The organism is Streptomyces sp. NPDC034103 (genome assembly GCF_055575395.1).
The window spans coordinates 113,215-170,561 of sequence record NZ_JBVISS010000013.1; the positions used below are offsets into that span (position 1 = coordinate 113,215).

The 57,347-nt window shown below is 70.7% G+C and carries 51 protein-coding genes and 1 tRNA gene (2 of these 52 only partly in view); 8 read left to right on the forward strand and 44 right to left on the reverse strand.

Annotation, left to right across the window (positions count from 1 at the left end; genetic code table 11):
* The 14 genes from nusB to ACZ56U_RS28585 all read right to left on the reverse strand — a co-directional run.
* Nucleotides 1-113: the start of a transcription antitermination factor NusB gene (nusB, locus tag ACZ56U_RS28520; RefSeq protein WP_391240858.1), read on the reverse strand. Its footprint begins 322 nt before the window's first position; the window shows 113 of its 435 coding nt (coding positions 1-113); its start codon is at nucleotides 111-113; its stop codon lies beyond the left edge, outside the window.
* Between the two features lie 2 nt (nucleotides 114-115).
* On the reverse strand, nucleotides 116-682 hold the full coding sequence (efp, locus tag ACZ56U_RS28525; protein ID WP_469086834.1) for an elongation factor P: 567 nt from the start codon (nucleotides 680-682) through the stop codon (nucleotides 116-118).
* 49 nt (nucleotides 683-731) lie between these two features.
* Nucleotides 732-1,838 carry an aminopeptidase P family protein gene (locus ACZ56U_RS28530; protein WP_469086835.1) on the reverse strand — a complete coding sequence of 369 codons (1,107 nt, stop codon included), beginning with the start codon at nucleotides 1,836-1,838 and terminating at the stop codon, nucleotides 732-734.
* Nucleotides 1,839-1,948: 110 nt separating this feature from the next.
* Nucleotides 1,949-2,776, reverse strand: coding sequence for a Pro-rich N-terminal domain-containing protein (locus tag ACZ56U_RS28535; RefSeq protein WP_469086836.1), 828 nt, complete (start codon nucleotides 2,774-2,776; stop codon nucleotides 1,949-1,951).
* 187 nt (nucleotides 2,777-2,963) lie between these two features.
* A complete protein-coding gene (gene aroB / locus ACZ56U_RS28540) occupies nucleotides 2,964-4,055 on the reverse strand; it encodes a 3-dehydroquinate synthase (protein ID WP_469086837.1) in 1,092 nt (363 codons plus the stop codon).
* On the reverse strand, nucleotides 4,052-4,564 hold the full coding sequence (locus ACZ56U_RS28545; protein WP_469086838.1) for a shikimate kinase: 513 nt from the start codon (nucleotides 4,562-4,564) through the stop codon (nucleotides 4,052-4,054). The genes aroB and ACZ56U_RS28545 overlap by 4 nt, the downstream gene beginning before the upstream one ends.
* Entirely contained in the window at nucleotides 4,561-5,745 is a 1,185-nt protein-coding gene (aroC, locus tag ACZ56U_RS28550; RefSeq protein ID WP_469086839.1) for a chorismate synthase, read from the reverse strand. Before aroC ends, ACZ56U_RS28545 begins: the two co-directional genes overlap by 4 nt.
* Nucleotides 5,746-5,916: 171 nt before the next feature.
* Nucleotides 5,917-6,252: a hypothetical protein gene (locus ACZ56U_RS28555; protein ID WP_469086840.1), complete on the reverse strand. Its 336-nt coding sequence runs from the start codon at nucleotides 6,250-6,252 to the stop codon at nucleotides 5,917-5,919.
* 46 nt (nucleotides 6,253-6,298) lie between these two features.
* The gene (locus tag ACZ56U_RS28560; protein ID WP_469086841.1) at nucleotides 6,299-7,138 is read right to left on the reverse strand and encodes a shikimate dehydrogenase; all 840 of its coding nucleotides are present in this window, start codon (nucleotides 7,136-7,138) and stop codon (nucleotides 6,299-6,301) included.
* Nucleotides 7,119-8,819: an endolytic transglycosylase MltG gene (mltG, locus tag ACZ56U_RS28565; protein WP_469086842.1), complete on the reverse strand. Its 1,701-nt coding sequence runs from the start codon at nucleotides 8,817-8,819 to the stop codon at nucleotides 7,119-7,121. Before mltG ends, ACZ56U_RS28560 begins: the two co-directional genes overlap by 20 nt.
* A gap of 122 nt (nucleotides 8,820-8,941) precedes the next feature.
* Entirely contained in the window at nucleotides 8,942-9,406 is a 465-nt protein-coding gene (gene ruvX / locus ACZ56U_RS28570) for a Holliday junction resolvase RuvX (protein WP_469086843.1), read from the reverse strand.
* 2 nt (nucleotides 9,407-9,408) lie between these two features.
* Complete coding sequence (gene alaS / locus ACZ56U_RS28575) at nucleotides 9,409-12,081, reverse strand: alanine--tRNA ligase (RefSeq protein WP_469086844.1); 2,673 nt, start codon at nucleotides 12,079-12,081, stop codon at nucleotides 9,409-9,411.
* The gene (locus ACZ56U_RS28580; protein WP_469086845.1) at nucleotides 12,081-12,440 is read right to left on the reverse strand and encodes a hypothetical protein; all 360 of its coding nucleotides are present in this window, start codon (nucleotides 12,438-12,440) and stop codon (nucleotides 12,081-12,083) included. The genes alaS and ACZ56U_RS28580 overlap by 1 nt, the downstream gene beginning before the upstream one ends.
* A 9-nt stretch (nucleotides 12,441-12,449) precedes the next feature.
* Complete coding sequence (locus tag ACZ56U_RS28585; RefSeq protein ID WP_469086846.1) at nucleotides 12,450-12,929, reverse strand: DUF948 domain-containing protein; 480 nt, start codon at nucleotides 12,927-12,929, stop codon at nucleotides 12,450-12,452.
* A gap of 127 nt (nucleotides 12,930-13,056) precedes the next feature.
* Here ACZ56U_RS28585 and ACZ56U_RS28590 point away from each other — a divergent pair, with 127 nt between their 5' ends.
* A complete protein-coding gene (locus ACZ56U_RS28590) occupies nucleotides 13,057-15,213 on the forward strand; it encodes an ATP-binding protein (RefSeq protein WP_469086847.1) in 2,157 nt (718 codons plus the stop codon).
* A 31-nt stretch (nucleotides 15,214-15,244) separates the two neighbouring features.
* Here the strand turns inward: ACZ56U_RS28590 and rpsD are convergent, their stop codons facing one another.
* The 5 genes from rpsD to ACZ56U_RS28615 form a co-directional block, all read right to left on the reverse strand.
* A complete protein-coding gene (rpsD, locus tag ACZ56U_RS28595) occupies nucleotides 15,245-15,859 on the reverse strand; it encodes a 30S ribosomal protein S4 (RefSeq protein ID WP_123987943.1) in 615 nt (204 codons plus the stop codon).
* Between the two features lie 300 nt (nucleotides 15,860-16,159).
* A complete protein-coding gene (locus ACZ56U_RS28600; protein WP_469086848.1) occupies nucleotides 16,160-17,515 on the reverse strand; it encodes a replication-associated recombination protein A in 1,356 nt (451 codons plus the stop codon).
* 56 nt (nucleotides 17,516-17,571) lie between these two features.
* A complete protein-coding gene (locus ACZ56U_RS28605) occupies nucleotides 17,572-18,234 on the reverse strand; it encodes a vitamin K epoxide reductase family protein (RefSeq protein ID WP_469086849.1) in 663 nt (220 codons plus the stop codon).
* A 451-nt stretch (nucleotides 18,235-18,685) separates the two neighbouring features.
* Nucleotides 18,686-19,948: a histidine--tRNA ligase gene (gene hisS / locus ACZ56U_RS28610; protein WP_469086850.1), complete on the reverse strand. Its 1,263-nt coding sequence runs from the start codon at nucleotides 19,946-19,948 to the stop codon at nucleotides 18,686-18,688.
* An 11-nt stretch (nucleotides 19,949-19,959) separates the two neighbouring features.
* Nucleotides 19,960-20,679: an MBL fold metallo-hydrolase gene (locus tag ACZ56U_RS28615; RefSeq protein WP_469086851.1), complete on the reverse strand. Its 720-nt coding sequence runs from the start codon at nucleotides 20,677-20,679 to the stop codon at nucleotides 19,960-19,962.
* 179 nt (nucleotides 20,680-20,858) lie between these two features.
* On the opposite strand from ACZ56U_RS28615, the gene ACZ56U_RS28620 reads away from it, so the two are divergent.
* Nucleotides 20,859-21,677, forward strand: a complete 819-nt coding sequence (locus tag ACZ56U_RS28620) for a peptidylprolyl isomerase (protein WP_469086852.1) — start codon at nucleotides 20,859-20,861, stop codon at nucleotides 21,675-21,677.
* Between the two features lie 135 nt (nucleotides 21,678-21,812).
* Nucleotides 21,813-23,042, forward strand: coding sequence for a DUF349 domain-containing protein (locus ACZ56U_RS28625; protein WP_469086853.1), 1,230 nt, complete (start codon nucleotides 21,813-21,815; stop codon nucleotides 23,040-23,042).
* 72 nt (nucleotides 23,043-23,114) lie between these two features.
* Here the strand turns inward: ACZ56U_RS28625 and ACZ56U_RS28630 are convergent, their stop codons facing one another.
* The 15 genes from ACZ56U_RS28630 to pgsA all read right to left on the reverse strand — a co-directional run bounded on the left by ACZ56U_RS28630 (nucleotide 23,115) and on the right by pgsA (nucleotide 38,423).
* Nucleotides 23,115-25,673, reverse strand: a complete 2,559-nt coding sequence (locus tag ACZ56U_RS28630; protein ID WP_469086854.1) for a RelA/SpoT family protein — start codon at nucleotides 25,671-25,673, stop codon at nucleotides 23,115-23,117.
* A 287-nt stretch (nucleotides 25,674-25,960) separates the two neighbouring features.
* The gene (locus tag ACZ56U_RS28635; RefSeq protein WP_391240797.1) at nucleotides 25,961-26,500 is read right to left on the reverse strand and encodes an adenine phosphoribosyltransferase; all 540 of its coding nucleotides are present in this window, start codon (nucleotides 26,498-26,500) and stop codon (nucleotides 25,961-25,963) included.
* Nucleotides 26,497-27,606, reverse strand: a complete 1,110-nt coding sequence (gene secF, locus ACZ56U_RS28640; RefSeq protein WP_469086855.1) for a protein translocase subunit SecF — start codon at nucleotides 27,604-27,606, stop codon at nucleotides 26,497-26,499. The genes ACZ56U_RS28635 and secF overlap by 4 nt, the downstream gene beginning before the upstream one ends.
* Nucleotides 27,607-27,608: 2 nt before the next feature.
* Nucleotides 27,609-29,360: a protein translocase subunit SecD gene (gene secD / locus ACZ56U_RS28645; RefSeq protein WP_469086856.1), complete on the reverse strand. Its 1,752-nt coding sequence runs from the start codon at nucleotides 29,358-29,360 to the stop codon at nucleotides 27,609-27,611.
* Between the two features lie 129 nt (nucleotides 29,361-29,489).
* On the reverse strand, nucleotides 29,490-29,996 hold the full coding sequence (gene yajC, locus ACZ56U_RS28650) for a preprotein translocase subunit YajC (protein WP_469086857.1): 507 nt from the start codon (nucleotides 29,994-29,996) through the stop codon (nucleotides 29,490-29,492).
* A gap of 174 nt (nucleotides 29,997-30,170) precedes the next feature.
* Entirely contained in the window at nucleotides 30,171-31,241 is a 1,071-nt protein-coding gene (gene ruvB, locus ACZ56U_RS28655) for a Holliday junction branch migration DNA helicase RuvB (RefSeq protein ID WP_469086858.1), read from the reverse strand.
* A gap of 12 nt (nucleotides 31,242-31,253) precedes the next feature.
* Complete coding sequence (gene ruvA, locus ACZ56U_RS28660) at nucleotides 31,254-31,859, reverse strand: Holliday junction branch migration protein RuvA (RefSeq protein ID WP_391240782.1); 606 nt, start codon at nucleotides 31,857-31,859, stop codon at nucleotides 31,254-31,256.
* The gene (gene ruvC, locus ACZ56U_RS28665; RefSeq protein ID WP_469086859.1) at nucleotides 31,856-32,395 is read right to left on the reverse strand and encodes a crossover junction endodeoxyribonuclease RuvC; all 540 of its coding nucleotides are present in this window, start codon (nucleotides 32,393-32,395) and stop codon (nucleotides 31,856-31,858) included. Before ruvC ends, ruvA begins: the two co-directional genes overlap by 4 nt.
* 109 nt (nucleotides 32,396-32,504) lie before the next feature.
* Nucleotides 32,505-33,257 (reverse strand): YebC/PmpR family DNA-binding transcriptional regulator, encoded by a 753-nt coding sequence (locus tag ACZ56U_RS28670; RefSeq protein WP_469086860.1) that lies wholly within the window; start codon nucleotides 33,255-33,257, stop codon nucleotides 32,505-32,507.
* Nucleotides 33,258-33,306: 49 nt separating this feature from the next.
* Complete coding sequence (gene pdxT, locus ACZ56U_RS28675; RefSeq protein ID WP_469086861.1) at nucleotides 33,307-33,912, reverse strand: pyridoxal 5'-phosphate synthase glutaminase subunit PdxT; 606 nt, start codon at nucleotides 33,910-33,912, stop codon at nucleotides 33,307-33,309.
* A complete protein-coding gene (pdxS, locus tag ACZ56U_RS28680; RefSeq protein WP_391240770.1) occupies nucleotides 33,912-34,817 on the reverse strand; it encodes a pyridoxal 5'-phosphate synthase lyase subunit PdxS in 906 nt (301 codons plus the stop codon). The genes pdxT and pdxS overlap by 1 nt, the downstream gene beginning before the upstream one ends.
* A 116-nt stretch (nucleotides 34,818-34,933) precedes the next feature.
* Entirely contained in the window at nucleotides 34,934-35,476 is a 543-nt protein-coding gene (locus tag ACZ56U_RS28685; protein ID WP_469086862.1) for a hypothetical protein, read from the reverse strand.
* A gap of 156 nt (nucleotides 35,477-35,632) precedes the next feature.
* Entirely contained in the window at nucleotides 35,633-36,808 is a 1,176-nt protein-coding gene (locus tag ACZ56U_RS28690) for a glycosyltransferase family 4 protein (protein ID WP_469086863.1), read from the reverse strand.
* Nucleotides 36,805-37,713, reverse strand: coding sequence for a phosphatidylinositol mannoside acyltransferase (locus ACZ56U_RS28695; protein WP_469086864.1), 909 nt, complete (start codon nucleotides 37,711-37,713; stop codon nucleotides 36,805-36,807). The genes ACZ56U_RS28690 and ACZ56U_RS28695 overlap by 4 nt, the downstream gene beginning before the upstream one ends.
* Nucleotides 37,710-38,423: a phosphatidylinositol phosphate synthase gene (pgsA, locus tag ACZ56U_RS28700; protein WP_469086987.1), complete on the reverse strand. Its 714-nt coding sequence runs from the start codon at nucleotides 38,421-38,423 to the stop codon at nucleotides 37,710-37,712. Before pgsA ends, ACZ56U_RS28695 begins: the two co-directional genes overlap by 4 nt.
* 216 nt (nucleotides 38,424-38,639) lie before the next feature.
* On the opposite strand from pgsA, the gene ACZ56U_RS28705 reads away from it, so the two are divergent.
* Together ACZ56U_RS28705 and ACZ56U_RS28710 are read left to right on the forward strand one after the other, a co-directional pair.
* Entirely contained in the window at nucleotides 38,640-40,835 is a 2,196-nt protein-coding gene (locus ACZ56U_RS28705) for an elongation factor G-like protein EF-G2 (RefSeq protein WP_469086865.1), read from the forward strand.
* Between the two features lie 345 nt (nucleotides 40,836-41,180).
* Nucleotides 41,181-42,836 (forward strand): hypothetical protein, encoded by a 1,656-nt coding sequence (locus tag ACZ56U_RS28710; RefSeq protein ID WP_469086866.1) that lies wholly within the window; start codon nucleotides 41,181-41,183, stop codon nucleotides 42,834-42,836.
* A gap of 84 nt (nucleotides 42,837-42,920) precedes the next feature.
* Here the strand turns inward: ACZ56U_RS28710 and ACZ56U_RS28715 are convergent, their stop codons facing one another.
* A complete protein-coding gene (locus tag ACZ56U_RS28715) occupies nucleotides 42,921-43,478 on the reverse strand; it encodes an HIT family protein (RefSeq protein ID WP_391240753.1) in 558 nt (185 codons plus the stop codon).
* A 67-nt stretch (nucleotides 43,479-43,545) separates the two neighbouring features.
* Here ACZ56U_RS28715 and ACZ56U_RS28720 point away from each other — a divergent pair, with 67 nt between their 5' ends.
* Nucleotides 43,546-44,202 carry a potassium channel family protein gene (locus tag ACZ56U_RS28720; RefSeq protein ID WP_469086867.1) on the forward strand — a complete coding sequence of 219 codons (657 nt, stop codon included), beginning with the start codon at nucleotides 43,546-43,548 and terminating at the stop codon, nucleotides 44,200-44,202.
* 31 nt (nucleotides 44,203-44,233) lie between these two features.
* On the opposite strand, the gene thrS is transcribed toward ACZ56U_RS28720, so the two are convergent.
* From thrS to ACZ56U_RS28735, 3 genes are all read right to left on the reverse strand, one after another.
* Nucleotides 44,234-46,210, reverse strand: coding sequence for a threonine--tRNA ligase (thrS, locus tag ACZ56U_RS28725; RefSeq protein WP_469086868.1), 1,977 nt, complete (start codon nucleotides 46,208-46,210; stop codon nucleotides 44,234-44,236).
* 347 nt (nucleotides 46,211-46,557) lie between these two features.
* The gene (locus ACZ56U_RS28730; protein WP_469086869.1) at nucleotides 46,558-47,793 is read right to left on the reverse strand and encodes a hypothetical protein; all 1,236 of its coding nucleotides are present in this window, start codon (nucleotides 47,791-47,793) and stop codon (nucleotides 46,558-46,560) included.
* Complete coding sequence (locus ACZ56U_RS28735; RefSeq protein ID WP_469086870.1) at nucleotides 47,790-48,356, reverse strand: DUF4365 domain-containing protein; 567 nt, start codon at nucleotides 48,354-48,356, stop codon at nucleotides 47,790-47,792. The genes ACZ56U_RS28730 and ACZ56U_RS28735 overlap by 4 nt, the downstream gene beginning before the upstream one ends.
* Before the next feature lie 168 nt (nucleotides 48,357-48,524).
* On the opposite strand from ACZ56U_RS28735, the gene ACZ56U_RS28740 reads away from it, so the two are divergent.
* Nucleotides 48,525-49,253, forward strand: a complete 729-nt coding sequence (locus ACZ56U_RS28740) for an exonuclease domain-containing protein (protein ID WP_469086871.1) — start codon at nucleotides 48,525-48,527, stop codon at nucleotides 49,251-49,253.
* Between the two features lie 56 nt (nucleotides 49,254-49,309).
* Here ACZ56U_RS28740 and ACZ56U_RS28745 read toward each other — a convergent pair.
* A tRNA-Val gene (locus tag ACZ56U_RS28745) sits at nucleotides 49,310-49,381 on the reverse strand.
* A 39-nt stretch (nucleotides 49,382-49,420) separates the two neighbouring features.
* Entirely contained in the window at nucleotides 49,421-49,867 is a 447-nt protein-coding gene (locus ACZ56U_RS28750; protein ID WP_469086872.1) for an SRPBCC family protein, read from the reverse strand.
* 50 nt (nucleotides 49,868-49,917) lie between these two features.
* On the opposite strand from ACZ56U_RS28750, the gene ACZ56U_RS28755 reads away from it, so the two are divergent.
* On the forward strand, nucleotides 49,918-52,287 hold the full coding sequence (locus tag ACZ56U_RS28755; protein WP_469086873.1) for an SCO7613 C-terminal domain-containing membrane protein: 2,370 nt from the start codon (nucleotides 49,918-49,920) through the stop codon (nucleotides 52,285-52,287).
* 67 nt (nucleotides 52,288-52,354) lie between these two features.
* On the opposite strand, the gene ACZ56U_RS28760 is transcribed toward ACZ56U_RS28755, so the two are convergent.
* From ACZ56U_RS28760 to ACZ56U_RS28775, 4 genes are all read right to left on the reverse strand, one after another.
* The gene (locus ACZ56U_RS28760; RefSeq protein ID WP_469086874.1) at nucleotides 52,355-55,093 is read right to left on the reverse strand and encodes an exo-rhamnogalacturonan lyase family protein; all 2,739 of its coding nucleotides are present in this window, start codon (nucleotides 55,091-55,093) and stop codon (nucleotides 52,355-52,357) included.
* Between the two features lie 101 nt (nucleotides 55,094-55,194).
* Entirely contained in the window at nucleotides 55,195-55,788 is a 594-nt protein-coding gene (locus ACZ56U_RS28765) for a hypothetical protein (protein WP_469086875.1), read from the reverse strand.
* A gap of 10 nt (nucleotides 55,789-55,798) precedes the next feature.
* Complete coding sequence (locus ACZ56U_RS28770) at nucleotides 55,799-56,674, reverse strand: carbohydrate ABC transporter permease (protein ID WP_469086876.1); 876 nt, start codon at nucleotides 56,672-56,674, stop codon at nucleotides 55,799-55,801.
* Nucleotides 56,671-57,347 carry the 3' portion of a carbohydrate ABC transporter permease gene (locus ACZ56U_RS28775; protein WP_469086877.1) on the reverse strand. It continues 280 nt past the right edge of the window, so 677 of the gene's 957 nt are visible here — the last part of the coding sequence; its start codon lies off the right edge, out of view; its stop codon occupies nucleotides 56,671-56,673. Before ACZ56U_RS28775 ends, ACZ56U_RS28770 begins: the two co-directional genes overlap by 4 nt.

Sequence of the window (57,347 nt, forward strand, 5' to 3'; positions counted from 1 at the left end):
CCCCGGGAGAGCCGGATCCAGTCCGCGAGGACCGTCTGAACGTCGACGCCGCGCTGGTCGCCCTCGAAGAGGATCTGGAAGGCGCGCTTGCGGGCCGTGTTGCGGGCAGCCACGGTTAGCTGTTCACCCGGCCGAGGTAGTCGCTCGTACGCGTGTCGACCTTGATCTTCTCACCGGTGGTGATGAAGAGCGGCACCTGGATCTGGTGGCCGGTCTCCAGGGTGGCGGGCTTGGTGCCACCCGTGGAGCGGTCGCCCTGGACACCCGGCTCGGTCTCCTGGATGGTCAGCTCGACGGCGGCCGGCAGCTCGACGAAGAGCACCTCGCCCTCGTGCTGCGCGACCGTGGCGGTGAAGCCCTCGATCAGGAAGTTGGCGGCGTCGCCGACGGCCTTGCGGTCGACCATGAGCTGGTCGTAGGTCTCCATGTCCATGAAGACGAAGTAGTCGCCGTCCATGTAGGAGAACTGCATGTCGCGCTTGTCAATCGTGGCCGTCTCGACCTTGACGCCGGCGTTGAAGGTCTTGTCGACGACCTTGCCGGACAGCACGTTCTTGAGCTTGGTGCGCACGAATGCCGGGCCCTTGCCGGGCTTGACGTGCTGGAACTCGACGACGGACCAGAGCTGGCCGCCTTCGAGCTTGAGCACCAGGCCGTTCTTGAGGTCGTTCGTGGAAGCCACGGTTGCGGAATCTCCTGGACTGACGTGGACGACCCCGGCGCACGCACTCCTACAGCGCGAGCAGCTCCTTGGTCGTGATGGTGAGTAGCTCGGGTCCGCCGTCCGCCTCGGGGCGTACGACGAGCGTGTCATCGATCCGGACGCCGCCCCGACCCGGGAGGTGGACCCCCGGTTCGACGGTGACCGGCACGCAAGCGTCCAGTTTACCCATGGCCGCGGGGGCCAACTGCGGGTCCTCGTCGATTTCGAGTCCCACGCCATGTCCGGTCAGCGCCAGAAGGCCCTCCGCGTGCCCCGCGGAAGCCAGCACCTGCCGTGCGGCATGGTCCACGTCACGGTACGCGGCCCCTGGTGCGAGGGCCTCCCGCCCGGCGCGCTGGGCGGCGAAGACCAGGTCGTACAGCTCGATCTGCCAGTCGGCCGGTGAGGTCCCGATCACGAACGTACGACCGATCTCACAGCGGTAGCCGCGATATGTCGCCCCCAGACACACGGAGAGGAAGTCGCCCTCCTCCACCCGGCGGTCGGTGGGGCGGTGCGCCCGCCGGCCGGCGTTGGGGCCGGTGGCGACGGAGGTGGGGAAGGCGGGACCGTCGGCGCCGTGGTCCACCAGGCGCCGCTCCAGTTCGAGGGCGAGGTGGCGTTCGGTGCGGCCGACGAGGATGGACTCCAGCAGCTCCCCCAGCGCCTGGTCGGCGATCTCGGCGCCGATGCGCAGGCAGGAGATCTCCTCCTCGTCCTTGACGACCCTGAGCTGCTCGACGGCTCCGCCGAGGTCGGCGAGGCGGATCCTCGGGGCGACCGAACGCAGCGCCCGGTGCCGGGCCACGGTGAGGTGGTGCTCCTCCACGGCGAGCGAGTCCACGCCCTGGATCACCGCGAGGTCGGCGGCCGCGACGGCGGCGTCACCGCGTGACCCGGGCAGGGTCTGCAGGCGCAGTGCCTCGTCGGGGCGGCCCTCACCGGCACGGTCGTCGGGCGGATCGGCACACAGCAGGACGTCCTCGGTCGTGCCGAGCAGCAGGACGGAGCCCTGGGGGGCGGCGCCCGCGAGGTAGCGGACGTTGGCGGGGCGGGAGATCAGCGCGGAGGTCGTGCCGACCGCGTTGCAGCGTTCCCTGAGTCTGGTGCGGCGGGCCGCATGGACCTCTGACATGTCTCGAGCGTAGGAGCTCCGCAGGTGGGGCGCCGTTCGAGAGAGGCCGAGTGGGGCAGGGGGCCTTGTCGACCGCGGGAACACGGGGGCCGGTCGCGCCCTTTCGGGCGCTACCAGCTGGGTGGACTGGCGAGAGAACGTGCCAGGACGTCGTCCAAAACCTGGGCCGTCTGCGGTACGTCCAGCTGGGAGTTGTCGATGATCGGCAGGCCCGAGCCGTACCAGCCCGCCATCCGGCCGTGGATCCGCGCGACCTCCTCGTCCGAGAGGCGGCGGTTGCCCGAGCGTTCGGCGTTGCGCTCCAGGACGATCTCCAGGCCCGGCAGCAGGACGACGGGCAGCAGGCCCGGTCCGACATGGCGCTTCCAGCCGCCCAGCCCCACGACCGGACGGTCGGGGAAGACCGCGTCGTCGAGGATGCAGGAGATGCCGTTGGCGAGGAAGTTGCGGGCGGCGAAGCCGCAGGTGCGGCGGGCCAGGCGGTACTGGGCCTCGGAGTGGTCGTTCCAGCCGGACTGCGGGTCGGCGAAGCCCGAGCGGACCCATTCGCGTACGTCGTCGAGGCTGATGTGGGCGGTGGGCACCCGGCGGTGGTCCGCCCAGTACTTGGCGACGCTCGTCTTGCCGGCGCCCGCCGGGCCGATGAGCAGGACCGCGAGGGTGGTGCCGGCGGGGTCGGCCGCGGCCGGGGCGGGTGGGGTCACGGGGGCGCCGACCGGGACGCCGGGGGGCAGCGGCACATGGCCGGTGGTGTCCGGGGCCGGGGAGGCCGGTGGGGCCGGGGGCGGCGGCGAGAAGCCCGGTGCCGGGGGCGGTGGGGGCACCGGGGCGGACCCCTGGTGCGCTCCCGGGTGCTGTGCGGCCGGCGACCAGCCGACGGCCGGTCCGTGCCCCGGCTGATGGGGCGGCGGCAGCGGAGAACCCACTGCGTGCTGCATCCGGTGCCACTCCGTCTCGTTCTACTGGCTCGGCTCACTCGCCGCAGGCAATTGGCGCCGGCAGCGGAGTACGCGCCCCGCTGCCTACCGAACGGTACCGTCCCCGGCCGCCGTATGGTGAACGGCCGGGGACGGCCCTAAGTGCCCGTGCCCGCACGGCACATCGGACGGATGATCTTCGGCGGTACTACTCGCCCACTTCTCCGTACGCGGCGAGCAGCACCGCCGGGTCCGGGCCCTCCAGGACGGTGGGCTTGGCCAGCCCGTCGAGGACGATGAAGCGCAGCAGGTCACCGCGGGACTTCTTGTCGACCTTCATGGTCTCCAGCAGCTTGGGCCACTGGTCGTAACGGTAGTGCAGGGGCAGCCCGACGGACTCCAGGACCGTACGGTGACGGTCGGCCGTCGCGTCGTCCAACCGGCCGGCGACACGGCCGAGTTCGGCGGCGAAGTGCATGCCCACGGCGACCGCTGCGCCGTGCCGCCACTGGTACCGCTCGTTCTTCTCGATGGCGTGGGCGAGCGTGTGACCGTAGTTGAGGATCTCGCGCAGACCGGACTCCTTCAGGTCCGCGGAGACGACCTCGGCCTTGACCCGGATGGCCCGCTCGATGAGCTCGGAGGTGTGCGGCCCCGCCGGGGTGCGCGCGGACTGCGGGTCGGACTCGATGAGGTCCAGGATCACCGGGTCGGCGATGAAACCGGCCTTGATGATCTCGGCGAGACCGGAGACGTAGTCGTTGACCGGCAGCGACTCCAGCGCGGCCAGGTCGCACAGCACACCGGCCGGCGGGTGGAAGGCGCCGACGAGGTTCTTGCCCTCGGCGGTGTTGATGCCGGTCTTGCCGCCGACGGCCGCGTCGACCATGGCGAGCACGGTCGTCGGAATGGCGATCCAGCGCACCCCGCGCAGCCAGGTCGCGGCGACGAAACCGGCCAGGTCGGTGGTGGCGCCGCCGCCGACGCCGACGACGACGTCGGAACGGGTGAAGTTCGACTGCCCGAGGGCCTTCCAGCAGTAGGCGGCGACCTCGGCGGTCTTCGCCTCCTCGGCGTTGGGCACCTGGATGGCGATCGCCTCGAAGCCCTGCTCGGCGAGGTCGGCGCGCAGCGCCTCACCGGTCTCGGCGAGCGCCTCGGGGTGGATCACGGCCACCCGCTTGGCCTTGGCGCCGACCAACCCGCCGAGCTCACCCAGGAGTTGACGGCCCACCAGGACCTCGTACGGCTCGCTGCCCGCGGTGCCGCCGACCTGGATCCGCGTCACTGCCTCACTCATGCCTGCTTCAACTCCAGTGCGTCCAGGGCCGCTTCGGTGACTTCTTCGGGGGTACGGCCGTCGGTGGCGACGACCGCCGTGGCGATCTGCTCGTACAGGTGGCGGCGGGCCTCCATCAACTCGCGCCACTGCTTGCGCGGGTTGACCGCGAGCAGGGGGCGGGCGGCGTTGAGACCGGTGCGCTTGACCGCCTCCTCGACGTCCATCGAGAGATAGACGACGTCCAGTCCGACGAGCGCCGCGCGCGTGCCGTCGTCGAGGATCGCGCCGCCGCCGAGGGCGAGGACGCCTCCGTGCTCGGTCAGCGCCCGCAGCACCGCCTGCTTCTCGATCGCGCGGAAGGCCGCCTCGCCCTCGTCGACGAAGATGTCGGCGATGGCCCGGCCCTGCTCGGCGACGATGTCGTCGTCGGTGTCCCGGTAGCCGACCCCGAGGCGCTCGGCGAGCAGCTGTCCGACGGTGGACTTGCCCACGCCCATCGGGCCGACGAGGACGACCACGGGGCTCATCGGATGGCCAGGTTCTCGAGGTACGAGCGGACGTTCCGGCGGGTCTCGGGCACCGAGTCGCCGCCGAACTTCTCCGCCACCGCGTCCGCGAGGACCAGGGCGACCATGGCCTCGGCGACGATGCCGGCGGCCGGCACCGCGGAGACGTCGGAGCGCTGGTGGTGAGCCTGCGCCGCCTCACCGGTGGCGACGTCCACGGTCTGCAGGGCGCGCGGCACGGTCGCGATCGGCTTCATCGCGGCACGGACCCGCAGCAGCTCGCCGGTGGACAGACCACCCTCGGTGCCGCCCGCGCGGCCGGAGACCCGGCGGATGCCCTCGGGCGTACTGACGATCTCGTCGTGCGCCTTGGAGCCCGGCACCCGCGCGAGTTCGAACCCGTCGCCGAGCTCGACGCCCTTGATCGCCTGGATGCCCATGAGCGCACCGGCGAGCCGGGCGTCCAGCTTGCGGTCCCAGTGGACGTGGGAGCCGAGGCCCACGGGAACGCCGTAGGCCAGGATCTCGACCACGCCACCGAGGGTGTCACCGTCCTTGTGGGCCTGGTCGACCTCGGCCACCATCGCCTTCGAGGCGTCGGCGTCCAGGCAGCGCAGCGGGTCGGCGTCCAGCTTCTCGACGTCGGCCGGCGTCGGGTACACCCCGGCCGGGGCCTTCACCGAGCACAGCTCCACGACATGGCTGACGATCTCGATGCCGGCCGTCTCCTTGAGGTAGGACCGGGCGACGGCGCCGAGCGCCACCCGGGCCGCGGTCTCCCGCGCGGAGGCGCGCTCCAGGATGGGACGTGCCTCGTCGAAGCCGTACTTCTGCATGCCCGCGAGGTCGGCGTGCCCGGGGCGCGGACGGGTCAGGGGCGCGTTGCGGGCGAGACCGGCGAGGACGTCCGGGTCGATGGGGTCGGCCGCCATGACCTGCTCCCACTTCGGCCACTCGGTGTTGCCCACCATGATCGCGACCGGGGAACCCAGCGTGAGACCGTGCCGGACGCCGCCGAGGAAGGTGACCTGGTCCTGCTCGAACTTCATCCGGGCACCGCGCCCGTAACCGAGCCGGCGCCGGGCCAGGTGGTCCGCCACCATCTCCGTGGTGATCGGCACGCCGGCCGGAAGGCCCTCCAGCGTCGCCACGAGTGCGGGGCCGTGGGACTCCCCCGCGGTCAGCCAGCGCAACCTGCTCAACGGTGCTCCTCAGTGCTCGCGCCCTCGTACTGCCCTGCGTACGCGCGTCCTCGCGTACGGCATCGGCGCGACCAGGTGCGCGGCCCCGGCCCGCCACCTTCGATCCTCCCATGTCCGGCACACTGCGCCCGCCGCTGGTCCATCAGGCGGACGCGTGGCGACCACGGCGGCTCAGACGGAGCCGTTGCCCTGCTGGTTCGGCGGCGCGTAGGCCCCCAGGAAGTCGGCCCCGCTCTGCCGCGGCTGGGCCGGCGCCTGCTGCGGCGCGTAGGCCCCGAGGTAGTCGGCGCCGCTCCCCTGTCCGTACTGTGCCGCCGCGTGGATCGGCCGCCCGTTGCGCACGGCGCGCCAGTAGTCGATCTTGCGCTTGAGCTTCAGCCCCCAGGAGACGAGCACCGCGAGCACGACCAGGGCGAGCACCGTGATCTGCACCCAGTCGGGCATGAACTTCAGCACTGCCTCGAATATCTCGCTCTTGCCGGATGCCAGCTGCATGCCTGCGGACACGTCGAATCTCCCCTCCGGTTCCGCCCCCTGCGGAACCCGGAGGATCCTAGCGGGCGGCCAGCGCCTGCTCGCCCGCTTTTCTCATGGCCGCCAGCGGGGCCCGGGGCGCCCCCGTCATCTGCTCCACCTGGAGGACCGCCTGGTGCACCAGCAGGTCGAGTCCGCTGACGACGGCTCCGCCGAACATGGACCAGCGGGCCGCGAGTTCGGTGGGCCACGGCTCGTAGAGCACGTCGAAGAGGGTGGCGGGCCGCTCGGGCACGGCCGCGGCCAGGGCATCCGTCGTACCGGCCGGGGTGGTGGCGATCACCAGGGGCCGGTGCAGCGCGTCCGCCGCGTCCGCCCAGTCCGCCGTGCGCACCTCGACGTCGAGGCGCTCGCCCCACTGCCGCATCTCGGCGGCCCGGGCCTCGCTGCGGACGTGGACGACGATCTCGCCGGTGCAGACGCGGGCCAGCGCGGCCAGCGCGGACGACGCGGTGGCGCCGGCGCCGAGGATCGCGGCGGAGTCGACCTGCTCGATGCCGTGCTCCCGCAGGGCGGCGACCATCCCGGGGATGTCGGTGTTGTCGCCGACGCGGCGGCCGTCCTCGGTGAGGACGACGGTGTTGACCGCCTCGACGGAGGCGGCCGTCTCGGTGATCTCGTCGAGCAGCGGGATGACCGCCCGCTTCAGCGGCATGGTCAGCGACAGTCCCGCCCACTCCGGTCCGAGCCCGGCGAGGAACCCGGGCAGCGCGGCCTCGTCGACCTCGAACCGGTCGTACGACCAGCCGGTGAGCCCCAGTTCCTCGTACGCGGCGCGGTGCAGCACCGGGGAGAGGGAGTGGGCGATGGGGGAACCGAGCACGGCTGCCCGGCGGGCGTCAGTTGCCCCTGCTCTCATTGAACTTGTCCTTGAGCTTGTTGAACTCGGCCAGCGTCTTGGCGAACTCGGTCGTGTTCACACCGTCGGTCGCCACGAAGTAGTACCAGCCGTCGTGGGTCGGGTTCAGCACCGACTCCATCGCCTCGTCACCCGGGTTGTCGATGGGACCCGGCGGCAGACCCTTGTGCTTGTACGTGTTGTACGGGTCCTGGTTCTCCTTGACCTCCGACTCGGTGACGTCGATGTTGCTCTCGTTCTTCAGGTAGTTGTACGTCGAGTCGAACTGCAGGGCGCCGTAGGTCTCCGGGTTGGCGGGGTCGAGGCGGTTGTAGACCACCTCCGCCATCTTGCGGTAGTCCTCGGCGGTCTTGCCCTCGGCCTGGACGAGGCTCGCGACCGTGACGATCTGGAGCGGGTTGTCCAGCTTGAGCGCCTCGGCCTTGGCCTCCAGGTCGAGCGAGGCGTACTTGCTCGCGGCCCGGCCGACCATCTCCTTCAGGACCGTCTCGGGCTTCATGCCCTTGGCGGCGCCGTAGGTCCCCGGGTAGAGGAAGCCCTCCAGCGGGTCCTTGATGTCGTCGTTGCTGTCCGCCCAGTCGGGCAGACCGAGGCTCTTGTACTTCGCCTCGGCGACCTTCTTGGTGGTACCGGAGGAGAGGTCGAGCTGCTTGTCGATGGCCTTGTAGACGGACAGATTGCGCTCGCCCGGCTTGACGAGCACGTTGTTCTGGCTCTTCGGATCGAGCATCAGGTCGACGGCGCTCTCGGCCGACATCTCCTTGTTCAGGAGATAGGTGCCCGCCTGGATCTGGCCCGCCTTCTTGTTCTGCGTGAACGCGGCCACGAACGCGTCGACGCTCTTGACGACGCCCGCCAGTTCCAGACGCCTGCCCATCTCCGTCCCGTTGGCGCCCTTCGGGATCGTGATGACCACCCGCTCGCCGGTGCCGTCACCCGCGTAGTCCGGGGCGGGGGCGAAACGATCCTGGTAGAACTGGTAGCCGAAGTAGCCGACGCCGCCGATCCCGCCGCCGAACACCAGCAGGACCACCAGACAGGCGTAGCCACTGCGCCGCTTCTTGGGCTTCTTGCCGCCGCGCCCCCTGCGGTCGCCCCGGCCGCCCGAGGCACCGGGGTCGTCGGTGCCGTCCTCGTCGCCGTCCCCGCCGCCCGCGAAGAAGGCGTGTTCGCCCTGGTCGGGGCCGGGGTCCCAGTCCGTCTGCTGCGGCTCCGGCTCGGTGCGCCGACGGCTCGGCGGCTCCGGCGGCGGGTACGCGTCAGGGGTGCCGTAGTAGTCGGGCTGCTCCCCCGTGCCGTACGCGGCGGCCTGCTGACCGTAGGGGTCCGAGGGGTCGGTGTACGGGACCTGCGTGGGCGCCCAGCCGTTGTTGTCGTACTGGTTCTGGTCGTCGTACTGCTGGTGCTGCTGCGGGACGTACTGCTGCTGGTCGTAGCTCTGCTGCGGGTCGTACTGCTGCTGGTACTGCTGCTGCGCCTGGCCTTGGTCGGCCTGCCGGCCGGTGCCCCAGTCGCCGTACTCGGACTGCTGCGGCTCTTGCGGATAGTGCTGCGGCTGGCCGCCGTAGGCAGCCTGCTGACCCGTAGGGTCCTGCTGCCCTTCCCATCCGCCGTCCCCGTAGTACGGGTCCTGCGGATGCCACGGTTCGGAACCTTCCTGGCCCCGGCCATACTCAGTCATCGATCCCCTAGAGCCGCGAGGCGGCGGTCGCGCGGCTTGTCGCTCGGCATCCTGACCGCCTCTCTCTGTGCGGCACCTGTTCGAACAGCGCCGCAGTCGCGCGGAACGTTACCGTATCGCGATCAGATGACCACTTCGACGCTCTCGCCGGGTGCTTTACCTGACACCCGTTCGGATTCGAGTGCCTGCTGGAGGATGATCACAGCGGCGGCCTGGTCGATGACGGAGCGGCCCTTCTTGGACTTCACCCCGGAGGCGCGCAGTCCCTGGCTGGCGGTGACCGTGGTCATCCGCTCGTCCAGCAGACGGACCGGGACAGGGGCGATGCCCTTGGCCAGTTCCTGGGCGAAGCCTCTGACCTTGACCGCGGCCGGGCCCTCGCCCCCCTTGAGGGAGCGAGGGAGACCGACCACGACCTCGATCGGCTCGTACTCCTCGACGATCTGCCTCAGCCGGCGGTGGGCGGCCGGGACGTCCCGGCCCGGGACCGTCTCCACCGGGGTGGCGAGGATCCCGTCGGGGTCGCACGAGGCGACCCCGATCCGGGCGTCCCCGACGTCGATCGCGAGCCGACGTCCCCTGCGCATCGTCACTTCGCGGTGTCCGTGACCAGCCGTTCGACGGCCTCGACGGCCTCGCCGATCGCTGCCGGGTTCTGGCCGCCGCCCTGGGCGACGTCCGGCTTGCCGCCACCGCCGCCACCGAGGGTCTTCGCGGCCGCGCGGACCAGCTCGCCGGCCTTGAGACCGCGCTCGCGGGCGGCCTCGTTGGTGGCGATGACCGTCAGCGGCTTGCCGTTGACCGTGGTGAACAGCGCCACGACCGCGGCCCGGCCGCCCTGGATGCGGCCGCGTACGTCGAGGACCAGCTTGCGCAGGTCGTCGGCGGTGGTGCCGTCCGGGACCTGCCCGGTGACGACGGCGATCCCGCGGACGTCCTTGGCGGACTCGGCGAGACCGGCGGCGGCCTGGAGCACCTTCTCCGCGCGGAACTTCTCGATCTCCTTCTCGGCGTCCTTCAGCTTGCCGAGCATGGCGGAGACCTTCTCAGGGAGCTCCTCCGGGCGGCCCTTGATCAGCTCCTGGAGCTGGGCGACGACCGTGTGCTCACGGGCGAGGAAGTTGTAGGCGTCGACACCGACGAGCGCCTCGATACGGCGGACCCCGGAGCCGATCGACGACTCGCCGAGCAGCTTGACCAGGCCGAGCTGTGCGGTGTTGTGGACGTGCGTGCCGCCGCACAGCTCCTTGGAGAAGTCGCCGATGGTGACCACGCGGACGCGCTCGCCGTACTTCTCGCCGAACTCGGCGATGGCGCCCTGCTTCTTGGCCTCGTCGATGCCCATGACATCGGCGCGGACGTCGAGGTCGCGGGCGAGCACCTCGTTGATCTTCTGCTCGACGTCGGTCATCACGGCCGTGGGAACGGCGGACGGGGAACCGAAGTCGAAGCGGAAGCGGCCGGGCTGGTTCTCGGAACCGGCCTGGGCGGCCGTCGGGCCGAGCGCGTCCCGCAGGGCCTGGTGGGTCAGGTGGGTGGCCGAGTGGGCGCGGGCGATGGCGGTACGGCGGCGGGCGTCGATCGAGGCGTGCGCCTTGGCACCGACGGTGACCTCGCCGAACTGCACGACACCCTTGTGGACGTAGACGCCCGGGACCGGCTTCTGGCAGTCGCGCACCTCGATGACGGCACCGGAGTCGACCTTGATGCGGCCGGTGTCGCCGATCTGGCCGCCGCCCTCGGCGTAGAACGGGGTCCGGTCGAGGACGATCTCGACCTCGTCGCCCTCGGTGGCGGCCGGGGAGGAGGCGCCGTCGACGAGGATGCCCACGATCGTGGACTCACCCTCGGTGTCGCTGTAGCCGATGAACTCGGTCTCGCCGGTCTTGTCGGCGATCTCGCGGTAGGCACCGGCACCGGCGTGGCCGGTCTTCTTGGCCTGGGCGTCGGCCTTGGCCCGGTCCCGCTGCTCCTTCATCAGGCGGCGGAAGCCGTCCTCGTCCACGGACAGCCCCTGCTCGGCGGCCATCTCCAGGGTGAGGTCGATCGGGAAGCCCCAGGTGTCGTGGAGCAGGAACGCCTTGTCGCCGGACAGGACCGTGCCACCGGCCTGCTTGGTCTCGGTGACGGCGGTGTCGAGGATGTTCGTGCCGCCCTTGAGGGCCTTGAGGAACGCGTTCTCCTCGGCCACGGCGACCTTCTCGATGCGCTCGCGGTCGGTGACCAGCTCGGGGTACTGCCGGCCCATCATGGCGATCACGGTGTCGATCAGGTCCTTGACGACCGGACCGGTGGCGCCGAGGAGGCGCATGTTGCGGATGGCGCGGCGCATGATGCGGCGCAGGACGTAACCGCGGCCCTCGTTGCCGGGGGTGACACCGTCGCCGATGAGCATCACGGAGGTGCGCATGTGGTCGGTGACGACGCGCAGGGAGACGTCCGAGTCGTGGGCGTCGCCGTACGCGACACCGGTCAGCTCGGTGGCCTTCTTGATGACGGCCATGGAGGTGTCGATCTCGTACATGTTCTGCACGCCCTGCAGGATCATCGCCAGGCGCTCGAGTCCGAGGCCGGTGTCGATGTTCTTGCTGGGGAGCTCGCCGAGGATCTCGAAGTTGTCCTTGCCGATGCCCTCACCGCGCTCGTACTGCATGAAGACGAGGTTCCAGATCTCCACGTACCGCTCGTCGTTGACGGCGGGGCCGCCCTCGACGCCGAACTCGGGACCGCGGTCGTAGTTGATCTCGGAACAGGGGCCACAGGGTCCGGGGACGCCCATGGACCAGTAGTTGTCCTTCATGCCGAGGCGCTGGATGCGCTCCTTCGGCACGCCGACGACCTCGTGCCAGATGCGCTCGGCCTCGTCGTCCTCCAGGTACACGGTGATCCAGAGCTTCTCCGGCTCCAGGCCGTAACCACCCTTGTCCTGGGGCGTGGTGAGCAGCTCCCAGGCGTACTTGATGGCGCCTTCCTTGAAGTAGTCGCCGAAGGAGAAGTTGCCGCACATCTGGAAGAACGTGCCGTGCCGGGTGGTCTTGCCGACCTCTTCGATGTCGGGGGTGCGCACGCACTTCTGCACGCTGGTGGCGCGCGCCCACGGCGGCTTGACCTCACCGAGGAAGTACGGCTTGAAGGGCACCATGCCGGCGGGGACCAGGAGCAGAGTCGGGTCGTCCGCGATGAGCGACGCCGAAGGGACGACGGTGTGACCGCGCTCCTCGTAGAAGCTCAGCCAGCGGCGGCGAATCTCGGCCGACTCCATCAGTGGTCCTCATTCCGGTTGTGCGAGTACGTCTGGTACGTCGATCCCTCGACGTACTTCGGGTGGTTGCGGTTCTCGATGGCGGTGTGCCGCCGGGACGCGGGGAGTTCGGGGTCGACGGGGGCGTTCAGCCCGAGCGCGTCGCCGAGCTCCTCCTCCCGCTGGGCCATGTTGTCGCGGACGTCGAGCGCGAAGCCCACCGCGCGGTCCTTGATGCGGTGACCGGCCTCGATGGCCTTGTTCGCCGCGGTGGCGGCGAGGCTCTCGGGGGTCAGCTGCCTCAGCTTGCGGTTGACCTTGGTGGTGGCCCACACACCGGCGGCGACGCCCGTGCTGAACCAGAAGGTACGGCGGAACATCGCTTGGTCTCAGTCCTTCTTCCGCTTGCTCCGTCGTGACGCCGGGACGGTACGGCCCACGATCACGGTACGCCGGGGTGCCTTGGGGGGCACGTCGTCCTTGCGGCCGCTGATCGCCTGACGCACGCCGTACCCGAAGGCCGCGACCTTGACGAGGGGACCGCCGAAGGTGGAGGCGACGGTGGTGGACAGCGCGGAGGCGTTGGAGGTGACCTCCTGGACGTCCGAGGCGATCGCGTCGACCCGGTCGATCTGGGTCTGCGCGGAGCGGACCGCCGAGGAGGCGTCCGCCAGGAGCGGTACGGCCTGGTCGGTCACGTCCGCCACCAGTTTGGTGGTCGCCCTGAGCGTCTGGGCCAGCCTCGCCAGCGCTACGGCGAGGAAGGACACCAGGATCGCCCAGAAGACCGCCACCAGGATCCCGGCCACCTCGCCACCGGACACCGCGCACCCGCTCCCGTATACGTGTCTGACATCTTTTCGAACCATGAAAACCCAGTAGGCCGAGCCTATCGCGCCGCGGGTGCGGCTCCGTACCGGATTGCCGCCGTCGCGCGGGCCGAGTTGCGGGAAGCGATTGTACGGAGTGAACACGGTTCAGTACGCTCCGTGTTCCATGCGTGACCATCGGCTCTGCGACGGCAATCTGCCCCTCGAACTGGACGCGTTCGTGGGCCGCTCGGCCGAACTCGCGGAACTGTCCCGGCTCCTGGAGAGCTCGCGGCTGGTGACCGTGACCGGGGCCGGTGGCATCGGCAAGTCCCGGCTGGCGGCACGGGCGGCGGCGCGCGAGGGCACCTGGCGGGTCGAGCTGGCAGCGGTGCGCGATCCGGAGGTGGTGGACTTCGCGGTCGTGGAGGCGCTGGGGCTCACGGACCACACCACACGGCCGCCGCGCGAGATCCTGCTCGCCCATCTCGCCGAGCGCGGGCCCGGGCGTCAACTCCTGCTGCTGCTGGACGGGTTCGAGCATCTCGTGGAGGCGTGCGCGGAGCTGGTCGCCGACCTGCTCCGGAAGGCGCCCGGCCTGCGGGTGCTCGCGGTGGGCCGCAGGCCGCTGTCCGTGGCGGGCGAGCGGGTGTTCACGCTCGGCCCGCTGGCGCAGGACGAGGCCGTGGAACTCTTCCTGTCACGGGCGGTCGGGACAGAGGTGGCCGGGTCGGAGGCGGTCGCCGCCACCGATCCCGCGGTGCCGGAACTGTGCCGGCGCCTGGACGGCATCCCGCTCGCGGTCGAACTGGCCGCCGGGCGGCTGCGGGCCCTGTCCCCCGGGCAGCTGCTGGAGCGGCTCGACGACCGGTTCCGGCTGCTGGCCGGCGGTGGGCGGGACACCCTGTCCCGGCATCGCACGCTGCGTACGGCGATCGGCTGGAGCCATGAGCTGTGCACGCCCGAGGAGCGGCTGCTGTGGTCGCGTCTGTCGGTGTTCGCCGGACCCTTCGACCTGGAGGCCGCGGAGTACGTCTGCAGCGGCGACGGGCTGGCCGAGCAGGACGTCCTCGACGTGCTGACGGAACTGCTCGCGCAGTCCGTGGTAGCGCGGGAGGAGTCCGCGACGGGGGTGCGCTACCGGATGCTGGACACGGTCCGGGCCTACGGCGCCGACTGGCTGGAGGCGAGCGGCGACGCGGCCCGGCTGCGACGGCGGCACCGCGACTGGTACCTGGGCCTGGCCACCTGGTGCGAGTTGGACTGGTTCTCACCGCGCCAGGCCGAGATCGCCGCACGCGTCGAGGCGGAACTGCCCAATCTGCGCTCCGCCCTGGATCACTGCCTGTCCGACCCGGACGAGGCACACCTGGGCCAGTACCTCGCCGGTTCCCTCTGGTTCTACTGGGCCGGCTGCGGACGGCTGTCGGAGGGCCGGCACTGGCTGGAGCAGGCCGTGCGGCTGGAGTCCGACAACGAGCTGTCGCGGCTGAAGGCCCTGTGGGTGCTGGGTTACGTGGCGATCCTCCAGGGCGACACGGTGCCCGCGCTCGCCGCGCTCCAGGAGTGCCGTCGGGAGGCGGAGCGGTCGGCGAACCCCATGGCGGTGGCCTACGCCGAGCACCGCACCGGGTGTCTGGCCCTGGTCACGGACGACATGCCCCGCGCGGAGACACTGCTGCGCTCGTCGCTGGAGCGCTACCGGGAGATCGGCGAGCTCAACAGCAACGTGCTGATGGGCCAGGTGGAGCTGGCGATGGCCCGGGCCTTCCAGGGCGATCTGCCGGAGGCGGTCAAACTCTGCGAGGACGTCCGGCAGGTCTGCGAGGACCACGGGGAGCGCTGGGCCAGGTCGTACGCGCTGTACGTGCTCGCGTACGCGGCCTGGAGCGAGGGCGATCCGACGGCGGCCCGCGCACTGCTGACCGACTGTCTCGGCGCCGCCCACTCCTTCCACGACCTGCTCGGCACGGTCCTGACGATCGAGCTGCTGGCCCTGGTCACGGCGGTGCAGGGCGACCCGGCGGAGGCGGCGGTCCTCCAGGGCGCGGCGGCCGCGATGTGGCCCTCGGTCGGTCTGCCGCTGTTCGGCTCCGCCTACTACAACGCCCCGCACGAACGGTGCGAGGCGACGGCCCGGGAGCGGCTGGGCGACGAGCGGTACGAGGGGTGCGTACGGGAGGGCGGACGGCTGGGCCGGAAGGCCGCGGTGGCCCGGGCACTGGGGCGGCCCGTGGCGGCGCTGCCCGCGCCGCGCGGACCGGCCCGGCACGCCCGGGGCGCCGTGGCCCAGCACGAACCCGCCGCCTCGCCCACCCGGAAGGGCGGGGAGACGGCGGGCTGAGGTGGTGCGTGTGCTACGCCCCGGCTGGTGATCAGCGGGCGTAGTACTCGACGACGAGCTGCTCGTCGCAGATCACCGGGATCTCCTTGCGGTTCGGCTCGCGGTCCAGGCGGAAGGCCAGGGCGCGGAGGTTCACCTGGAGGTAGCGCGGGGTCTCGCCGTCGGGGGCGAAGCCGCCCTCGCGGGCGATGGAGAAGAGGGTCTTCTCGCGGCTGCGCTCGCGGACCATCACGACGTCGTCGGGACGGACGCGGAAGGACGGCTTGTCGACCTTCTGGCCGTTGACCTCGATGTGGCCGTGGACGACCATCTGACGGGCCTGGTAGATCGTGCGGGCGATGCCCGAACGCAGGACCAGCGCGTCGAGACGGCGCTCGAGCTCGATGATCAGGGCCTCACCGGTCTTGCCCTGGACCTTGGAGGCGCGCTCGTAGGCGCGGACGAGCTGACGCTCGGAGACGTCGTACTGCGCGCGCAGACGCTGCTTCTCGAGCAGACGGACCTTGTAGTCCGAGTTCTGCTTGCGGCCACGGCCGTGCTCACCCGGGGGGTAGGGACGGGCCTCGAAGTACTTGACGGCCTTCGGGGTCAGCGCGATGCCGAGGGCACGCGACTTCTTGACCTTGGGGCGGGACTGGTTCGCCACAATCTCTCATTTCTCAGTGTTCGGCTTGTCAGAGTTGAGGGAGGTCGCATCCGCAGCCGGGGAAACCCGCCGGGTCCACTGGGGACCCGTCAGGCAGCCGCTCCCTGGTCTGGGCACAACGTGCAGCACGCGAGTGGCCCACCGACCGGTTCCGTCGTACGACGGATGGTGGTGGGCTGCCCGCGACACCATTCGAACGGTGCGCGACGCTCCTGGAGTCGGTCCGAGAACCGGATCTCCGGCTGACCGTCCCGTTCTGACTGCACGGGACACAGCACTTCGAGGGATTCTACAGGGCGCTCAGGACCGCTTGCGACCGAGGTGCTTCCTGGTCCACTCCACCGCGTCCGCGTACCGGGCCTCGGCTCCGTGCCGGGACGGCTCGTAGTACGCGCGGTCCTTGATCGCGTCCGGGGCGTACTGCTGCTCGGCGATGCCCTCGGGCAGGTCGTGCGGGTAGACGTACCCCTGGGCGTGGCCGAGCTTGGCGGCGCCCTTGTAGTGCCCGTCGCGCAGGTGCGGGGGCACCGGTCCGGCCAGGCCCTTGCGGACGTCCTCCATGGCGGCGCCGATCGCCATGGTCGCGGAGTTGGACTTGGGGGCCAGGGCGAGGGCGATGGTGGCGTGGCTCAGCGTCAGCGCGGCCTCGGGGAAGCCGATCATGGCGACGGCCTGGGCCGCGGCGACGGCGATGGGCAGGGCGTTGGGGTCGGCGAGGCCGATGTCCTCGCTGGCGGAGATCATCAGGCGCCGGGCGATGAAGCGGGGGTCCTCGCCGGCCTCGATCATGCGGGCCAGGTAGTGCAGGGCGGCGTCGACGTCCGAGCCGCGGATGGACTTGATGAGGGCGCTGGCGACGTCGTAGTGCTGGTCGCCGTCGCGGTCGTACTTCACGGCCGCGCGGTCGACCGTCTCCTCCAGCGTGGTGAGGGAGAGCTCCGCCTCGCCCTTGTCCAGCGCGGCCCCGGCGCCGGCCTCCAGGGCGGTCAGGGCGCGGCGGGCGTCACCGCCGGCGATCCGCAGGAGGTGGTCCTCGGCGTCCTCGCTGAGGGCGACGGCGTCCTTCAGCCCTCGCTCGTCGCTCAGGGCCCGCCTCAACAGCGCCCTGACGTCGTCGTCGGTGAGGGGTTCGAGGGTCAGCAGCAGGGAGCGGGAGAGCAGCGGGGAGATGATCGAGAAGTACGGGTTCTCGGTGGTCGCCGCGATCAGCGTGACCCAGCGGTTCTCGACGGCCGGGAGCAGGGAGTCCTGCTGGGCCTTGCTGAAGCGGTGGATCTCGTCGAGGAAGAGGACGGTCTCCTTGCCGTAGCCGCCGGTGGCGCGGCGGGCGCCGTCGATGACCGCGCGGACCTCCTTGACGCCCGCGGTGATCGCCGACAGCTCGACGAAGCGCTTGTTGGTGGCCTTGGAGACGACGTAGGCCAGGGTCGTCTTGCCGGTGCCGGGCGGGCCCCACAGGATCACCGAGGACGGTCCCGCCGGGCCGCCGGCGCCCTCGCCGACCAGGCGGCGCAGGGGCGAGCCGGGCTTGAGCAGGTGCTGCTGGCCCACCACCTCGTCGAGGGTGCGCGGGCGCATGCGGACCGCCAGGGGACTCCCGGCGGGGTCCTTCTCCTGGCGTTCTTCTGCGGCTGCGGTGAACAGATCGGGCTCCACTCTCAAAACCCTAATTCACCGCACTGACAATCCCGCCAGACCCCGGGAAAGCCCGGTCAGCTGGTCCAGAAGTCCCACCAGCGGGTCAGGATCAGCATGCCGATGATGCCGATGTGCAGAACGGGCAGCACCCAGGTGAACTCGCCGAAGAAGCTCTTCAGCCAGCGCGGGGCGGGCAGGAAGCCGTTGCGCACGTTGAACGAGGTCACGTACCAGAACATGATGATCGTCGCGACCCAGGCCAGGGAGCACCACAGGCACAGCGCGTTGATCCGGTACAGGGACTGGAACATCAGCCAGGCGCAGAACGAGACGCCGAAGAGGGTGCCGGCGTTGAAGGTCAGCCAGTACCAGCGCGGGTAGCGGGCCCGGGCGAGCAGGCTCACGCCGACGCAGACGACGATGCCGTAGGCGACGAGGCCGAGCATCGGGTTGGGGAAGCCGAAGGCGGCGGCCTGCTTGGACTCCATGACGCTGCCGCAGGAGACCACGGGGTTGAGGCTGCAGCCGGGGGTGTAGGACGTGCCCGCGACCTTGGCCTCGAGCAGCTTGAACTTGTCGATCGTGATGACCCACGCGGCGAGCAGACCGGCCGCGCCGGTGATCACCAGCAGCAGGGCGAGGGCACGGCTGCCGCCCACCGCGCGCGGTGCGCCGTCCGTGCCCGCCGACGAAGGCTCGGGCTCGGTGGAGACGTCTTTGACTGTGGTCTTGCTCATCACGCCGATTCCGTCTGCTTGAGAGTTGGACCTTCTTCGGGCACCGGCCATTGTGCCGCACACGGGGCCCTGTCCACCGTTCGATGGACATAAGGAAGGACGCTCGGTCGCCTCTGGGCGAGCGGTTCGGGCCGACGCGCGCGGTGGCCGTACGGGGCGACGCGAGCAGTCGAGGGCAGCGGCATGTACGGGGCGTTCGCCCTGCTGGGCGCAGTGCGTGGAGACCCCCCCCGGGCCAACCGGAGCCCTCGGCCCGGCCCCCGAGGCGGGCACACGCGCGTGCCGCTCACGTGTCGGAATCCCCTGACAGGAGGAATCGACGCCCACCGAGTTGACGGTTCGTGAAACCGATCGACATGTGGCCGGGCGACGGCCACCCGAGGCAATGGCGAAGGCGCCGGACACCACGTACGGCATCCGGCGCCTCCCGGGTGGAGCTACAACCGCGGCACTAGCCGAGGCGGGACTCCAGCTCGGCCACGATCTCGTTGACGCCGATCGCCGTCTGCTCGCCGGACTCCATGTCCTTGAGCTGGACGACGCCCTCGGCGAGGTCGCGCTCGCCGGCGACGACCGTGTAGCGGGCGCCGCTGCGGTTGGCGTTCTTCATGGCGCCCTTGAGGCCCTTGGCGCCGTAGGAGAAGTCCGCCGCGATGCCCTGCTTGCGCAGCTCGCCCACCTTGGCGAACAGCACCCGGCGGGCCTCCTCGCCGAGCGGGACCGCGAACACGCTGGTCGCGGAGGGGAGTTCGAGCTCCACGCCCTCCGCCTCCAGGGCGAGGACCGTGCGGTCGACGCCGAGCGCCCAGCCGACGGACGGCAGCGCGGGGCCGCCGATCATCTCGGACAGGCCGTCGTAGCGACCGCCGCCGCCCACCGCGGACTGGGAGCCCAGGCCGTCGTGGACGAACTCGAAGGTCGTACGGGTGTAGTAGTCCAGGCCGCGCACCAGCTTGGGGTCGTCCTCGAAGGCCACGCCCGCCGCGGTGATCAGCTCACGGACCTCCTCGTGGTACGCCTTGCAGGCGTCGCACAGGTAGTCACGCAGCAGCGGGGCGTCGCCCAACTGCTTCTGCACGTCCGGACGCTTGTCGTCGAGCACGCGCAGCGGGTTGATCTCCGCGCGGCGCAGCGTCTCCTCGTCGAGGTCCAGGCCGCGCAGGAAGGTCTGCAGCGCCTCCCGGTAGACCGGACGGCACTCCTTGTCGCCCAGGCTGTTGAGGAGGATGCGGAAGTCCCTGAGCCCCAGCGAGCGGTACGCCTGGTCGGCCAGGATGATCAACTCGGCGTCCAGCGCCGGGTCCTCGGCACCGATCGCCTCGGCACCGACCTGCGAGAAGTGCCGGTAGCGGCCCTTCTGCGGGCGCTCGTAGCGGTAGTAGGAACCGGAGTACCAGAGCTTGACGGGGAGGTTGCCCGCCTTGTGCAGGTTGGCCTCCAGCGCCGCACGCAGCACCGACGCCGTGCCCTCGGGACGCAGGGCGAGCCGGTCGCCGCCCTTGGTCTCGAAGGCGTACATCTCCTTCGTGACGATGTCGGTGGATTCACCCACCCCGCGTGCGAAGAGCTCCACGCTCTCGAAGCCGGGCGTCTCGATGTAGCCGTAGCCGGAGTTGCGCAGCGGGGCGGCGATCGCCTCGCGGACCGCCAGGAACTTCGCGCTGTCCGGCGGGATGAGGTCGTACGTGCCCTTGGGGGCCTTGAAGGTGCTCACGGAAAGTCTCGTCACATTCCTCGTCGGGGAGCGTCGACATGCGCGCTGTGATCCTGGCGGCCTGCGGCCACTTGCCGCAGGTACGGGTTGGTGGCGCGCTCACGGCCGATGGTCGTGTGCTCGTTGTGGCCGGGCAGCACCACGGTCGAGTCGTCGAGCGGGAGGACCACACGGGCCAGGGACTCGAGCATGTCGTCCATGGAGCCACCGGGGAAATCGGTGCGTCCGATGGAGCCGGCGAACAGCAGGTCGCCCGAGAACAGGATCGGCGGGATGTCCGCCGCCTCGGGCAGGCCGAAGGTCACCGACCCCCTGGTATGGCCCGGCGCGTGCGCGACGGACAGCTCCAGTCCCGCCAGCTCCAGCTTCACGCCGTCGGTCAGCTCCTTGACGTCGGCCGGCTCCCCCACGGTCAGCTCGCCCATGAGCGGCATGCCGAGGGAACGGCCGAGCGCCTTCTCCGGGTCGCTCATCATGAAGCGGTCCTCGGGGTGGATCCACGCGGGCACGTCGTGCGCGCCGCACACCGGGACGACCGAGGCCACATGGTCGATGTGGCCATGGGTGAGGACGACGGCGACGGGCTTGAGCCGATGCTTCTTCAGCGCCTCTTCGACTCCCTGGGCGGCCTGATGGCCCGGGTCGATGATCACGCACTCCTCACCGGCGGCGGGGGCGACGAGATAACAGTTCGTCCCCCAGGCCCCGGCGGGGAACCCGGCAATGAGCACGATCGTCCTTCGTTGTGTCGATAAGGGTGGGCTTGAAAAGGGCTGCGCCTGTGGTCAGAGCCTACCGGCGCTGCCGTTTCCTCAGCGAACCCATATACGGTACGGGGCACACGCAGGCGGTCGGCTCAGTAGACGCACGCGTCCCAGCAGGCGTACGAGACGCATGAGGAGAGAATCCGGTGGTCACCCAGGAACAGCGGAAGCGGCAGCTCGCCCGGGAGAAGTTTCTGCGGCAGCAGCAGCGACGCACGGCCGCGCGACGCAAGGCCCGCATGCGCAACTCCGTGATCGCGTCGGTACTCGGCGTGATCCTGGTGGGCAGCCTGGCGCTGTACACGACGGACGTCCTCAAGGGCGACGACGACAAGTCGAACGCGGCGGCCGAGGCCAAGGACTCCACGACGCCCAGCGCGGTCGCGGACCCGTGCGAGAAGCCGGCCGAGGGCAAGCCCAGGACAGCGACCTGGAAGAAGGAGCCGTCCCTGACGATCGACAAGTCGGCGACGTACACGATGAAGCTGGCGACGACGTGCGGTGACATAGACATCGCGCTGAAGACGAAGGCGGCCCCGCACACCGTCAACTCCTTCGACTTCCTCGCGTCCAAGGGCTACTTCGACCACACCAAGTGCCACCGGCTCACCACCAACGGCATCTACGTCCTGCAGTGCGGCGACCCGACGGGCAGCGGCAGCGGTGGTCCCGGCTACACCATCCCGGACGAGAACCTGAAGGACAAAAGCCTGAAGAAGAACATCTATCCGGCGGGCACGGTCGCCATGGCCAACACCGGCCAGAAGCACACCGGCGGCAGCCAGTTCTTCCTCGTGTACCAGGACAGTCAGCTGCCGCCGAGCTACACACCGTTCGGCACCGTTTCCGATTCCGGTATGACGGTCCTGAAGAAGATCGCCGCCGCGGGTGAGAGCACCGGAGCGGGTGACGGGGCGCCCAACGCGACGGTCGTGATCAACAAGGCGACCGTCACCAAATCCTGACCGCCAACTGCGTAATTTCGGTCGCGCGGGATGCGGACAGGCAACCCGCCGGTCGCCTATGTTGGCCGTGACGAAACTGTGGACGATGCCCGGGGGAGCACCAGCCCCTCGCCGGCATCATGTGGAGGAGGCGCTGTGAGCAGCGACCCGTGGGGCCGCGTCGACGAGACGGGGACCGTGTACGTGCGTACGGCCGACGGCGAGCAGGTCGTCGGTTCCTGGCAGGCCGGCTCCCCTGAGGAGGCGCTGGCCTACTTCGAGCGCAAGTACGAGGGCCTGGTTGTCGAGATCGGCCTCCTCGAGAAGCGGGTGAAGACCACCGATCTGTCGGCCAAGGACGCGCAGGCCGCCATCGACCACATCCGCGAGCAGGTCGACGCGCACCACGCGGTCGGCGACCTCGACGCCCTCAAGGTGCGCCTCGACAAGCTCGTGGAGACCGTCGACAAGCGCCGCGAGGAGCGCAAGCAGCAGCGCGCGAAGCAGTCCGACGAGGCCCGGCACGCCAAGGAGGCGCTGGTCGTCGAGGCTGAGGAGCTGGCCCAGTCCGACCAGTGGCGGGCGGCCGGTGAGCGGCTGCGGGCGCTGGTGGACACCTGGAAGGGCCTGCCGCGTCTGGACCGCAAGTCCGACGACGAGCTGTGGCACCGCTTCTCGCACGCCCGCTCGGCGTTCTCCAAGCGCCGCAAGGCGCACTTCGCGTCGCTGGACGCGCAGCGCGAGGAGGCCCGCAAGACCAAGGAGCGACTGGTCTCCGAGGCCGAGGCGCTCTCCGGCTCCACCGACTGGGGGCCGACAGCCGCGCGTTACCGCGAGCTGATGGCGGAGTGGAAGGCCGCGGGCCGTGCCCAGCGCGAGCACGAGGACGACCTGTGGAACCGCTTCCGCGGCGCGCAGGACGTCTTCTTCGCCGCGCGCAGCTCGGTCTTCGCCGAGCGCGACGCCGAGCAGACGGAGAACCTGAAGCTCAAGGAGGAGCTGGCCGAGGAGGCCGAGAAGATCCTCCCGATCACCGAGCTCAAGGCTGCGCGGGCCGCGTTCCGGCAGATCAACGAGCGCTGGGAGGCCATCGGCCACGTCCCGCGCGACGCGCGTCCCAAGGTCGAGGGCCGGATGCACGCCGTCGAGCGGGCCATCCAGGAGGCCGAGGAGACCGAGTGGCGCCGCACCAACCCCGAGGCACGCGCGCGTGCCGAGGGTCTGACCGGTCAGCTCCAGGCCGCCGTGGACAAGCTCAAGGGCCAGATCGAGCAGGCCCGCGCCCAGGGCAACAACGCCCGCGCCGACAAGCTCGAGCGTGAGCTGGAGGGCCGCCAGGCCCTGCTGGATCAGGCGCTGAAGGGTCTGCAGGAGTTCGGCGGCTGACAGTACGCCGACTGTCCCGTACGACGAGAGGGGCCCCGTACATCGCGTACGGGGCCCCTCTCGTCGTATGCCCTACGACCTGCTGCGCGCCGACGTCACGCGGTACACGTCGTAGACGCCCTCCACGCCCCGGACCGCCTTCAGGACGTGCCCGAGGTGCTTGGGGTCGCCCATCTCGAAGGTGAAGCGGGAGGTGGCGACGCGGTCGCGGGAGGTCTGGACGGCCGCGGAGAGGATGTTGACGTGCTGGTCCGACAGGACGCGGGTGACGTCGGACAGGAGCCGGGAGCGGTCCAGCGCCTCGACCTGTATGGCGACCAGGAAGACCGAGGACTGGGTGGGCGCCCACTCCACGTCGAGGATCCGCTCGGGCTCGCGGGACAGTGAGTCCACGTTCACGCAGTCGTTGCGGTGGACCGACACTCCGCTGCCCCGGGTGACGAAGCCCATGATCGGGTCGCCGGGGACGGGCGTGCAGCAGCGGGCGAGCTTGACCCACACGTCGTCGACGCCCTTGACGACGACGCCGGGGTCGGCGTTGGAGCGGCGCTTGCGGCCGCGGCCGCGGGTCGGCGGGACCGACTCGTCGATCTCCTCGGTGGCCGCCTCCTCGCCGCCGAGCGCGGAGACGAGCTTCTGCACGATGTTCTGCGCGGAGACATGGCCCTCGCCGATCGCCGCGTACAGCGCGGAGATGTCGGAGTACCGCATCTCGTGCGCGAGCGTGACGAGGGAGTCGCCGGTCAGGATGCGCTGGATCGGCAGGTTCTGCTTGCGCATGGCGCGGACGATGGCGTCCTTGCCCTGCTCGATCGCCTCGTCGCGGCGCTCCTTGGAGAACCAGGCGCGGATCTTGTTGCGGGCGCGCGGGGACTTGACGAAGTTCAGCCAGTCCCGGGACGGTCCGGCCCCGGCCGCCTTGGACGTGAAGACCTCGACGAGGTCGCCGTTGTCCAGGGTCGACTCCAGCGGTACGAGACGGCCGTTGACCCGGGCTCCTATGGTGCGGTGTCCCACCTCGGTGTGCACCGCGTACGAGAAGTCCACCGGGGTGGAACCGGCCGGCAGCGCTATCACGTCGCCCTTGGGAGTGAAGACGAAGACCTCGTTGCGCGACAGGTCGAAGCGCAGGGACTCCAGGAACTCGCCCGGGTCCTCGGTCTCCTTCTGCCAGTCCAGGAGCTGGCGCAGCCACGCCATGTCGTTGAGGTGGTCGTCCTTGCCGGTGGTCCGCGGCGCGTCCGAGCGCACCTTGGAGGCGCCGGCGACGGCCTCCTGCTTGTACTTCCAGTGCGCGGCGATGCCGTACTCGGCGCGGCGGTGCATGTCGAAGGTGCGGATCTGGAGTTCGACCGGCTTGCCGTTGGGGCCGATGACCGTCGTGTGCAGCGACTGGTACATGTTGAACTTGGGCATCGCGATGTAGTCCTTGAACCGGCCGGGGACCGGGTTCCATCGCGCGTGCACGGTGCCGAGGGCGGCGTAGCAGTCGCGGACGGTGTCGACGAGGACGCGGATGCCCACCAGGTCGTAGATCTCCGCGAAGTCACGGCCGCGGACGATCATCTTCTGGTAGACGCTGTAGTAGTGCTTGGGGCGGCCGGTGACGGTCGCCTTGATACGGGCCGCGCGCAGGTCCTGCTGCACCTCGTCGGTCACTATGGCGAGGTACTCGTCGCGCTTGGGGGCGCGCTCGGCGACGAGGCGGACGATCTCGTCGTACATCTTGGGGTAGAGGATCGCGAAGGCGAGGTCCTCCAGCTCCCACTTGATGGTGTTCATGCCCAGGCGGTGGGCGAGCGGCGCGTAGATCTCCAGGGTCTCGCGCGCCTTCTTCTCCTGCTTCTCGCGCTTGAGGTAGCGCATGGTGCGCATGTTGTGCAGGCGGTCGGCGAGCTTGATGACCAGGACGCGGGGGTCCTTGGCCATGGCCACGACCATCTTGCGCACGGTCTCCGCCTGCGCGGCCTCGCCGAACTTGACCTTGTCCAGCTTGGTGACGCCGTCGACGAGCAGGGCGACGGAGTCGCCGAAGTCGCGGCGGAGCTGGTCGAGGCCGTACTCGGTGTCCTCGACGGTGTCGTGCAGCAGGCCCGCCATGAGCGTGGCCGGGTCCATGCCCAGCTCGGCGAGGATCGTGGTGACGGCGAGCGGGTGCGTGATGTACGGGTCGCCGCTCTTGCGCTTCTGGCCGCGGTGCCAGCGCTCGGCGACCTGGTAGGCCGTCTCGATCTTGCGGAGCGTCGCGGTCTCGATCTTCGGGTCGTTGCTGCGCACTATCCGCAGCAGCGGCTCCAGCACCGGGTTGTACGGGTTGGAGCGCTGGACGCCGAGACGGGCCAGGCGGGCGCGGACGCGGTTGGAGGACCCGGAGCGGGCGGGCTGACCGGCGGGCGGGCGGACCACCGCGGGTGTGGACGCGGGCGCGGAGCGCTCGGGCGGGGCCGGCTTGGGGCGCGGCTGCTCGGCCGGGTCGTCGGCGGGCGCGGACTGGGCGTGCGCGTGTTCGACCGAGCCCTGCGCGGTGTTCTCCGCGTTGTTCGCGTTCGGCGCGTTCTGCGCGGGCGTGGCCGCGGGTCCCGAGGCGGACTCGGGCTTGGCGGCGGTCAGTGGCTGGGCCTCGTCTGGCAAGAGGACTCCTCGTGCGCGAACCGGGTCCCCCGATCAGGCTCCGGAAACCCCATGGTAGCGATCCTGCGGCTCAGGATCGCCCTCAGGCGGTGTGAGGACCGTCTACCGGTGAAACGTGCGGGTCGGGCACCGGCATTCCAGGGGCGTCCAACACCTGGCGGACCGGAGCGTCGTTGGCGACCGCGGCGGTGCCCCCGGCCTGTCGCGCGGCCCCCGCGCCTGCCCCGGGACGCGAGAACGGCCGCCCCGGATGCACCGGGACGGCCGTTCCTGTGACGCCTGAGGTCTCAGACCACCAGCAGGGCGTCCAGCGGAGCGCCCTCCAGCGCGGGTTCCAGACGGGCGCGGCCCGCCAGGAAACCCAGTTCCATCAGGACCGCGAGGCCCGCGACCTGGGCGCCCGCCCTGCGGATCAGCTGGATCGCGGCCTCGGCGGTGCCGCCGGTCGCCAGGACGTCGTCGATGATCAGGACGCGGTCCTCGGCCGACAGGTCCTCCGCGTGGACCTCGATCTCGGCCGAGCCGTACTCCAGGTCGTACGCCTGGGCGAGGGTCGCTCCGGGGAGCTTGCCCGCCTTGCGTACGGGGATGAACCCGAGGCCCGCGCGGACCGCGACCGGGGCGCCGAGGATGAAGCCCCGGGCCTCCAGGCCGACGACCTTGGTGGCGCCGGTGCGCTCGGCGATCTCCGCGAGCGCGTCGGTGAGCGCGGTGAACGCCGCCGGGTCCGCCAGGAGCGGGGTGATGTCCTTGAACATCACGCCCGGCTCCGGGTAGTCGGCCACATCACGGATGCGGCTGAGGAGCAGCTCCTTGATGTCGGTCATCGGCGCTTCCCCGAGGGACGGCCGCGGCCGCGGTTGCGGGACGCGGGCTGGGTGCGCGGGCCGACGACCGCGTGGGCGTCCTCGGGCTCGTCGCCGTGCGGGGCGTCGCCCCGGGTCTCGGCGAGCTCCTCCTCGGCGGAGGCCTGGGCGCGCTTGGCCAGGACCCGCTTCCTGAGGGACTTCATCTGCGGCTCGAGTTCCTTGAGGTCGGCGACGAGCGGCGTGGCGATGAAGATCGAGGAGTACGCACCGGCGGCGAGACCGACGAACAGCGACAGCGAGATGTCGTTGAGCGTGCCCGCGCCGAGGAAGCCGCCACCGATGAACAACAGGCCCGCCACCGGCAGCAGCGCGACCACCGTGGTGTTGATGGAGCGGACCAGGGTGCCGTTGATCGAACGGTTGGCGACATCGCTGTACGTCCAGCGGGTCTGCTTGGTGATGTCCTTCGTCTGCTCCTTGAGGGAGTCGAAGACGACCACCGTGTCGTAGAGCGAGTAACCGAGAATGGTCAGCAGACCGATCACCGTGCCCGGCGTGACCTCGAAGCCGACGAGGGCGTAGATGCCGACGGTGATGGTGATGTCGTGGATCAGGGCGACCAGAGCGGCGATGGCCATGCGCCACTCGAAGGCGATCGCCAGATAGATCACCACCAGGACCATGAAGATCGCCAGACCCTGCCAGGCCTTGCTGGCGATCTGGTCACCCCAGCTCGGACCGACCAGGTCGGCCGCGATCTTCTCGGGGTCGACCTTGAAGTCCTCGGCGAGCTGGTTCTTGATCTGGTCCGACTGCTGGGTGTCCATGCCGGCGATCTGGATGCGCATCGTGCCGTTGCCGAGCTTCTGCACCACGGCGTCGTGGCCCGAGGCGTCTTCCGCGTACTCCTGGGCCTGCGACACCGAGATGCCGGTCTGCTCGGTGGTGAAGACGGCACCGCCCTGGAAGTCGATGCCCATGTTCAGGCCGCGCACCGCCAGGCCGACGATGGCCGTGATGGTGATCAGGATCGAGATGCCGTACCAGAGCTTGCGGTGACCGACGAAGTCGTAACTGATCTCGCCACGGTGCAGTCGGGCGCCGAGGTTGCCGAGTTTCGACATGCTCACGCCTCCTTCGTCTCAACGGGGGCGACGGGACGGCGGGTGCGGCGCAGCGGCGGCTTGGCACCCAGGCTCTTCGGGTCGAGGCCGGACCATTTGTTGCCGCTGGCGAAGAACTTGCGGCGGGCCAGCAGCGTCATCAGCGGCTTGGTGAAGAAGAAGACCACGACGACGTCGAGCACGGTGGTCAGACCCAGCGTGAACGCGAAGCCCTGGACCTTGCCGACGGTGACGACGAACAGCACCGCGGCGGCGAGGAACGACACGAAGTCGGAGACCAGGATGGTGCGCCGGGCGCGCGGCCAGGCCCGCTCGACGGCGGGACGCAGGGAGCGGCCCTCACGGATCTCGTCACGGATGCGCTCGAAGTACACGATGAACGAGTCCGCGGTGATACCGATGGCGACGATCGCACCACAGACGGCCGGCAGGTTCAGCGCGAAGCCGATGGCCGGGCCGAGCAGCGCCATGATCACGTAGGTCAGGATGCCGGAGACCAGCAGCGAGGCGATCGCGACGAGCGACAGACCGCGGTAGTAGAAGACCAGGTACAGCACGACCAGGCCGAGGCCGATCGCACCGGCGAACAGACCGGCGTGCAGCTGGTCGGTGCCGAGCGCGGCGGTCACCGTGGTGACGCTCTGCTCCTTGAAGGAGAGCGGGAGCGCGCCGTACGACAGCATGTTGGCGAGGTTCTGGGCCTCCTCCTGCGTGAAGCTGCCGGAGATCTGGGCCTGGCCGCCGGTGATGGACTGGCTCACGGTGGGGCTGGAGACGACCTCGCCGTCGAGGACGATGCCGAACTCGTTCTGCGGCAGGGTGTTCTGGGCCAGCTTGCCGGTGATGTCGGCGAACTTCTTGGCGCCGCTCTTGTTGAAGTCCATCGTGACCTGCCAACCGGCGGCGGTCTGCGTGTCGAAGACGGCCTTGGCCTCGTCGACCTCGGTACCGGCGACGGCGGCGGGGCCGAGCAGGTACTTGTACCAGACGCCGTCCATCTCGCCGCAGCCCACGGTGGAGTCCTCGGGCTTGACGCCCTCGCCGGCCTTGGTGCGCTGCGCCTCCTTGGAGCAGTCGAGGGCGGCGTACTGGGCCTGGAGCTTGGCGTCGGCGGAGGTGCCGGCGCCGCCGCTCGCGGAGGCGGAGGGGCTCGCGGAGGCGGAACCCGACGGGGTCGGGTCGGCCTTCAGCGCGTCGGAGGCGGGGCGGCCCTGCGTGGTGGCGGAGGCCGACGGGGAAGCCGAGGAGGTCGCCTTCTCACCGCTGGTGGCCGACTCGCTCGTGGAGGGGCTCGGCGAGGAGCTGGCGGAACCGCTCTTCGAGGCGCTGGGCGACGGCGTCGCGGCGGGCCCGGTGGCGTCCTGGGCGAGCACCGGACGGAAGTACAGCTTGGCGGTGGTGCCGACCTGGTCCCGGGCTTCCTTGGAGTTGGTGCCCTTGGGGATGTTCACGATGATGTTGCGCTCGCCCTGGGTCTGCACCTCCGCCTCGGAGACGCCCAGGCCATTGACACGGCGGTTCATGATCTCGACCGCGGTGTCCATGTTGGCCTTGTTGACCGCGGAGCCTTGGTCGGCCTTCGCCTCGAGCGTGATGCTCGTGCCGCCGGCCAGGTCGATGCCGAGGCGCGGCTTCGTGTGCCCGGAGAGGAACATTCCCCCGGTGAGCGCCACGATGGCGATCAGGATCAGGGCCAGCGAGCGCCCTGGCTTGCTCTGGGCGCTCGCGCTCCGGCCCCTCTTGGGTGCTGCCACCTTCTCGTACTCCCTCTCGGGCCGCTGCGCGCCGGGTCTGCGGGCGGGCGGCCATGACATGGTGTCGATCCCGTGCGAGCTGCGTACGTCCGAGGGCGCGCGGGCGTGCCCCGCGCGCCCCGGGTACGACTACTTCGCGTCGGAGTCGCCGTCGGTCTTCTTCGGCACGTCGTCCGTCTTCGCCTCGGCGGCCTCGTCGGCCTTCTGGGCCCCGTCGGCGGGCTCGTCCTTCTTGCCGAGGTCGACGGCCTTGTCGTCGGAGGCGGCAGCTTCGTCGGCGGACTCGTCGGTCTCGGTGAGATCGGCAAGAGAGGAGGCGTCGTCGGGGACGACGTCGGTCTTCAGGTCGTGCTCGATGCCGTGGACGATGCGGTTGTACTCGTCGTCGGTCAGGACGGCACCGATGGCGTTCTTGGCGAAAAGGAGCTCGACGCCCGGGCCCGCGTCGACCAGAACCGTGTCGTCGTTGACCTCCTTGACGGTGGCGTACATCCCCCCGATGGTGCGGATGCCACTGCCGGGCTGCATCTGGTTCCGCATGTCGGCTGCCTGCTGCTGCTTCTTCTTCGCCGACCGGGTCATCAGGAACATGGCCCCGATGAGCACGATGAACGGGAGGAGGGTCACGAGACTCACGGGTCGGTACTTCCTTCACGCGACCGCGGGCTTGAGCGGCCTGATGGTTGGGGGTGTGTACGCCGCCGGCTAAGGCGGCATCGGCGGAGTCTAAGCGAGTCCGCGCGCAGGGAACAACGCTCAGCATGGCACCCGGGTTCCTGGCCCGGCCAATCCCGCGGCGTCACAAAGCCATCACGTCCCGAACAGGTCCTGTTGTCCGTTTCCGGTGGTCGCCGAGCGGGGCGGGGTGAGGCCGAGATGGGCCCATGCGGCGGGAGTGGCGACCCGGCCGCGGGGGGTCCGGGCGAGCAGGCCCTCGCGGACGAGGAAGGGTTCGGCCACTTCCTCGACGGTCTCGCGCTCCTCCCCCACCGCGACCGCGAGCGTGGACAGACCGACCGGACCGCCGCCGAACAGCTTGAGCAGAGCCTCCAGGACACCGCGGTCGAGGCGGTCGAGGCCGCGGGCGTCGACCTCGTAGACCTTCAGCGCGGCGGCGGCGATGTCGCGTGTGATGTGCCCGTCGGCCTTGACCTGCGCGTAGTCCCGCACCCGGCGCAGCAGCCGGTTGGCGATGCGGGGCGTGCCGCGGGAGCGGCCGGCGATCTCGGCGGCGCCCGCGCCGTCGATCTCCACGTCGAGCAGGTGCGCGGAGCGGTGGATGACCCGCTCCAGTTCGGCCGGCTCGTAGAACTCCATGTGCGCGGTGAAACCGAAGCGGTCGCGCAGCGGGGGCGGCAGCAGGCCCGCGCGTGTGGTGGCGCCGACCAGGGTGAACGGGGGCAGTTCGAGGGGGATGGCGGTGGCGCCCGGGCCCTTGCCGACGATGACGTCGACGCGGAAGTCCTCCATCGCCATGTAGAGCATCTCCTCGGCGGGCCGGGACATGCGGTGGATCTCGTCGAGGAAGAGGACCTCGCCCTCCTGGAGGGAGGACAGGATCGCGGCGAGGTCGCCGGCGTGCTGGATGGCGGGGCCCGAGGTGATGCGGATGGGGGCGCCCATCTCGGCCGCGATGATCATGGAGAGGGTCGTCTTGCCGAGGCCGGGGGCGCCGGAGAGCAGGACGTGGTCCGCGGTGGCACCGCGCGCGCGTGCGGCGCGCAGGACGAGGTCGAGCTGTTCGCGGACCTTCTCCTGGCCGATGAACTCGTCCAGGTCCTTGGGGCGCAGCGCGGCCTCGACGGCCTGGTCCTCACGGTCGGCGACAGAGCCCACCAGCCGCTCGGGGGCGGTCTCGTCGGTGGTGTCGTCCCAGTTCACTGACGTTCTCTCCTAGCGGGCGCGGTTCAGGGTCTGCAGGGCGGCCTTCAGCAGCTGACCGACCTGCGGCGTGCCCCCGGCGGCCTCGGCCTGCGGGGCCACGGCGGACACGGCCTCGTCGGCCTCGCGGGTCGCGTAGCCCAGACCGATCAGCGCCGCGTGCAGCTGGTCGCGCCAGCCCTGGGTGACCGGGGCGCCGATCGCGGGGGCGCCGATCGGCTCGCCGAGGCGGTCCTTCAGCTCGAGCAGCAGCTTCTGCGCACCCTTCTTGCCGATGCCGGGAACGGCGATCAGCGCCTTCTCGTCGGCCGTGGCCACCGCCCTGCGCAGGGCGTCCGGGGTGTGCACGGCGAGCATCGCCTGAGCCAGCCGGGGTCCGACGCCGCTCGCGGTCTGGAGCAGTTCGAAGACCTGGCGTTCGTCGTCGTCCACGAACCCGTACAGGGTCAGCGAGTCCTCGCGTACGACGAGGGAGGTGGCGAGCTTGGCGGGCTGGCCGAGGCGCAGCGTGGACAGCGTGTTCGGCGTGCACTGCACGGCCATGCCGACCCCGCCGACCTCCACGACGGCGGCGTCGGGGGCGAGGGCGGCGACGGTGCCGCTCACGAAGGCGATCATGCCGTACGGCCTTTCGTTGCGTTGGCTGCGTGCAGGGCGACCGCCTGCTGGAGCCGGTTCTGAGCGGGGGCGCGCCAGATGTGGCAGATGGCGAGGGCGAGGGCGTCGGCGGCGTCGGCGGGCTTGGGCGGCGCGTCGAGCCGCAGGAGCCGGGTGACCATGGAGCCGACCTGGGCCTTGTCGGCGCGACCGCTGCCGGTGACGGCTGCCTTGACCTCGCTGGGGGTGTGCAGGGCGACGGGGATGCCGCGACGGGCGGCGCACAGCATGGCGACGGCGCTGGCCTGGGCGGTGCCCATGACCGTACGGACGTTGTGCTGGCTGAACACCCGCTCCACGGCGACGAATTCGGGACGGTGCTCGTCCAGCCACTGCTCGATGCCCTGCTCGACGGCGACGAGCCGGAGCCCCAACTCCGCGTCACTGGGCGTGCGTACGACGCCCACGCCGAGCATCGTCAGCGGTCGTCCCGCGACCCCTTCGACGACGCCCACACCGCACCGCGTGAGTCCGGGGTCCACCCCGAGTACGCGCACCGGCCCCCTCCTTTCGATCGCCTGTTTGTGCAGGCTATCGGGTGCCACCGACAATGCGACGGGCCGACGGGGTGTGTCCCGTCGGCCCGTTCGCATCCGGAGCGTCGGCTCAGGCGTCGACCTTCTCCATGACCTCGTCGCTGACGTCGAAGTTGGCGAAGACGTTCTGGACGTCGTCGCTGTCCTCGAGCGCGTCGATCAGCTTGAAGATCTTCCTGGCGCCCTCCTCGTCCAGCTCGACCTGCATGGTCGGGACGAAGTTGGCGTCGGCCGAGTCGTAGTCGATACCGGCCTCCTGGAGGGCGGTGCGGACCGCGACCAGGTCAGTGGCCTCGCTGATGACCTCGAAGGTCTCGCCGAGGTCGTTGACCTCCTCGGCGCCCGCGTCCAGGACCGCGCCGAGCACGTCGTCCTCGGCCAGCTCGCCCTTGGGGACGATCACGACGCCCTTGCGGTTGAACAGGTACGACACCGAGCCCGGGTCGGCCATCGAGCCGCCGTTGCGGGTCATGGCGACTCGGACGTCGGAGGCGGCGCGGTTGCGGTTGTCGGTGAGGCACTCGATGAGCACCGCGACACCGTTCGGACCGTAACCCTCGTACATGATCGTCTCGTAGTCGGCGCCACCGGCCTCCAGGCCGGCGCCGCGCTTTACCGCGGAGTCGATGTTCTTGTTCGGGACCGAGCTCTTCTTGGCCTTCTGGATGGCGTCGAAGAGCGTGGGGTTACCGTCGGGGTCGGCGCCGCCGGTACGGGCCGCGACCTCGATGTTCTTGATGAGCTTCGCGAAGAGCTTGCCGCGCTTGGCGTCGATCACGGCCTTCTTGTGCTTCGTCGTAGCCCATTTAGAGTGGCCGGACATCTGCCTGTCTCCTTCGCGTAACCCATCCGAACAACGAACCCAAGAGATCCTACAAGGACTGGGCCGACCGGTTCGCGCGCACCATGTCGACGAAGAGCGCGTGCACACGGTGGTCGCCGGTCAGCTCCGGGTGGAACGACGTGGCGAGCGCGTTGCCCTGACGGACCGCGACGATGTGGCCGTCGTGCTCGGCGAGCACCTCGGCCTGGGCACCGACGGACTCCACCCAGGGCGCGCGGATGAACACGCCCTCCACGGCATCGCCGTCGACGCCGCGGACGTCGACCCGGGCTTCGAAGGACTCGTTCTGCCGGCCGAAGGCGTTGCGGCGCACGATCATGTCGATGCCGCCGATCGTCTCCTGGCCCGAGCGGGGGTCGAGGATCTTGTCGGCCAGCATGATCATGCCCGCGCAGGTGCCGTAGACGGGCATACCGGCCCGCACGCGCGCGCGGAGGGGCTCCATGACGTCGAAGAGGACGGCCAGCTTGGAGATGGTCGTCGACTCGCCGCCGGGGATGACCAGACCGTCGACCTCGGCGAGCTCCTCGGGGCGCCGCACCGGCCTGGCCACGGCGTCGGCCGCGGCCAGGGCGATCAGGTGCTCCCGTACGTCACCCTGGAGTGCGAGCACTCCGACCACGGGTTCGGTCATCACCAGCCCCGGTTCGCGTAACGCTCGGCCTCGGGGAGGGTGTCGCAGTTGATGCCGACCATGGCCTCGCCGAGGTTGCGGGAGGCGTCGGCGATGATCTTCGGGTCGTCGTAGAAGGTGGTGGCCTTCACGATGGCGGCGGCGCGCTTGGCCGGGTCGCCGGACTTGAAGATGCCGGAGCCGACGAAGACGCCCTCGGCGCCGAGCTGGCGCATCAGCGCGGCGTCGGCCGGGGTGGCCACACCACCGGCGGAGAACAGCACGACCGGGAGCTTGCCGAGCTCGGCGACCTCCTTGACGAGCTCGTACGGGGCGCGCAGCTCCTTGGCGGCGGCGTACAGCTCGTGGTTGTCGTAGCCGCGCAGGCGGGCGATCTCGTTCTTGATCTGGCGCAGGTGACGCACGGCCTCGACGACGTTGCCGGTGCCGGCCTCGCCCTTGGAGCGGATCATGGCCGCGCCCTCGGCGATGCGGCGCAGGGCCTCGCCCAGGTTGGTGGCGCCGCAGACGAAGGGGGTCGTGAAGGACCACTTGTCGGAGTGGTTGACCTCGTCGGCCGGGGTGAGGACCTCGGACTCGTCGATGTAGTCGACGCCGAGGGACTGGAGCACCTGGGCCTCGACGAAGTGCCCGATCCGGGACTTCGCCATGACGGGGATGGACACGGCCTCGATGATGCCCTCGATCATGTCCGGGTCGGACATCCGGGCCACGCCGCCGTCCTTGCGGATGTCGGCGGGGACCCGCTCCAGGGCCATGACGGCGACGGCGCCCGCGTCCTCGGCGATCTTCGCCTGCTCCGGGGTGACGACGTCCATGATGACGCCGCCCTTGAGCTGCTCGGCCATGCCGCGCTTCACGCGCGCGGTGCCGGTCTCGGGAGCCTGGTTCTCGGTGATGGACACGGGTTGACCTCACTGAAGTGAAAAGCGGATTTCTACAGCACCGAGAAAACGTGAAGAGAGCAGTCCACAGCAAGGGCCAATGGGGAGGCGGTGGATCGTTTTTCGAGTGGGGGCGGTCACCCGGCGCGGTCCACCAGGGCCACCGGAGGCTCGTCGTCCATTTCGAAGGCCAGCGGGAACGGGGCGTGTCCGGCCAGCCGGAACCAGCGGACCTTGTAGTGCCGGCGCAGGGCGCGGGCGGCCCGTACGGAGTCGTTGTGGAAGCGCCGGGCCATCGGCACGCGGCGCACCGCCTCGGTCAGCTCGCGGACGGCCGCCTCTCCCCCGGGCGCCTCCCGCACCGCCTCCACCTGCGGAATCTCCGCGAAGACGGCACGCAGAGCCTGACTCAGCTCGCTCTCGGCGACCTCCCGCTGCTCCTCCTCGGCCTGCCGCGCGGCGTGCGCCGCCTCGTAGAGCACGATCGACGCGGCGGGGTCCAGGACGCCGGAGGTCGCCAGTTCCTGGGTCACCGAGGCCCGGCGCAGCAGCTGTGCGTCCAGGGAGGCGCGGGAGGCGTCGATCCGGGCGTGCAACCGGTCCAGTCGCCCTGCGGTCCAGCTCAAGTAGAGGCCGATCGCGATCAGGGCGACGAGGATCCAGATGAGGGTTGAGGTCACGGAGGCAAAGGGTACCGAGCGGCTCGGCCGGTCCGGCCGACGGGCGTACGGGGCGCCGGCCTGCCCCGCGGGACCGACCGCGGTGCGGGCGTCCCCACGCCGTACCCCAGCGGGCTCTCACGGCCCCGGCCACAGGGGAACGGCCCGGCCCTGCCGTCAGTCCCGCGCCATTCCCCAGCGCGCCCGCAGCCCCGTCGCCGGTGCCCTGTCGTCGTCAGCCGCGGCCACCGCCGCCGCTCCCGCGGTCACCGTCTCGTAGACCGACAGGATGTCCGCGCCCACCGTCGACCAGTCGAAGCGGCGTACGTGCGCGCTTCCACGCTCCCGCAGTTCCGCGCGCCGCTGCGGGTCGCCCAGCAGACGCAGCGCCGCGTCGGCCAGCGCGTCGGCGTCCTCGTTGGCGAACAGTTCGCCCGCCGCGCCCTGGTCGAGTACCTGGGCGAAGGCGTCGAGGTCCGAGGCGAGGACCGGCGCACCCGCCGACATGGCCTCGACCAGGATGATGCCGAAGCTCTCACCGCCGGTGTTGGGGGCGACGTACACGTCGACGCTGCGCAGGAAGCGCGCCTTGTCCTCGTCGCTGACCATGCCGAGGAACTCCACGCGCGAGCGCAGTTCCGCGGGCAGGCTCTCCACCGCCTCCTCCTCGTCACCGCGTCCGGCCACCAGGAGCCGGGTCTGCGGACGCGCGGCGAGGATCTTCGGCAGGGCCTTCATCAGGACCGGCAGTCCCTTGCGGGGCTCGTCGATGCGGCCGACGAAACCGAGGGTGTCGCCCTGCCACTCGGGCTTGGGCTCGGCCCTGGCGAAGAAGTCGACGTCGACGCCGTTGGGGATGACGACCGCGTCGCCGCCGAGGTGTTCCACCAGCGTGCGCCGGGCGTACTCGCTCACCGCGATCCGCGCGCTGATCTTCTCCAGGGCGGCCTGGAGGATCGAGTACGCGGCGATCATCGCCTTGGAGCGCGGGTTGGAGGTGTGGAAGGTCGCCACCAGGGGGCCCTGCGCCGCCCAGCAGGCCAGCAGACCGAGGGAGGGCGAGGACGGCTCGTGGATGTGGACGACGTCGAACTCGCCGTCGTGCAGCCAGCGGCGCACACGCGCGGCGCTGAGGAAGCCGAAGTTCAGCCGGGCCACCGAACCGTTGTACGGCACCGGCACCGCGCGGCCCGCCGAGACGACGTAGGGCGGCAGCGGGGTGTCGTCGTCGGCCGGGGCCAGCACGGAGACGTCGTGGCCGAGGCGGATGAAGTACTCGGCGAGGTCGCGGATGTGGAACTGGACGCCGCCCGGCACGTCCCAGGAGTACGGGCAGACGATGCCGATCCTCACGAGGGCCCCTTGCCGGGGTCGAGATCCTTGAGCCACAACCGCTGCAGCATGTGCCAGTCCTCCGGATGGTCGGCGATCCCCGTGGCGAAGGCATCGGCCAGCGCCTGCGCCATGACGGACGTCTTCTCGGCGCGGGTACCTGTCTCGGGTACCTCGACCGGGGGATGCACCCTGCCCCGCATGACGGGCGAGTCGTCGTACCAGAGCGTCACCGGCAGCAGCAGTGCGCCGGTCTGCTGGGCGAGGAGCGCCGGGCCCGCGGGGATGCGGGTGGCCTCGCCGAAGAACTGGACCTCGACACCGGAGGACGACAGGTCGCGCTCGGCGACCAGGCAGACCAGGCCGCCGTCGCGCAGCCGCCGGGCCAGGGTGCCGAAGGCGGAGCCGCCGCTGTGCGGCAGGACCTCCATGCCGAGCCCCTCGCGGTAGGCGACGAACCGGTCGTACAGCGTCTCCGGCTTGAGGCGCTCGGCGACCGTGGTGAACGGCGTCTCCAGCTCGGTGGTGACCCAGGCGCCGGCGAGGTCCCAGTTGGCCATGTGCGGCAGCGCCAGGATGACGCCCTTGCCGGCGGCTAGGCCGTCGGTCAGATGGTGCAGGTCCTTGCCGGCGAAGCTCCCCCTGATGCGCTCCTTGCTCCAGGCGGGCAGCCGGAAGGACTCCATCCAGTAGCGCAGGTACGAGCGCATGCCCGCGCGGGACAGCTCGGCGAGGCGCTCGGGGCTCGCGTCGGGCACCACGCGCGCGTAGTTGCTCTCCAGGCGCAGCACGCCCTTGCCGCGCTTCTTCCAGGCGAGGTCCGCGATGGTCCGGCCGAGACGCACCGCCACCGGCTCGGGGAGCTTCTTCACCGCTCCCCAGCCCAGGCCGTACAGGGCGTCGGTGAGCCGCTCCTGAGCCGTCACGTCGTCCTCTCCTGCGCGGCCGCCGCCTCCGCCTCCGCCGACTCCCGGCGGACCGTGACGACGCGCTGGATCAGCGTGACCAGGCTGCCCACGGCGACGATCCACAGAGCGACCGGCAGCAGGTACTGGATGCCCGGCACCCCGAACGTGTGCAGGCCCGCGAGTCCGGCGGCGACCAGGGAGATCACCAGGCGCTCGGCCCGCTCGACGAGCCCGTTGACGGCGACCGGCAGACCGATCGACTCGCCCCGGGCCTTGGTGTACGACACCACCTGGCCGCTCGCCAGACAGAAGATCGAGACGGCGCACAGGACCAGGTCGTCGCCGCCACCGGCGTACCAGAGGATGAAGCCGCCGAAGACCGCGCTGTCGGCGACCCGGTCGAGCGTGGAGTCCAGGAAGGCGCCCCAGCGGCTGGAGCGGCCGAGCTGGCGCGCCATGTTGCCGTCGACCAGGTCGGAGAAGACGAACAGCGTGATCACGACCGTGCCCCAGAAGAACTCGCCCATGGGGTAGAAGACCAACGCGCCCGCGACCACTCCGGCGGTACCGAGGAGCGTGACCGTGTCGGGGCTGACGCCCCTTCTGATCAGAAATGAGGCGAACGGGGTGAGGACACGCGTGAAGAATGCACGCGCGTACTTGTTCAGCATGGCCTTCCCGAGGGTCGGTGTGGCCGCGCGGCCCCTGCTGGCCACCGGCTGGCCCATCGTAGCCACGCGCGCGCGTGGGCGAACGCCGGGCACTCGCGCCCCATGTCACGGGCCCGTGGCGTACGGGTAACGGCGCGATCGCGTCCGCCGTATGGACGCACCGTGACGGGAGTGGAAAGCTCGAAGAACCGCGGGCGTCACCGGAGCCGCCCTCGTACGCGGCCCCGCCTGCCCGCGCCCACAGTGACCTCACCGTGCACGGGAGGCAAGGCCATGGGCGACAAGGCGAACGCACATCCCGGAGCCGCCGGCAGGGCAACGGCGGCCGACCATCCCGCGTCCGTACGGAATGTGGTGCTGGTCGGCCACTCCGGATCGGGCAAGACGACGTTGGTGGAGGCCCTCGCGCTCACCGCGGGGGCGGTGAACAGGGCGGGCCGCGTGGAGGACGGCGGCACCGTCTCCGACTACGACGACATCGAGCACCGCCAGAACCGTTCGGTGCAGCTCTCCCTGGTGCCCGTCGAGTGGGACGGCATCAAGATCAATCTTCTCGACACCCCCGGATACGCCGATTTCGTCGGCGAACTCAGGGCCGGTCTGCGCGCCGCGGACGCGGCCCTTTTCGTCGTCTCGGCCTCCGACGGCGTGGACGGCTCGACCCGCGTGGTGTGGGAGGAGTGCGCGGCGGTCGGCATGCCGCGCGCGATCGTGATCACGCATCTGGAGGCCGCGCGGGCGGACTTCGAGGAGATGACCCGGATCTGCGCGGAGGCGTTCGGCGCGGACGACCCCGATGCCGTGCTCCCCCTGTACCTGCCGCTGCGCGGCCCGCAGGGCCCGGACGGGCACGCGCCCGTGACCGGTCTGACGGGACTGCTGTCGCAGAAGCTGTTCGACTACTCCTCCGGCGAGCGCAAGGAGTCCGAGCCCGGCGAGGACCAGCTGCCGGAGATCGAGCAGGCCCGCAACCGGCTGATCGAGGGGATCATCTCCGAGAGCGAGGACGAGACCCTCATGGACCGCTACCTCGCAGGCGAACAGGTCGACGTCACGACGCTGATCGAGGATCTGGAGCGGGCCGTCGCGCGCGGGGTGTTCCACCCCGTCCTGGCCGCCGCCCCCGCGGCCGAGGGCGCCACACAGGGGCTCGGCACCGTGGAGCTGCTGGAGCTGATCACGCGCGGCTTCCCGACCCCGTTCGAACACCCCACACCCGGTGTCACCACCACCGACGGCAAGCCGCGCGAGATCAAGGCCTGCGACACCGACGGCCCACTGGTCGCGGAGGTCGTGAAGACCTCCTCCGACCCGTACGTGGGCCGGGTCTCCCTCGTCCGCATCTTCTCCGGCACCCTGCGCCCCGACGAGACGGTCCACGTCTCCGGACACGGTCTGGCCGACCGCGGGCACGAGGACCACGACGTCGACGAGCGGGTCGGCGCGCTGTCCACCCCCTTCGGCAAGCAGCAGCGCCCGGTGACGCACGCCATCGCCGGCGACCTGGTGTGCGTGGCCAGACTGAGCCGGGCGGAGACCGGTGACACCCTCTCGGCCAAGGACGATCCCCTCCTGATGGAACCCTGGGAGATGCCCGACCCGCTGCTGCCGCTCGCCATCCAGGCGCACAGCAAAGCGGACGAGGACAAGCTCTCCCAGGGCCTTGCCCGGCTGGTCGCCGAGGACCCGACCATGCGGCTGGAACAGAACCAGGACACCCACCAGGTCGTCCTGTGGTGCCTGGGCGAGGCGCACGCCGACGTGGCGCTGGAGCGGCTGCGCAGCCGGTACGGCGTCCAGGTCGACGTCATCCCGCACAAGGTGCCCCTCAGGGAGACGTTCGCCGAGAAGGCGGCCGGACGCGGGCGGCACGTGAAGCAGTCCGGCGGACACGGGCAGTACGCCATCTGCGAGATCGAGGTGGAGCCGTTGCCGGGCGGCTCGGGCATCGAGTTCGTGGACAAGGTCGTCGGCGGCGCGGTCCCCCGGCAGTTCATCCCGTCCGTGGAGAAGGGCGTACGGGCCCAGGCCGCCAAGGGGGTGGCGGCCGGTTACGCGCTCATCGACGTCCGGATCACGCTCCTCGACGGCAAGGCGCACTCGGTGGACTCCTCCGACGCCGCGTTCCAGACGGCCGGCGCGCTGGCGCTGCGGGAGGCGGCGGCCGACGCGAGGATCCATCTGCTGGAGCCGGTGGCGGAGGTGAGCGTCCTGGTCGGCGACGACTACGTGGGCGCCGTGATGAGCGACCTGTCGGGGCGGCGCGGCCGGGTGCTCGGCACCGAGCAGACCAGCGGGAACCGCACCCTCGTCAGGGCCGAGGTGCCGGAGATCGAGATCGGCCGGTACGCCGTCGACCTGCGCTCCCTGTCGCACGGCACGGCACGCTTCCACCGCTCCTATGCCCGGCACGAGCCGATGCCGGCGCAGGTCGCCGAGAGGATCCGTGAACAGGTGCGCGCGTCCTAGGAGTTGGCGCGGGGAACACGTCAAGTGGCGTGTGCGGAACGCTCCCCCGCGGGTCGGCGACGTGAGTGCGGCGCAGGGGCGGGCCGGGGCCGGGAAGTCGAACGCGCAGGCCCGAAGGGGCTGAGCACGGTCGACCTCCCGGCCCCGGCCGACAGCGCCCCGGAGGCGAACGGGCCCGAAATCAGGTGCCTTCGGCCGTCCGACGACGGATGTCGGTGGTGGCGGATACTCTGAGAACAGTGATCACGTCGGGCCCGGATCGCGGGACGACCTGATCAACAGGTGTGCGGGGCAAGGAAGTCGGGAAGGCCGCAGGAGCGACAGTGGCGGCGATCGGGGGCGGGAATGACCGTTGACAGCGGTTACGCGGACATCTTCGGTCCGCAGGTGCCGCGCACGGGCGACGAGAGTCAGACGGCGACGTTCGCGCTGGCCTCGGCGGCCTATCGGGACAACAGGGTCGACGACATCCTCAAGGCCAACAGCGAGTGGCACGAGACGATCGTCAGGCCCGGCAAGATGAAGCTGTTCGAGCCCCGGCTCGGCGAGGCCTTCTCGCGGGCCGTGGTCGACCGCATGATCGGGCCCGGCCGCAAGCCCCTGATCCAGTCCTTCGGCACCGAGCCGCAGGTGGTCGTCGACCACTGTCTGGCCGCCAACAACATCCGCAAGGACCGTGACCGGCTGCTGAGCGTCGTCATGGTGGTCTGCGGTCTGCTGGCCCTGCCCGGACTCATCGTCTGGCTCCTGGTCTTCCAGATCCGCAGGACCATCGCCAAGGGCGAGAACAAACAGGCGGGCGCGTTCGCCACCGCCCTGCTCGTCGCCATGGGCGCCCTCGCCGTGATCTTCCTGCTCCGCACGCCCTTCACGGGGTTCTGGACCTGGTACGCGCGCGCGGCGGTGGTCGCCCCGGTGGTCGGCTGGTTCTGGGCCAAGCAGATCTGTGAACGCACCGCCCGTGACCTGCGCGGCCGTTGGGACAGCCTGCTGGCCGGCAGCAGCGTCGGCGCCAAGGTCCCCGAGGCGGTCCCCAGCAGCCCGGGCGAGACCGCCGCCGAGCAACTGCGCCAGTCCCTGGCCAAGCTGAGCGCCGAGCAACAGTCCAACTCGGTCTTCTACGCGGGCCCCAAGGGCATACTCGGCATGGGCACGCGGTGGGGCAGCTGGCAGCTGGCCGAGGACCTGGTGGCGGCAAACCCCGACCGGGAGATCCACCCCTTCCGCAGCTGGGACGTCATCCGCTCCATCCACGACCAGCTGCGCATGCTGGAACGGAACACCATCAACACCGGAGGCTTCCCCAAGGCCTCGGTACGGCACTGGATCGTCACGCCGGTCGCCGAGGGCGCCAAGGCGGTGTCCCGGCCGGAGGGCACCGACGTCGAGGCGTACCAGATCAAGTCGCACGCGATACAGGACATCTGCAACAAGCAGCAGTTCGGCAGCGGCGACCGCCACTACCTGGGCGTGCAGTGGGTCCTGTGGGACGGCCAGCTGGTCCTCACGATGCTGGTCACCGTGACCGTGCTGCACCAGACCCTGCGCATCGAGGTCACCGGCCATGCCCTCGGCCCGGTGAACCCGCTGTTCATGAACAAGCCGGAGGCGCCCACGAAGGAGGTCGCCAAGTCGTTCAAGCCGTGGGAGACCCGCAAGGTCAAGCTCCCGCTGGTGGACAGCGACGAGGTGGTCCGGATCGCCGTGCGCGCCCCGATCTCCTGGTACCCGCCCCTGCTGAACTGGCTCGGCGGGGGGATAGTCCTGCCCGAGCCGTTCGGCCTGCGGCACGTGTGGGCGGACAAACCGTGGCGGCACCGCTTCATGGCCGACGACGCGATGCGCGCCGCGGCACCGGTGCTGCGGGTCGTGCACTCGGCGGCGATCCGGGTCCTGGCGGAGAACGGCGTGGACACGGAGAAGTTCGGCTCCCGCTCGGCGTTCCTGAGCACGGCGGTGCAGGACCCCGCGCCGCGGAAGGCCGACCTGTACGACGCGTGAACCTCCGGCGGCCCAGCCGCGCGGCTGTGTGGGGGGCTGGGGCGCGTCCCCGGCCCCCCACAGCCTGAAGGGGGGCGAGCCTGCCTACGCGGGCCAGGCCTCCGCCAGCATCTTGCGGGTGTCGGCCAGCAGCTGCGGCAGCACGCGGGTGTGGCCGACGACCGGCATGAAGTTCGTGTCGCCGCCCCAGCGCGGAACGATGTGCTGGTGCAGATGGGCGGCGATGCCGGCGCCCGCCACCGAACCCTGGTTCATGCCGATGTTGAAGCCGTGGGCGCCGGACGCCGTGCGCAGCGCGGTCATCGCCTGCTTGGTCAGGGCGGCGAGCTCGACGGTCTCCGGCTCGGTGAGGTCGGTGTAGTCGGCGACATGACGGTAGGGGACCACCATCAGGTGCCCGCCGTTGTACGGGTACAGATTGAGCACCGCGTACACCTGCTCGCCACGCCGGACGACCAGACCGTCCTCGTCGGACTTGGCCGGGATCGAGCAGAAGGGGCATCCGTCGTCGGCGCCTGGGCCGGTCGGCTTGTTCTCGCCCTGGATGTAGGCCATCCGGTGGGGCGTCCACAGACGCTGGAACGCGTCCTGGGTCCCCACTCCCCACTGCTGCTCCGGCTCACTCGTCATGCCATGCAGCATATGGCGTCGCCCGTTCGCGGCGTGTCGCCGGGGTTGTGGCGCGACCCCCCGGGGCCAAGCTGGGTCGGTGGACGACGACAGCCCCCGGGCTCGCTGGGAACGGCGCACCGAGCTCCCCCTCGCCGTGGCGTCACTGGCGTTCCTCGCCTCGTACGCGATCAGCGTCCTGGCCCGGGATCTGCCCGGGTTCTGGCGGGGTCTGTGCCTGGCGGTGACGCTGGCCGCGTGGGTGCTGTTCGCGGTCGACTACGCGGTGCGCTGGCGACTGGACGGACAGCGGCTGCGCTTCGTGCGGACGCACTGGCTGGACACCCTGGTGCTGGTGCTCCCCCTGTTGCGGCCGCTGCGGATGGTCAGGGTGTACGAGGCCGTGCAGCGCCGGCACGGGCGACCGCGGCTCGCGCTGCACGCGCGCGTGATGCTCTACGCCGGCCTGTCGACCGTCCTGCTCGGCTTCGCCGGCGCGCTCGCGGTCTACCAGCAGGAACAGGGGGCGCCGGACACGACCGTGCGGACGTTCGGGGACGCCGTGTGGTGGACCTGCGCGACCCTCGCCACCGTCGGCTACGGCGATGTCGCGCCCGTCACCCCGGGCGGACGGCTGATCGCCGTCGGGATCATGGTCGTCGGTCTGGCCCTGCTCGGCGCGGTGACCGGGACCTTCGCCTCGTGGCTGTTGCAGGTGTTCGCGCGGGAGGACGACGAGAGGCCCCCCGGAGACTGAACCTCCAAGGGGCCTCTGCGCAGTCCGTGGATCAGACCTGCGTCCGCTCCTCGACGACCTTGGCGATCTTCGCGAGGGCCTCGTCGAACGGGATGCCGTTCTCCTGCGAGCCGTCGCGGTAGCGGAAGGAGACCGAGCCCGCGGCCATGTCCTCGTCGCCCGCGATGACCATGAAGGGCACCTTCTGCTTCTGGGCGTTGCGGATCTTCTTCTGCATCCGGTCCGAGGAGGAGTCCACCTCGACCCGCAGCCCCTGCTTCTTGGCGGCGGCGGCGAACTTCTCCAGGTACTCGACGTGCGCGTCGCCGATCGGGATGCCGAGCGCCTGCACCGGCGCCAGCCACGCCGGGAAGGCGCCCGCGTAGTGCTCCAGGAGGACCGCGAAGAACCGCTCGATGGAACCGAACAGCGCGCGGTGGATCATGACCGGGCGCTGCTTGGAGCCGTCGGGGCCGGTGTACTCCAGGTCGAAGCGCTCCGGCAGGTTGAAGTCGAGCTGGATCGTCGACATCTGCCAGGTGCGGCCGATGGCGTCCTTGGTCTGGACGGAGATCTTCGGGCCGTAGAAGGCGGCGCCGCCCGGGTCCGGGACCAGCGGAAGGCCCTGCTTCTCGGCGACCTGGCGGAGCGTCTCGGTCGCCTCCTCCCAGACCTCGTCGGTGCCGACGAACTTCTCCGGGTCCTTGGTGGACAGCTCCAGGTAGAAGTCGGTCAGACCGTAGTCCCGCAGCAGGCCGAGGACGAAGGTGAGCGTCTTGTCGAGCTCCTCCGACATCTGCTCACGGGTGCAGTAGATGTGCGCGTCGTCCTGCGTGAAGCCACGCGCGCGGGTGAGGCCGTGCACGACGCCCGACTTCTCGTACCGGTACACGGTCCCGAACTCGAACAGGCGCAGCGGCAGTTCGCGGTAGGAGCGGCCGCGCGCGTCGAAGATCAGGTTGTGCATCGGGCAGTTCATGGGCTTGAGGTAGTAGTCCACGCCCTCGTCGAGCTGCATGGGCGGGTACATGCCGTCGGCGTACCAGTCCAGGTGCCCGGACTGCTCGAAGAGCTTCCCCTTCGTCGCGTGCGGGGTGTAGACGAACTCGTAGCCCTCCTCCTCGTGACGGCGGCGCGAGTAGTCCTCCATCACGCGGCGGATGATGCCGCCCTTGGGGTGGAAGACCGCGAGGCCGGAGCCGATCTGCTCCGGGATGGAGAACAGGTCGAGCTCGGAGCCCAGCTTGCGGTGGTCGCGCTTCTCGGCCTCGGCGAGGAAGTCGAGGTGCGCCTTCAGCTCGTCCTTGGTCGGCCAGGCGGTGCCGTAGATGCGCTGGAGCATCGGGTTCTTCTCGCTGCCGCGCCAGTAGGCGGCCGCGTTGCGCATCAGCTTGAACGCCGGGATGTTCCGGGTGGTGGGCAGGTGCGGACCGCGGCAGAGGTCCTTCCAGCACAGGTCGCCGGTCTTGGCGTCGAGGTTGTCGTAGATCGTCAGCTCGCCGGCGCCGACCTCGACGTCCGCGCCGTCGTCGGAGGAGGCCGAGCCCTTGAGGCCGATCAGTTCGAGCTTGTACGGCTCCGAGGCCAGCTCCTCACGGGCGGCCTCGTCAGTGACCACACGGCGGGAGAACCGCTGCCCCCGCTTCTGGATCTCCTGCATCTTCTTCTCGATGGCCTTGAGATCCTCGGGCGTGAACGGCTTCTCGACGTCGAAGTCGTAGTAGAAGCCGTCCTTGACCGGCGGGCCGATGCCCAGCTTGGCCTCGGGGAAGAGCTCCTGGACCGCCTGGGCCATGACGTGCGCGGTGGAGTGGCGCAGGATGTCGAGGCCGTCCTTGGAGGAGATCTCGACGCCCTCGATCTCGTCGCCCTCGGCGACGACGTACGCCAGGTCCTTCAGCTCACCGGACACGCGCGCGGCGATGATCGAGCGCTCGCCGGCGAAGAGCTCGGCGGCCGTGGTGCCCGTCGTCACCGTGCGCTCTTCCCGCTCGGAATCGCGTTGGATGATCACACGGACGTCTGACACCGGTCTCTCCTGACTGAAGGGGGATGCGGGCGCCGTACCGTGAGCGCGCGCAAGAGGCGATCGTACCGACCCGGGCCCCACCTCCGCGAAATCGGTCCGGCCGAGCCCCCTCGGCGGACCTCCGCACTTCCCCGCCGAGGCCCTCCCAGAGGGCTTCTCAGACTCCTCCGGGGGTCCTCACCGCGAGCCCCCGCACCCCCCGCCGGGACCTCCCCGCAGGCCCGCGCACCCCGCCGAGCCCTCCACAGGCCTTCTCAGCCTCCGCCGAGCCCCATCCGCGGCCCCTTCGGCTCCCGGCCGGGCCCCTCTCCCCCGCCGAGACCACCTGCGGACCTCCACAGCCCCCCTCACTCCCCGCCCGCACCCTCCTCCCCGCAGGCCTCCTCGAAGAAGTCCAGGTTCTCCTGGAGGGACTTCATCAGCCGGTCCCGCTCGGCCTCGTCGACCTGGACGGGTGCGACGCCGGAGGCCCCGGTGAGTCTGCGGAAGCCGCCCCGGCTCTCCAGCCGCCCGTGCACGCGCACCGGCAGTCCGACGAGGTGCGCGTGACCGGCGATGCGGTACGCCTCCTCGTCCAGGGTGAGCCGGATGTGCGGCACCTCGGCGCCGGCGATCACCCGCAGCCGTACGCTGCCGTCCCCGCGCGCCCCCGACCTGCGCATCCGCACCACGGCCCCGGTGATCCGCACCGGCACGGACGGCTCCTCGCGCAGATAGCGGGCCCCGGCCTCGCGCAGCACGGGCAGGTCGCCCGGCGAGAACTCCACGGGCTCGACCCCGGCGGCGCAGTCGGCGGGCACCCCGGTGGCGGGCGCCCACTCCACGGCGACGCGCGCGCCCTCCGTGCCGCGTACGAGGGCGATCAGCGCCTCGGTGAGCTCCCGGCTGACGCCTGCCTCGACGGCACCGTCGAAGGCGTCCATGCCGCCGGTGGCCCGCTGGTAGTCGATGGCCTCGCGGGCGGCGTACAGGGCCTGGTGGAGGCGTACGGCGAGGGAGCGGCCGGTGCCGACGGGCACGAAGGCGGTCAGGCCGCCGCCGACGGCCGCGCCGACGAGCACGCTGTCGATCAGGGCGGCGGCGGCACGGCGGTGCCGGGCGCCGTGGTACCCGGCACGCGCGCGGGTGGCGAGCGCGCCGGCGAGGAGCATCTGACGGGCGGCGGCGCGCAGTTGCTCCTCCACCGCCCAGGGCGCACTCCCGCCGGGGCCGGTCGGCACGTCCCGCCACCAGCGGATCTCGTCGCTGGGGACGGCGAGGCCGACCAGTACCTCGCGGGCCCAGGGGGTGCCGCTGCGGGCGAGGGCGGTGAGCGCCTCGCCGAGCAGGTCGTCGCTGTCGGGGAAGGCGCGGCTCTCGGGCACGAGCAGGCTGGTGCCACCGTTGCCGGGGCCGGGCGGTGTCCAGCGGCCGTAGCGTCCGGAGGCGCCGCCGCGGCGCTGCCAGCCGTGCCGGTGCAGCAGGGCGCCGAGGACCGCGGGGTCGACCTCGCCGGGCTCGGGGGTGCGGTCCCAGGCGGCAGCCGGTTCTACGGGATGGGGGCGCCCGGGCCGCAGCACCTCGTCCAGGGGCCGGTGGGTCATGGTCTGCCTCCCGTACCGACCCGCGTCATGATCTCGCACAGCGCCCGGTCGTCGAAGATGCGCGAGGTCGGTACCCGCACGGTGGTCCGGGTCCGGCCGGTGACCGGGTGGCCGGCCAGGTTGACCCAGTAGCAGCAGTGCCTGAGGTCGAGCCGGTCGTGGCTGGCGCGCAGCCAGTCGTCCTGGGATCTCGGCACGAGCATGACCACGAGGATCTTGTGCACCGAGACCGGGGTGCGGGCGAGCTTGCGCAGGTGGTCGTTGTCGAGCGTGAAGGAGAAGAACCGGCCCGGCGGGTTCGGCGGGACCTGGTAGGTGCATTTGAGCTGCACCTTGATGGTGACCTCGTCGTCGACCGTGTGCCCGGGTGAGCCGTGGCTGACGTGCCAGTCGATGCCGTTGTCCGGGAAGGGCTGCGACAGCGAGCAGCCGGCCGCCGCCGCGACCGCGTGCAGATAGCCCACCTGAAGGGTCTCCATGCAGGCGGTGGTGGCGAGTGTGCCGCGAAGAGGGCTCGTGCGTTCGGGCAGCAGCCCGCCCCGCTCGGGCTGCGCTATCGCCATGACCAACAGCCTTCCGCTTTCGGTGAGTTCGCACCGCGGGTCACTGAACTGCGAGGACCCGTATTCCTGTTGTGTCCTTCCGGCGTACGGCGCAAACAGCCCGGGTATCACCAAACAGGCAGAAGACGGTGCGTCAGCTGCCGTGGGTGAACGAGGGGTTGTGGAGCTATGACGTGCTGGTACGAAGGGCCCCTGGCCGCCTTCGACACGGAGACCACGGGTGTCGACGTCGAGACCGACCGGATCGTGTCGGCCGCCGTCGTCGTCCAGGACGCCCCCGGGACCCGGCCGCGGGTGAGCCGGTGGCTGGTGAACCCGGGGGTGCCGGTGCCGGAGGCGGCTACGGCGGTGCACGGGCTGACGGAGGATCATCTCCAGCGCAACGGCCGCTGGCCTGCGCCGGTGATGTACGAGATAGCGGAGCATCTGGCCGAGCAGGCCGCCGCGGGCCGCCCGCTGGTGGTCATGAACGCGCCGTTCGACCTGACCATCCTGGACCGGGAGTTGCGCCGCCATCGCGCCTCGCCCCTGGACCGCTGGTTCGAGTCCGCGCCCCTGCTGGTGCTGGACCCGAGGGTCCTGGACAAGCATCTGGACCGCTACCGGAAGGGTCGGCGCACGCTGACGGACCTGTGCGCGCACTACGAGGTCACGCTGGACGGCGCGCATGACGCGGGCGCGGACGCGTTGGCCGCGCTGGACGTCGTACGAGCCGTGGGGCGCCGGTTCGCGGCGCGGCTGGAGCGGCTGAGTCCGGGCGAGCTGCACACGCTCCAGGCGGTGTGGCACGCGGCGCAGGCGCGCGGGCTGCAGGCGTGGTTCGCGCGCAGTGGCACCCCGGAGGCGGTGGACCCGGCGTGGCCGCTGCGTCCGGAGCTGCCGGCCGCGGCCGCGTGAGCGGGGCCCGAACACAAGGAAGCCGGTCCGCGTGACGCGGACCGGCTTTCTCCCGGTGGGCGATACTGGGTTCGAACCAGTGACCTCTTCGGTGTGAACGAAGCGCTCTCCCACTGAGCTAATCGCCCGGGAACGCACTGAACAATACAGGTCTCCGCGCCGTTCCTTCAAACCGCTTCCAAGTAGGCGGCCAGCCCTCGCCGTCCGGCCCGCATCATCAGCCGGTGATTGGCCCGGAACACCGGCCGCCCCGGCACCGCGAGCCGCCGCAGCAGCGGCTTGTTCACGTCGACGACCTGGTCGTAGCGCGCGAGGCAGCCGGTCCCACGCGCCGTGAGCGTCCAGCGCGCCCATCCCTCCAGGTCACCGGTCATGGCGATCTCCAGCACCCCGGCCGCCGGGTCACGGATCACCTCGCGCGCGGTGAAGGTGAGGTCGTACGGCAGGGTGGCCCGGATCCTGATGACACCGGTGGTGTCGTCCAGGCGGGTCACCTCGCGGACCTGGGGCCACCAGCGGGGGTAGTCCTCGGCCTGCTCCAGGGCGCCGTAGACGGCCGAGGGCGACGCGCCCAGGGCCCACTGCGTGCGGAAGCGGTAATGGGTCCAGTCCATGCACAGAGTGTGCCCGTGGAGAGATGAGTACGTTCTGAGTACGCGCACTCATGCCCTACGACGTGACCCGGACCACACTCCATGGCATGACGCACATCCCGCCCCCGTCGGAGGAACTGCGGCTCCTCGACGCCGAGCTCTGGCAACTCGACCGCCGCCGCGCCCAGTTGCTGGCCCGCAGGGCGTGGCTGGTGACCGCGCTCCAGCCCCGGCCGACCGCGCCGACCCCCGCGACCCGGCCCCGTCCGGAGACCAGCGCGCCCGGCGTGCAGAACCTTCTCCTGCTGCTCGGCGGTGTCCTGCTCACCATCGCCGCGATGGTGTTCACGCTGGTCAGCTGGGGTCACCTGGGGATCGCCGGTCGCGGTCTGGTGCTCGGCGCGGTCACCGTGGCCGCGCTCGCCGCGCCGCTGTTCCTGGTGCGGCGCGGGCTGCGGTCGACGGCCGAGTCGGTGGCGGGCCTGGGGCTGGCCCTGACGGTGCTCGACGCGTACGCGCTGCACCAGGCGGGGTTCCCGTCGACGGGCGGCGCGGGATACACGGCGGTCGCGTCGGCCCTGCTGGCGGGGCTCTGGACGGCGTACGGCACGTTGCCGCGGGCGTCCGAGCTGCGACTGCCCTTCCCGGCGGCACTGGCCGCGGCCCAACTCCCGCTGCTGTGCTGGGCGGTCGCGTCCTCCGCGGACGCCTACCAGCTCACGGCCGCTGTGCTGGTGACGGCCGGGTTCTACGCCGCCGTGGCCCTGCGGGCGACCCCCGTTCCCGTCCGCGTCCTGTCCGCTGTCGGCGCGTACGGCCTGGGCGCCCTGGGCTCGGCGGCGGCCGTCTGGCTGTCCTGGACGGCCTCCGGCCCGAGCGCCGCCGCCCGTGCGGCGGCGCTCGTCCTCCTCGCCGCGGCGATCGCCCTGGCCGCGTCCTGGCGGGGCGGCCTCGGCACGGCCCACGCCACCGGTCTCGCCCTGGCCTCCGGCCTGCTCCTGGTCATAGCGCTGGGCGGCACGGCCCACCCGGCGGTACCGGCCACCTGGAAGATCCCGGTGTATCTCGCCCTCGGCATCGGCCTGTTGGCGGCCCTACGGATCGGGTGGCTGCCGGAGGCGGTGCGCGACGGGCTGGTGCGGGCCTCCGCCGCCGTCCAGGGGCTCGCGGTGCTGTGGGCGCTGCCCGTCGTGGCGACCACGCTGCTGGGGCCGGTCGCCTGGACCTGGCAGGCATGGTCCGGGGCGCCGTCGGACGCCCGAGCCGCGGTGACGGTGGACGCGCCCTGGCCCCCGGACATGGCGGCGGCTCCGCTCGCCCTGGTGGCCGTCGCGGCCGTACTCGCCCTGCTCGTCAAGGACACCGCCCGACGCCCCCTGGCTCTCTCCGGCGCGACGGCGCTCACCTGGGCCGCGGTGCTGACACTGCCGGCGATCCTCGAACTCCCTTACATCACGGGCCTGTTGGTTCTGGGCGCCCTGACGGCGGTCGCCCTCGCGTCCCCGTACGGCCAGCCCACCGTGACGATCCTCGCCCTGGTCACCTCCGCCGACCTCGCCTTCACCTCCCTGGCCTCCCGGACGGCGACCCTGACCGCGCTCTTCGCCCTGACGGCGTTCTTCGCGGCGGTCTCCTGGCGGTTCACCCGGGTCACGGCCCCGGCGGCCCTGTCGTACGCCACCGCCCTGGCCTGCGCGACGGGTGCCGCCGCGGGCTGGCCGCCGCAGCACACGGCCCTGCTGGTGCTGGTGGTCCCGGTGGCTGCGGCCCTGATCGCACCGCGCGTGACCGAGCGGGTTCCCCTCGAAGTGGCCGGAGTCGCGGCCGGGTTGCTCGCCATCGGGCTCGCCTCGACCGACCTGCCGACGCTCGCGCTGGTGCTGGCCCTGTGCGGGGTGGTCACCGCGGGCACCGCGCTCCGCCCGGACCGCCGCACCGTGGCCTACGCGTCCGCCGTGCTGTTCGTCCTGGCCACCTGGGTCCGCCTGGCGGCCTGGGAGGTGACGACCCCCGAGGCCTACACGGTCCCGGTGACCGTCCCGGCCCTGGTCATCGGCTTCCTGCGCCTGCGGCGCGAGCCGCGGACCTCGTCCTGGACGGCGTACGGCCCAGGCCTTGCCGCGACGCTCCTGCCGAGCCTCGCCGCGGCCTGGAGCGACCCGCACTGGACCCGCCCGCTCCTGCTGGGCCTGGCCGCGCTGTCGCTCACCCTCCTGGGCGCCGGCTACGGTCTCCAGGCACCGCTCGTCCTCGGCGGCTCGGTCCTGGTCCTGGACGCCCTGCACGAACTCGCCCCGTACCTCGTCCAGGTGACCGACGCACTCCCCCGCTGGGTCCTCCCCGCCCTCGCCGGCCTGCTGCTGCTCGCCCTGGGGGCGACGTACGAACAGCGGATCAGGGACGTGCGCAGGATGCGGAACGTCCTGGGGAGGATGAGCTGAACCACCAGGGGCGCGGGGAACTGCGCGACCAGCCACAACGGTCCGCAGTTCCCCCCGACTTCACGCCCTACGACGGCATCTTGTCGCCCAGCAGCGCCAGGTTCTCGATCGCGGCGAGGCCGTACAACGCGGTGTCGTTCGTCGCCACCCAGGCCGCCTCCCTCCCCGGGACCAGGGCCATCGGCCCGCTCAGCTCCTCCGTCTTCCAGGGCGCGGACTCCTTGTAGCCGTCGGAGTTGTAGAACTTCTCCCACGCCCGCTTGGCCAGCTTCTCGTCCCCGGTCTGCACGGCCGCGTACGCGTCGAGCCGCGAGTGGCCCTGGAACAGCAGCAGTGACCCGAAGTTGGGGCCGTAACGCGCCGCCTGCTCGGCCTTGGTGGCGTTGAAGTAGCGGCAGTAGTCGAAGTACGCCTCGTTGAACTTGGGCATGTCGACGAGGTCGATGAGCTCGGCGCACAGCTCGTTGAGGCCGAAGACCGCGGAGAGGTGCGAGACGCCGACCACCGGTGCCGCGGCGATGGCGAACCTGCCCGTGTCGAGGTCGTACAGACCGGTGCCCTGGACGAAGCCGTTGGGCTGGGCGGCGATCGTCTCCATGGTGGACAGCACGCGCGCCTTGGCCTTCTCCCACTTCGGGCCCTTGCGCTCCCACTCCGTCAGCCACGCCGAGACCAGCCCGCTCCAGTCCGTACCGAAGCCGATCGACAGCGCGTGGCGGTCGGGGGTGTACGGCTCGGTGCGGATCTTGCGGATCGGGTCGAGGACCAGGAAGGTCTCGTCGGAGTCGACGTTGGCGTGCATGAGGTCGCCGACCCGCTCGTCCGCGGTGAGGAAGTAGTAGTAGCGGCGGTACGTCGTGTTGGCGATGCGCTGCTGCTTGGCGCTGTCGGCGTAGTGCTGCACGCCGTGCCGGGTGCCGAGTCCGGCCCACTTGCCGAGGTGGTAGACGTCGACCTCGCCGGTGTGCCGGGTCATGGCCTCGGCGAACCGGAAGATGTCCGCGCGGCCGGAGCGCAGGTACGCGAACCAGAGCCAGAGGTCGGGCGAGAGCTCGGAGTTGTCCCAGGCGTAGCCGCCGATGTCGTACCGCCACTGGTGCCTGACGGTGTCATAGGTGTGCATGATGTCGCCGTAGTCCCAGAAGCCGTACCAGCGGCGCTGCTCCACCTGGTCCTTGTAGTAGGTGAAGAGGAAGTCGAGGTGGTCCTCGATCTTCGCCTTGGCCGGGGTGGAGCGGTCGGGCTCGGAGTACAGGCCCGGTCCGAAGACCTTCGCCTTGATGAGCTGCTTGGGCGGCGCGGCGAGCTGCGGCAACACCCGTACGGCCTCGACCTGTTCGGCTAGTTTCGCCGGGGCCGGGGTCGTCTCGTTGGCCCAGAACAACAGCTCCGACGTACGCGCGATGCCGTACGGCGTGCCGAACTCGGGCTCGTAGTCCTCGTAGGTGATGTTGAGGCCTTCGAGCTGCTCGGCGAAGGTGTCCTGGCCCATGCCGTCGTGGTAGAAGCGCAGGTCCATGGGTTGCGCCTCGGGCGACCAGAGCCAGAGGGTGACCTCGGCCTCGTCGGTGTGGGCGTCGCGGATGTCGAGTTGGGCGGGGAACTTCTCCCAGAAGTCCCTGAGGCCGAAGGAGAGTCCGCCGCTGACGCCACCGACGTAACCGAAGCCGGACGCGCGCCTGCCGCCGCCGGCGCCGATCCAGCCGTGGCCCTTCTTGGTGCGCTTGCGCAGGGTGAAGCCGTCGGCGGAGAGCTGGGAGAGGGTGTAGTCGCCCCACTCCGGGATGTACTGGAGCCGGGTGGTGACCCGCTGGTCCCAGGTGGCAGGGTCAGGCAGCTTCTTCCCCTCATACTGCGCCGCCTGCACGGCCGCGCCCGGGTCGCGGCGCAGTCCGGTGATGCCCTTGACCGCCTCGCGCAGCAGGCCGGTGCCCTCGCCGCCGATGCGGATGTGGCGGTCGTAGGACGCGTCACGCATCGGGACGGTGAAGCGGACACCGATGCCGCGGATGAAGTCGCCGCTCGCCTTGCCGGGCTCCTGGGTGCCGTCGAAGGTGATGGTGTGCACCATGCGGAAGGAGTCGGCGCCCGCGTAGAAGTACAGCCGGATGGAGAAGGGCAGCCAACTGCGGTTGCCCTTGCGGTGCTTGCCGTCGATGCGGACGACCGCGCGGACCGGGCCGTCCTGCTCGACGGTGACGCCGGAGATGGCGCCGTCGAAGCGCTCGGACTTCACCGAGCCCTGGTCCTCGTCCTCGATCTCGGGCTGGCGGATCAGGACGAGTTTGCCGTTCTTGGCGATCTCGGTGGAGCCGCGGGTGACCGACTTGATGAGCGTGGCACCGGACTTGCCGATCTTCGCGGTGATGACACCGGTGGACACGGTGACGGTGCCACCGCTCTTGTCGACGGTGACCTTCTTCTCCGGTGGGGCGGCCTCACCGGCGGCGAGGGTGAGCTTGCCATTGCCCGAACTGACCGCGTGGGCGGTCCACTTGAGGGAGCCGTCCGGCCAGTAGGCGATCGGCCAGGACTGCACGGGCACGGCCTTGCCGTCGGCGTCCGTGATCGCGAAGGTCTGGTCCTGCTGGTGGACGCCCTTCGGCCAGGGCACGCCGAGCGTGGAGCCGGGTGCGGCACCCAGCCCGCCGTCCTCCAGCCAGTCCAGGGTCACGGGGCTGTCGTCGGCCTCGGCGGCTCTCGGCGCGGCCTGCGCGTCCCTGGCCCCTAGCGCCCAGCTGAACTGCGCGGCGGCACCGGCGACGGCGGCCGCCTTGAGGAGGGACCTACGGGGGATGGGAGACATGCTCGTTCCTTCCGTGCGGGATGCGAACAGCTGGTCAGGGGCATGACAGAGTGAGGCGCGACGCGCGGGGCGCCACCCCCCGGGCCGGGGACCACCGCCGGTCAGCGGTGCCGGTAGCGCTCCTCCACGGCGACGGCCGCCGCCGCGACGGCACCCAGGACGGGAACCGCCAGCGGCGCGACGACGAGGGCGGACAGGGCCACGACGCCCAGCCCGCCGACGATGAGAAAGGACCCGGCGGGGTCGAGCACGGTCCGCCGCCCGGCGCCCGCGAGCAGCGCCCGCCAGGAGGCGCCCGGCGTCCAGACGGCCGCCGCCCGCAGCAGGGCCACCACCAGCACGATCAGCGCGAGGAGGCCCACGGCCCCGACGACCGGCCCACCGGGGACACCGGCCCGCGCGGCCAGGACGTCCACCCACACCGCGGCGGCCACCGCCCAGCCGGCGAGCCCGACGAGCCACCCGCGGCGCACGGCCGTACGGAAGTCCTCGACGAACTCCCCGAGGCCGCCGCCCTCGTGGCCGGTGCGCCGGCGAAGGTGCCGGGCGCCGGCGGCGAAGGCCGCGGGGTAGGTGACGATCCCGAGCGAGGCCACGGCGATCCACACCCCAGTAAGCAGACACTCGGCGAACACGGCGAACCGCTCGCCCCCGAGGAAGGACGGCCTGCGGGTCTTCACACCAGCCTGTGCCATGGGAACCGCCTCACTTCAGTCCGGACGTCGCCATGCCGTCGATGAGGTACCGCTGGAAGGCCATGAAGAAGGCGATGACCGGGAGCAGTGCCACCAACGACATCGCGATCATGCTGCCGTAGTTGGAGATGCCCTCCTGGTCGCGGAACATCATCAGACCGAGCGAGACGGTGTACTTGTCCGGGGTGTTGAGGTAGATCAACGGCCCCATGAAGTCGTTCCAGGCGTTGATGAAGGTGAAGATGGCGCTGGTGATGAGCGCGGGACGGGTCAGCGGCAGCACGATGGACCAGTAGGTCCGCAGGTGCCCGCAGCCGTCGAGCTTGGCGGCCTCGTCCAGTTCCTTGGGCAGTCCGCGCATGAACTGCACCATGAGGAAGACGAAGAACGCCTCCGTGGCCAGGAACTTGCCCGCGACCAGCGGCACCAGGGTGTCGGTGAGCTCCAGCTTGCGGAACATCACGTACTGCGGGATGAGCAGCACGTGGTACGGCAGCAGCAGCGTGCCGATCATCAGCGTGAACAACAGGTTCCGCCCGGCGAACCTGATCTTGGCGAAGGCGTACGCGGTCAGCGAGCTGGACAGCACGACCCCCGCCACGGCGAGGCCCGCGTACAGCAGGGAGTTCGTGAAGAAGGTGCTGATGGAGATGCCGGAGATACCGTCGGCGAGCCCGGAGAAGTTCTCCCAGACCGGCTTGGTGGGCAGCAGGTCGATGCTGGCGATGATGTCCTTGCTCGGCTTGAAGGAGGCACCGAGCACCCAGATCACCGGGTAGAGGACGACCGCGAGGACGGCGAGTGCCCCCACGTGCCAGGCGATCGACCCGAAGCGCCGCCGCTCGTTCGGGGCGTGGACGGCCGGACTGCTGGTGGCACTGGTCACTTGGCGGCCTCCTCGTAGTGCACCCACTTCTTCTGCGACCAGAACAGGACCGCCGTGACCAGCGCCACCGCGACCACCAGCGTCCAGGCCATCGCGGAGGCGAAGCCCATCTGGGCCTCCTTGAAGCCCTTCTGGTAGAGGTAACAGGTGTAGACGAGGGTGGCGTCGGCGGGCCCGCACTGGGTGTTGGAGACGACATACGCGGAGCCGAACACCTGGAACGCGTGGATCGACTCCAGCAGCACGTTGAAGAACAGCACCGGGGAAATCATCGGCAGCGTGATGTTCCAGAACCGCCTGAGGGGACCCGCCCCGTCCATCTCCGCGGCCTCGTACAGCTCCCGCGGGACCTGCTTGAGGCCGGCCAGGAAGATGACCATCGGCGCGCCGAACTGCCAGATACTCAGCGCCACCAGGGAGTACAGGACGTAGTCCGGGTTGCCGATCCAGCCACCCACGTCGACACCGAAGAGCTTCTGCCCACGGTCCACGATCGCGTCGTCCGAGAACAGCGCCCGCCACACGAAGCCGACGGAGACGCTGGCACCGATGAGCGAGGGCATGTAGAACGCGGCCCGGTACAGACCCTCCCCGCTCCGCTTCTGCGCGAGAAGCAGCGCGACGCCGAGCGCGAGGAGCAGCTTCAGCGGGGTGGCCACGACGACGTACTTGA

Bases quoted from the DNA above. Each gene is read 5' to 3' on its own strand.
- ACZ56U_RS28530 (WP_469086835.1), bottom strand. From the start codon at position 1,838: ATGTCAGAGGTCCATGCGGCCCGCCGCACCAGACTCAGGGAACGCTGC.
- ACZ56U_RS28535 (WP_469086836.1), bottom strand. From the start codon at position 2,776: ATGCAGCACGCAGTGGGTTCTCCGCTGCCGCCGCCCCATCAGCCGGGG.
- aroB (WP_469086837.1), bottom strand. From the start codon at position 4,055: ATGAGTGAGGCAGTGACGCGGATCCAGGTCGGCGGCACCGCGGGCAGC.
- ACZ56U_RS28545 (WP_469086838.1), bottom strand. From the start codon at position 4,564: ATGAGCCCCGTGGTCGTCCTCGTCGGCCCGATGGGCGTGGGCAAGTCC.
- ACZ56U_RS28560 (WP_469086841.1), bottom strand. From the start codon at position 7,138: ATGAGAGCAGGGGCAACTGACGCCCGCCGGGCAGCCGTGCTCGGTTCC.
- mltG (WP_469086842.1), bottom strand. From the start codon at position 8,819: ATGACTGAGTATGGCCGGGGCCAGGAAGGTTCCGAACCGTGGCATCCG.
- ruvX (WP_469086843.1), bottom strand. From the start codon at position 9,406: ATGCGCAGGGGACGTCGGCTCGCGATCGACGTCGGGGACGCCCGGATC.
- alaS (WP_469086844.1), bottom strand. From the start codon at position 12,081: ATGGAGTCGGCCGAGATTCGCCGCCGCTGGCTGAGCTTCTACGAGGAG.
- ACZ56U_RS28580 (WP_469086845.1), bottom strand. From the start codon at position 12,440: ATGTTCCGCCGTACCTTCTGGTTCAGCACGGGCGTCGCCGCCGGTGTG.
- ACZ56U_RS28585 (WP_469086846.1), bottom strand. From the start codon at position 12,929: ATGGTTCGAAAAGATGTCAGACACGTATACGGGAGCGGGTGCGCGGTG.
- ACZ56U_RS28590 (WP_469086847.1), top strand. From the start codon at position 13,057: ATGCGTGACCATCGGCTCTGCGACGGCAATCTGCCCCTCGAACTGGAC.
- ACZ56U_RS28605 (WP_469086849.1), bottom strand. From the start codon at position 18,234: ATGAGCAAGACCACAGTCAAAGACGTCTCCACCGAGCCCGAGCCTTCG.
- ACZ56U_RS28635 (WP_391240797.1), bottom strand. From the start codon at position 26,500: ATGACCGACATCAAGGAGCTGCTCCTCAGCCGCATCCGTGATGTGGCC.
- secF (WP_469086855.1), bottom strand. From the start codon at position 27,606: ATGTCGAAACTCGGCAACCTCGGCGCCCGACTGCACCGTGGCGAGATC.
- ruvA (WP_391240782.1), bottom strand. From the start codon at position 31,859: ATGATCGCCTTCGTGAGCGGCACCGTCGCCGCCCTCGCCCCCGACGCC.
- ACZ56U_RS28670 (WP_469086860.1), bottom strand. From the start codon at position 33,257: ATGTCCGGCCACTCTAAATGGGCTACGACGAAGCACAAGAAGGCCGTG.
- pdxT (WP_469086861.1), bottom strand. From the start codon at position 33,912: ATGACCGAACCCGTGGTCGGAGTGCTCGCACTCCAGGGTGACGTACGG.
- pgsA (WP_469086987.1), bottom strand. From the start codon at position 38,423: ATGGGCCAGCCGGTGGCCAGCAGGGGCCGCGCGGCCACACCGACCCTC.
- ACZ56U_RS28705 (WP_469086865.1), top strand. From the start codon at position 38,640: ATGGGCGACAAGGCGAACGCACATCCCGGAGCCGCCGGCAGGGCAACG.
- ACZ56U_RS28710 (WP_469086866.1), top strand. From the start codon at position 41,181: ATGACCGTTGACAGCGGTTACGCGGACATCTTCGGTCCGCAGGTGCCG.
- ACZ56U_RS28715 (WP_391240753.1), bottom strand. From the start codon at position 43,478: ATGCTGCATGGCATGACGAGTGAGCCGGAGCAGCAGTGGGGAGTGGGG.
- ACZ56U_RS28730 (WP_469086869.1), bottom strand. From the start codon at position 47,793: ATGACCCACCGGCCCCTGGACGAGGTGCTGCGGCCCGGGCGCCCCCAT.
- ACZ56U_RS28735 (WP_469086870.1), bottom strand. From the start codon at position 48,356: ATGGCGATAGCGCAGCCCGAGCGGGGCGGGCTGCTGCCCGAACGCACG.
- ACZ56U_RS28740 (WP_469086871.1), top strand. From the start codon at position 48,525: ATGACGTGCTGGTACGAAGGGCCCCTGGCCGCCTTCGACACGGAGACC.
- ACZ56U_RS28750 (WP_469086872.1), bottom strand. From the start codon at position 49,867: ATGGACTGGACCCATTACCGCTTCCGCACGCAGTGGGCCCTGGGCGCG.
- ACZ56U_RS28755 (WP_469086873.1), top strand. From the start codon at position 49,918: ATGCCCTACGACGTGACCCGGACCACACTCCATGGCATGACGCACATC.
- ACZ56U_RS28760 (WP_469086874.1), bottom strand. From the start codon at position 55,093: ATGTCTCCCATCCCCCGTAGGTCCCTCCTCAAGGCGGCCGCCGTCGCC.
- ACZ56U_RS28765 (WP_469086875.1), bottom strand. From the start codon at position 55,788: ATGGCACAGGCTGGTGTGAAGACCCGCAGGCCGTCCTTCCTCGGGGGC.